Here is a 55,690-nt window from a genome sequence, read left to right as displayed (position 1 = left end):
CACGATGAAGAACAGGGTGGCGCCCAAGGTGTCCGCGGGCCGTCTCCAGGCCAGTCGGATTTCACGCAATGCCAACTGCGACAGCGTAGCCAGCATCCGCGTAGTCATCCATGTTCAGGGTTTGGGTGTGCGCCGCCTGGGTAGAGGGTTCGCGGTGCGAGGCGAGCACCGCCGCGCCGCCGGCCGCCAGGTGGGCTTCCAGCGCCAGGCGCAGATGCTCCAGGCTGGCCGCGTCCAGGCCGGCGTCGGGTTCATCCAGTAGCCACAGGGGCTTGGCGCCCAGCACGACCGCCGCCAGCGCCAGCCGCCGGCCCTGTCCCTGGGACAGGCGCAGGGCGGGCATGTCGGCGCAGGATTCCAGGCGCCATGCGCGCAAGGTGTCCAATAAACGAGTTTCCGCCTGCGGCGTGCCGGCGACGTGCAGGGCGTAACGCAGGTTCTCGGAGGCGCTCAGTTCGCCGCACAAGCCGTTGCCGTGTCCCAGGTAGGCCATGCAGGCGCGGTAGCCGGCGGGATCGCGGCGCGCATCGTCGCCGCGCCACAGCACGCTGCCGGCCAGGGGACGCAGCAGACCCGCCAGCATCCGCAAAAGGCTGGTCTTGCCGCTGCCGTTGGCGCCGCGCACATGCAGCAGCTGGCCGCCATACAGCTCGAAATCCACGGGCGCGGAGTATCCGCGGCGGCTGGTAAGGCCGCGCGCGCAAAGCAGGGGAGGCGGCGCGTCAGCGGGCCGCATGCGCCACTTCCGCGCCAGGGCCCGTGGGCAGGGGCGCCATGGAAGTCGGGCCCGGGCCCATGTTGGGCAGCTTGTGCGCTATGCCCTTGTGGCAGTCGATGCAGGTCTTGCTCTTGTCCGCCAGATAGGTGGAGTGCATGTTCTGCGCGCGCGGGCTCTGGCGCGTGAAGTCCATGTACTCATAATTGTGGCAGTTGCGGCATTCGAGCGAGTCGTTGGCCTTGAAGCGGGCCCATTCGTGCTGCGCCAGCTCCAGGCGCTTGTCCACGAACTTCTCGCGCGTGTCGATGGTGCCGAAGATCTTGCCCCAGACTTCCTTGGATGCCTGCATCTTGCGCGCGATCTTGTCTGTCCAGTTGTGCGGCACATGGCAGTCCGAGCACAGGGCCCGCACGCCGGAACGGTTGGTGAAGTGGATGGTGCCTTTGAGCTCGGCATACACGTTGTCGCGCATTTCGTGGCAGCCGGTGCAGAACTTCTCGGTGTTGGTGAGTTCCATGGCCGTGTTGAAGGCGCCCCAGAACAGGATGCCGCCGATGAATCCGCCGACGGTCAGGAAGCCCAGGCTGAAATGCACGCTGGGCCGTCGGATGATGTTCCAGTAGCGCTTGATGAGTCCGAGCATGGCTGCCTCCGGTCGCTTACTTCTTGGCGGGCGCCGGGGCGGTCAGGCGCTTGAGGATCACGTCGATGTCCTGGTAGGTATTGGACACGAGCGGCTTGGCCTCCGTCTGCGGCACATGGCATTGCACACAGAAGTAGCGGCGCGGAGAGACTTCGGCCAGCACGTTGCTGTCGCGGTCCATGTAATGGGTCACGCTCAGGGGCGGCGCCTGGGTTTCCTCGGTATTCACGCGCGCGTGGCAAGCGAGGCAGCGGTTGAAGTCCTTGTCGACCTGATATCCGTCGATCTTGTGCGGAATGGTGGGCGGCTGCATGGAGTACGTGCGCATCCGCCTGATGTCCTTGTTTTCCACCGGGCTGATGAGCGGCGGATCCGTCTCCTGCGCGACCGGGGTGGGGCCGCGCATGGGGTCTTCGATCTCCAGCGGCGGCGCCGCCCAGGCGGCGGAACCGAGGAGGACGCATGTCGCGAGAGTCAAGGCGCGTATGTTCATGGCTGTCTCCGGTTCACCGTTCAGACCTTGACGATCTTGACCGCGCACTTCTTGAAGTCGGTCTGGAACGAGATGGGATCGGTGGCGTCCAACGTGACCTTGTTGATCAGTTGGCCGGCGTCGAACCAGGGCACGAAGACCAGGCCGCGCGGCGGCTTGTCGCGTCCGCGCGTCTCCAGGCGCGTGCGCATCTTGCCGCGCCGCGACACGACCTCCACCTCGACGCCGCGCCGCAGGCCCATTTCCTGGGCGTCGTCGGGGTGCATGAAACAGACTGCGTTGGGAAAGGCCCGGTACAGTTCCGGAACCCGTCGCGTCATCGAGCCGGAGTGCCAGTGCTCCAGCACGCGCCCGGTCGACAGCCAGAACGGATATTCCTTGTCCGGCGATTCCGCGGGCGGCTCATAGGGCAGGGCATAGATCACCGCGCGCCCATCCGGGTTGCCGTAGAACTCGAAACCGGCGCCCGGCTTCACGTAGGGGTCGCTGCCTTCGCGGTAGCGCCACAGGGTTTCCTTGCCCTTGACCACCGGCCAGCGCAGGCCGCGCACTTCATGGTAGGTGTCGAACGGCGCCAGGTCGTGGCCGTGGCCGCGTCCGAATTCGGCGTATTCCTCGAACAGCCCCTTCTGCGCATAGAAGCCGAAAGCCTCGGATTCCTGGTTGGCGTAGTCCTTGTCGCGCTCGGTGTTGGGATAGCGGTTGACCTTGCCATTGGCGAACAGCACATCGAACAGTGTCTTGTCGCGGTACTCGGGCTTCTTGGCCAGGAGGTCGGCGGGCCAGACTTCCTCCACCTTGAAGCGCTTGGAAAACTCCATGAGCTGCCACAGATCGGAGCGGGCGTCGCCGGGCGCATTGACCAACTGGTGCCAGAACTGGGTACGGCGTTCGGCGTTGCCGTAGGCGCCTTCCTTTTCAACCCACATGGCCGCCGGCAGGATCAGGTCGGCCGATATGGTGGTGACGGTGGGGTAGGCATCCGACACCACAATGAAGTTGTCGGGGTTGCGGTAGCCGGGCAGGCCTTCGTTCATCAGGTTGGCGGCGGCCTGCATGTTGTTGTTGACCATCACCCAGTAGGCGTTGATCTTGCCGTCCTTGAGCATGCGGTTCTGCAGGACCGCATGCGCGCCCACCTTGCTGGGAATAGTGCCGTCGGGCAACTGCCAGATTTCCTCCGCGTGCGCGCGGTGCTTCGGATTGGTCACCACCAGGTCGGCGGGCAGGCGATGCGAAAACGTGCCCACTTCGCGCGCGGTGCCACAGGCGGAGGGCTGGCCGGTCAGGGAGAACGGACTGTTGCCCGGCGTGGAGATCTTGCCCGTCAGCAGGTGGATGTTGTAGACCATGTTGTTGGCCCACACGCCGCGGGTGTGCTGGTTAAAGCCCATGGTCCAGAAGGAGGTGACGCGCACCTTCGGGTCGGCATAAAGTTCAGCCAGCTCTTCCAGCTGCTTCTTGGGCAGGCCGCTCAGCTTGGCGGTGTAGTCCAGGTCGTACTTGGAGACGAACTTGGCGAAATCGTCGAAGGTAATGGGCTTGGAGCCGCCGGCATCGCCCGCGTTCTTGGCGGCCTTCTGCAAGGGATGGTCCGGCCGCAATCCGTAGCCGATGTCGGCATTGCCTTCGCGGAAAGTCGTGTGCTTGTCCACGAACTCCCGGTTCACGCGTTTGGTCTGGATGATGTGGTTGGCGATGTAGTTCAGGATCGCCAGGTCCGTCTGCGGCGTGAAAGTCAGCGCGATGTCGGCCAGTTCGTAAGACCGGTGCTCGAAGGTGGACAGCACCACCACCCGGGTCTTGGGCGCCGACAGCCGCCGGTCGGTCACACGGGTCCACAGAATGGGGTGCATCTCCGCCATGTTGGAGCCCCACAACACGAAGGCATCGGCGTTCTCGATGTCGTCGTAGCAACCCATGGGTTCGTCGGCGCCGAAGGTGCGCATGAAGCCCACCGCGGCCGAGGCCATGCAGTGGCGCGCGTTGGGGTCCAGGTTGTTGCTGCGAAAGCCCGCCTTCATGAGCTTGAGCGCGGCATAGCCTTCCCAGACGGTCCATTGGCCCGATCCGAACATGCCCACGGCTTCGGGTCCCTTGTCCTTCAGCACCCGCTTGAACTGTTCGGCCATGACGTCGAAGGCCTGGTCCCAGGATACGGGCGCGAATTCGCCGTCCTTGGCGTACTTGCCGTCCTTCATGCGCAGCAGCGGCGTGGTCAGGCGGTCGTTGCCATACATGATCTTGGACAGGAAGTAGCCCTTGACGCAATTCAGGCCTTTGTTGACTTCGGCGTTGAAGTCGCCGTGCGTGGCCACGACCTGGTTGTCCTTTACGGCAACGTTCACGCCGCAGCCGGTCCCGCAGAACCTACAGGGGGCCTTGGACCATTTGAGCTTGGCGGCCTCGGACTCGGTGACGATGTTCTGCGTATAACCGACGATGGGGATGCCGGCCACGGTGGCGGCCGCGGCCGCGGCGGATTGCTTGATGAAATCTCTACGAGCCATTGCCATCGTCAATCTCCTCGTTCATCGCGTCCAGCGAGTCGGCGTGCTGGTAGACCAGCGCCGAAGCGAGCACGCCATCCAGGCGCTGGATCTCCGAGATCCGGGCCATCATGTCGTCGGTGGAGGGCGCTTCCAGGGTGACCACCAGTTTCCCGGAGTCGGAAGCGCCATGGATTTCCGCACCCGAGATCGAAAGGATCGCCTGGCGGACGTCGGGCAAGCGGCGCGGCGCGGCGTGCACCACCATGCTGGCGATATGCAGCTCTGGGGGCGCCGCAGGCGGCGAGGAATGGGGGAGCGCGGACATGGGAGGGGTTCCGTCGCGTTGCATCAGCTGCCGGGAGGGCCGGCGAACAACTGATAGAACCAGACGAGGAAACCGTAACCCGCCACAATGATGACTGAAAGGACGGGGGCCATGACAGCCGTCAGGAACAGGAAACTACGCAGTTCCTGAGGCTTGGTGTAGCCATCAGACTCGTTTTGCACACAGCACCTCACTACGACAGTTGGGGCATTGCGTTTAACGTGCGGATATCGAAGCTTTTAGCAGATGGCTGTAATTGGCGTCAATGTTGCGCCACGGCGTAACAATGCGCGCGGAAGGTGGGTTGGCGCTGTATAGCAAGGCTCCGAACGGCCAAGAAAAAACGGCCGGCGGATGCATGCTCCGCCGGCCGGCCGAAACGCTTTGCGGCAACGGGACGCTAGCCTATCGCCCCATAGATGCGGCGCGCATCGGCGGCGGTGGCCAGCGGCCGGCCCAGGGCTTGGGCGCCTTGCGCGGCCTGCAGCACCAGGGCCGAATTGCCCGGCGCGGTGCTGCCGTCGCGCAGCTTCAGATTGTTCTCGAAGCCCACGCGCATGTGGCCGCCAAATGCCGCGGCCGTGGTGACGCAGGCATTTTCCTCGGGGCCGAAAGCGCAGACGGCCCAGGGCAGCGACTGGTCATACGCGGCCAGGAAAGGCAGCAGATCATAAGCCGAGGAGGTCTGGCCCGCACTGTAACGGCCAAGCACGAACAGCACCGACCATGCGCCTGGCGGCACCAGGCCGCGCGCGCGTAGCGACAGCCAGCGGCGCACGTCGCCCTCGTCGTACAAAATGATCTGCGTCATGATGCGGCGTTCGGCGATCCAGGCCAGGAAGGCGGCCAGTTCGGCTTCCGGGATGTCCGGCACGGCGATCTCGCGCAGGCCGATGGACACCGCCTCGGGTTGCAGTTCGCGCACCAAGGCGATCTGCTCGGCCGCCTTGTACACGCCGGCGGCTTCGCTGGTCACTTGCACCAGCAACTCGTCGCCCACGGCGCCGCGCACGGCGGCCAGGGCATCGCGGTAGGCCTGGGCGTCCAGCAGGTGGCTGCCGTCGGGCTTGCGCACGTGCATATGCATCATGGCTGCGCCGGCGTCCAGGCAGGCGCGGGCTTCGCTTGCCAGGGCCGCGGCCGTGAGCGGCACGGCCGGATGGTCGGCCGCCTGCTTATAGGCGCCGTTGGGCGCCACCGTGATGATGACGGGCGAGTCGGCGAGCGCGGCGCGGGGCGGGAAGGTGCCGTTCATGGCTTGATCTCCGGCAGTTCGGGGGCGATCAGGTCCAGGCCCGCGCGCAGCAACCGGTCGTAGCGCGCGCGCTCGGCGGCGATGGTCTCGGGCGTCCAGGTGTAGAAGCCCTGGCCTGTCTTCATGCCGTGGCGGCCGTCCTGGGCGCGTTCGGTCAGGCATCGCGCGGGCTCGCTGGCGTTGCAGAACGTGGGGTACATGGTGGCGCCCGCCGCGGCATGCACGTCTATGCCGGCATGGTCGCGCTGCATGACCGGGCCGGCCGCCAGGAAGCGGAAGCCGAAGCCGAAGCGCACGGCTGCGTCCACGTCTTCGGGCGAGGCAATGCCGCGGTCGATCAGGTCGAAGGCCTCGCGCGATAGCGCATGTTGCAGGCGGTTGGCAAGAAAGCCCGGCAGGTCCTGCCGCACCTTTACCGGCACGCTGCCGCAGCGCCGCATAAAGTCGATCAGAGTGTCCGCGCAGGCGTTATCGCTGGCTTCGCCCAGCACGACTTCCACCAGCGGCACCAGATGCGCCGGCATGAAGAAGTGCAGGCCCAGCATGCGGCCCCGGGTATCCAGGCCCTGGCTGATGGCGCTGATCGGGAAGCTGGAACTGTTGCTGGCCAGGATCGCGTCCGGCCGGGCGCGCCGCGCCAGGTCGGCGAACAGTGTTTGCTTGATGTCCAGGCGTTCGGGTATGCACTCGATCACCAGGTCCACGCTGGACCAATCGACCTCGTCCAGTCCGGCTGCCGTGGACAGCAGCGCCGCGTTGGCCTCCCTGCCTATGGTCCTGAGGTTTTCCGCCACCCGGGCAGGCAGGCCCGCCGCGCGTTGCGGGTTCGATTCGATCACCGTCGTCCGGCAGGCTGCGCGGGTCAGCACCACGGCCACGTCGGCTCCCATGGTGCCGCCGCCCACCACCACCGCATGCGCCGCGCCCGGATTGGGCAGCGCGATCGCGTCCGTCTGCATGGTTTGCTCCTATATCTGAAACTACGCTGGGGGCGAGTGTAGAGAAGGCGGTTTGATTGATGAATCAGATTTTTTGGATAGAATGATCTTGAATTCAGATCAATAGAGAGCTCCGCTTCCGGCATGCAGATCAATCTTTCCATGCGCGACATCGACACCACGCTGGTGCTGGGCCGCACGCTCAACTTCCGCCAGGCGGCCGCGCAACTGCATTTGTCTCAATCGGCCCTGTCCACGCAGATCCAGCGCATCGAGGACGCGCTCGGGGTGCGCTTGTTCGACCGTACCACCCGCACGGTGCGGCTGACCGCCGCCGGCGAAGTCTTCATGCAACAGGCCGCTGCCTTGCAGGTCGCTTTTCGCGATGCGATCGCCGCGGTCAGCGGCATCGTCAACGCGGAGCAGGGCCAGGTCTCCGTGGCCGCCTTGCCTTCGGTGGCTGCGCGGCTGCTGCCGCGCGTGCTCATGGCCTACCGGCAGGCGCATCCGCTGGTCGCCTTGAAAGTGCGCGACACCTTGTCGGGGCCGGCCTTCGATCTGGTACGCGCGGGCGAGGTCGATTTCGCCCTGACCGCTGCCGATCCGCAGCACGCCGACCTGCACTATGTGCCGCTGATGTCCGACAGCTTTCTGCTGCTGATCCCGGAAGCCCATCCGCTGGCGCGCGCCCGCGGACCGTTGCGCTGGGCCGATACGGCGGACGCCGCGCACGTGTCCATGGTGCAGCCCAGCAGCGTGCGCCAGTACACGGAATGGGCCTTTCTGCAGAACCGGATCCGCTTCACGCCGGCGTTCGAGGCCGAACACCTGACCACCATCGTCGCCATGGTCGAATGCGGCTTCGGCGTGGCCGCGCTGCCGGAGATCGCGGCCGGCGCAGTGGCGCAAAATGGCATCGTCCAACGCCCGCTGATCGGCCCGGTGGCGGAACGTTCCATCGGGCTGGTGACGGCGCGAAACCGCAGTCTGTCGCCCGCTGCGGCGGCATTGGTGCAGACCTTGAAGGAGTATCTGGCGGAGCAGGCGCGCTAAGGTCCGTGAACCCTGAATCCGGGGCTACGCGCAGGAGCGTTTGATTTCACGCAATCGTCCGTCGCGCGCCGCTCGACAGGACACGGCCGGTGGTATTATCCTCAGTGCACTAACTAAATTGGAGCTGCCTCAACGTGCCGGATGTACAGAAAAAGACGACGTCCTTGAAGCGCGTCGCAACTCAGAAGACAGACACCAAGATTTTCGATCCGGCCAAGCAGGTGCTGTGGTCGCGTCCCGGCTATCTGGTGCGGCGCCTGAACCAGATCCACTACGCCATGTTCTACGAAGAATGCAAGACGCAGAACGTGACGCCGGTGCAATATGGCGTGCTGACCGCGCTGTCGCTCAGTCCCTGGCTGGACCAGACCGCCATCGGCATGGAACTGGGGCTGGACCGCACGACCACCGCCGATGTGGTCAAGCGCCTGCAGGAACGGGGGCTGGTGGAACGCCGCATCAATCCTAACGACAAGCGTTCGCGCCAGGCCGTCATCACCCAGGAAGGGCTGCGTATCATGGGCCTCCTGCAGGAGGGCATGGCCCGGGCCCAGCAGCGCCTGCTGGAGCCCCTGTCCACGCGCAATCAGGAAATCTTCATGAAGCTGCTGTCCACCCTGGTGGAAGCCAACAACCAGTACAGCCGCACCACGCTCAAGCCCATGTAGGGCAGGGGCCGGCAGCGGCCTCAGCCTTGCAGCGCGTTCGCCTGCGGCGCGCTGCGGGCGGCCTCGCCGTCTCCCAGCGTATTGCGTACCCAGATCAGTTCGGCGGCGATCGCCACCGCGATCTCGGCGGGTGTCTTGCTGGCGATGCGCAGGCCCACCGGGCCATGCAGCCGGCCGATCTGGTTTTCATCGAGGTCGAACAGCCGCAGCCGTTCGCGGCGCTTTTGCTGGTTCGCGCGCGAACCCAGCGCACCCACGTAGAACGCCGGGGATTTCAACGCCTCCAGCAAGGCCATGTCGTCGAGCTTGGGGTCATGCGTCACCGCGACGATGGCGGTGCGTTCGTCCGTGCCGATCTCCAGCACGGCGTCATCGGGCATGCAGGTAAGCAAGGTCGTCTGGGACAGGTTCCAGTCGCCGAAGAACTCTACGCGCGGGTCGCATACCGTGACGTGGAAATCCAGCGTGGCGGCCACGTTGGCCAACACCTGCGCAGTCTGGTTGGCGCCGATGATCAGCAGCCGCCAGCGGGGGCCGTAGACGCTGCGGAAGATGCGCCCGTCGAAATCCGGGCCATCGGCCGGACCGGCGGGAGACACCGAACTGCTGCCGTCCTGCAGGTCCACCGTGCGCTGGACCAGGCGATGGCCACGGATGGCCGCCAGCACGATGTCCAGCCATTGCGTGTCGCGCAGCGGCTCGCTGATCAGGCGCAGTGTGCCGCCGCAAGGCAGGCCGAAGCGAGCGGCTTCGTCGCGGGTCACGCCATAGGTCAGGCGCGCGGGAGCGTCTTCGAGCGTTCCGTCGCGGGCGCGCCCTATCAGGTCGTCTTCGATGCAGCCGCCCGAAACCGAGCCCACCATGCGGCCGTCGTCGCGCAGGGCGAGCATGGCGCCCGCCTGGCGCGGGGCGGAACCCCAGGTCTGCACCACGGTTACCAAGTGCACGCGGCTGCCCGCGGCAACCCAGTCCCGGGCATGTTGCAATACGTCCAGATCCAGAGCGTTCATCGGCTTCTCACAGGGGAATGCCCGTGGCGCTGCCACGGCTTATATTCACTATACTGATCATCATGGCGAATGTCTCTAGTGTCTATCCCTACCCGGCGAGCGCCCCCCGGCGCGTCGGCATCCTGCTGGCGGCCGGGCAAGGTTCGCGTTATGCCCTGCATCGGCCTGGCGCCGACAAGCTGCTGGCTCCATTGTCGCAGGGAGTGTGTGTGGCCGTAGCCAGCGCGCGAGCGTTGCGCGCGGCGGTGGACATGGCCATTGCGGTGGTGCGTCCGGGCAGTTCCGTCCTGGCCGGCCTATTGCGGGCGGAGGACTGCGACGTGCTGGAGACCGATCGGGCGGGCGAGGGCATGGGAGCAAGCCTGGCCGCGGCCGCGCAATACATACAGGCCTTTCCCCACGCACCCCAATCCGTGCTGGTGGCGCTGGCCGACATGCCCTGGATCCGGCCTGCCACCCAGGAGCGCGTGCTGGACGCGCTGCGCCACGCGCCGATGGCGGCGCCATCGTATCAGGGGCAGCGCGGCCATCCGGTAGGGTTTGGCGCGGAGCTGTTGCCGCAACTGGCGATTCTGAGCGCCGACGAAGGCGCCCGCCGGCTGCTCAAGCAGCCCGGGCTGTGTCTGGTCGAAGTGGACGATCCGGGCGTGTTGCGCGATGTCGACACGCCAGCCGATCTGGACGGAGCCGGCTGAACGCCGTTCGCAGGAAACGCCGCCTCGGCGGCTTTTTTTTTTGGCTCCGGGATTTCCCTAATTTGTCAGTACGCTGATTATAAAGTCAGTATACTGACGTAAATTCGGAAGCCGTGGCAGGCGGTTCCCTATGGGAAATCGGCTGCGCGAGGTTCCGGTTGTTCCGATGTAATAGTCAGTGTACTGATAAACAATGCTGACGCGCCGTGGCAGGACAGGGTCCAGCCATCAAACTGGGAGTAGGGGAATGAGCAAAATACGCAAGATCGCGTTCGAGGAGCACTACACCGCGGTCGGGTTCAAGGACTATTCGAAGAGCTTTGCGCAGCACATCGATCCGACCGTGCTGGCCGACCTGGCCGCCCGCCTGGTGGACTTCGACGAGGTCCGGCTGGGCGAAATGGATCGCGGCGGCATCGACTACGTCATCCTGTCGCAGACGGGGCCGGGCGTGCAGGCGGAGGCCGACGCCGCCGTGGCGTTGCGCCGCGCCAAGGAGAATAACGATTTCCTGGTCGAGCAGGTGGCGCGCCATCCCACGCGTTATGGCGCCTTTGCCACCGTGCCCATGCACGATCCGCGGGTTGCAGCCGCCGAGCTGGAACGCTGCGTCAAGCAACTGGGCTTCAAGGGCGCGCTGATCAACGGCCACACCAACGGCGTGTATTACGACGGGCGCGCCTACGACCCGTTCTGGGAGAAAGTGCAGGAGCTGGACGTACCCGTCTATCTGCACCCGTCGGATCCCTACGTCATCCCCCAAGCCTATACGGACCATCCCGAGCTGGTGGGCGCCTGCTGGGGCTGGGGCGTCGAAACCGCCACCCACGCGCTGCGGCTGCTGTTTGGCGGCGTGTTCGACCGCTATCCCGGCGTCAAGCTGATCCTGGGCCACATGGGCGAGGGGCTGCCCTTTCTGCGCTGGCGCTTCGACAGCCGCTTCGCGGTGTACTCGCACGGCATCAAGCTGGCGCGCGCGCCGTCCGAATACCTGGGCAGCAACATCGTCATCACGACCTCCGGCGTCTGTTCGCCTCCGTCGCTGATGGCGGCCATCGCCGAGATGGGCCGCGAGGCGGTGATGTTCTCGGTGGACTATCCCTACGAGTCGACAGCGCTCGCCGTCGAATTCATCGAGCAGACGCCGATGGACGAAGCCACCCGCGAACTGATCTGCCACGGCAACGCGCGGCGCCTGTTCAAACTCTGAGCCAGACCGGGAGACCGACATGAGCACCTTCCTGTACGGCGGCAACGTGCACGCCAACGGCATACGCCAGCATTACCTGCGCTACGGCGGAGAGCGCGGGGCCGGGCGCGATCCGGTCATCATCGTGCCCGGCATCACCAGCCCGGCGGTTACCTGGGGTTTCGTTGGAGAGCGTTTCGGCGCGTCTTTCGATACCTATATCCTGGACGTGCGCGGCCGCGGCCTGTCGGAAGCGGGCGCGGCGCTGGACTACAGCCTGGACGCGCAAGCCGCCGACGTGCTGGCCTTCGCCGAAGCGCTGGGCCTGGCGCGCTATAGCGTGGTGGGCCATTCCATGGGCGGGCGCATCGGCGTGCGGGCCGGCAGGGGCAAGCCCGCAGGCTTGAGCCGGCTGGTCCTGGTGGACCCTCCCGTATCGGGCCCGGACCGCCGGCCGTATCCCGCCAAACTGCCGTGGTATGTCGATTCCATGGCACAGGCGCGGCAGGGCATGGACGCCGAAGCCATGCGCGCGTTCTGCCCGACCTGGACGCAAGAGCAGCGCCAGTTGCGCGCCGAATGGCTGCATACCTGCGATGAACGCGCCATCATCCAGAGCTTCGAGGCATTCCAGAGCGACGACATCCATGCCGACCTGCCGCGTCTGGAGGTGCCGATTCTGTTGATCACCGCGGAACGGGGCGACGTGGTGCTGGATGCGGACGTGAGCGAGATCCAGCAATTGGCGCCCGGCACGCGGCATCATCGGGTGCCTGCCGCCGGCCACATGATTCCATGGGACAACGAGGAAGGCTTCTACGCGGCCTTCGGCGATTTCCTGGGCGCGCCCCTGGTGCGCGCATGACGCGCGCGGGCTGTCAAGCAAGGAGGACATCATGCCTATAAGCGACTACGAAATGGTGAAGGCCTGGCAACAGGTGCTGACCCTGTCCAAGCTGCAGGCGGGGCAGACCGTTACGGTGCTGACCAGCGCGGCGACCCACCCACAAACTCTGGCCACGGCGCTGATCGCGACGCAATCCATGGGCGCCGTCGTGAACCGCCTGGACCTGCCGCCCGTCAACGGCGAACGCGCGCTCAGCCGGGATTCGCTGGCCTATCTGGGCACCACTCCGCTCACCGGGAACAAGGCCGCCATCGCGGCGCTGAAGGAAAGCGATCTGGTGCTGGACCTGATGACGTTGCTGTTCTCGCCGGAACAGCACGAAATCCTGGCCACGGGAACCAAGATCCTGCTGGCGGTGGAGCCGCCCGAGGTGCTGGCGCGATTGGTGCCGACCGAGGCCGATCGCCAGCGGGTCAAGGCCGCGGCCGCTCGTATCGGCACGGCGCGTGAGATGAGCGTGGTGTCGGAAGCGGGCACGGATCTGCGCTGCCCGCTGGGCGAGTTTCCCGCCATCAGCGAATATGGCTTTGTCGATGAACCGGGGCGCTGGGATCACTGGCCCAGCGGCTTTGTGCTGACCTGGCCGAACGAAGGCGGCGCCAATGGCAAGATCGTGATCGACGTGGGCGATATCCTGCTGCCGCAGAAGCTCTATGTGCGCTCGGCGATTGAGCTGACGGTAGAGAATGGCTACGCCACGCGCATCGACGGCGGCGTCGATGCCGAGCTGCTGCGGGAGTACGTGGCCTCGTTCAGGGATCCGGAAGCCTACGCGATCTCCCACATCGGGTGGGGGCTGCAGCCGCGCGCGCACTGGACCACGCTGGGCCTGTACGACCGCGAAGCCACCATAGGAATGGACGCGCGGGCCTACGAGGGCAACTTCCTGTTTTCGCTGGGCCCCAACAATGAGGCCGGCGGCAACCGCACCACGACCTGCCATATCGACATCCCGTTGCGCGGCTGCACCGTGCGGCTGGACGGAGAGGACGTGGTGCGCCAGGGCAAGGTGCTGGACGGCGCCGGCTCCCAGGCCTAGGCAAGCAATCATCGCTCAAGGAATTCCACACATGAATGACGATATCTCGGCCTATGAACGTCAGGGCTTCGGCGCGTCCATGGCGCCCAAGGCTCCCTACGGCCTGCTGATCGTGGACCTGGTCAACGGCTTCGCGGACCCGGCGGTGTTCGGCGGCGGCAACATCCCGCAGGCCATCGAGCAGACGATCGGATTGCTGGCGCATGCGCGCAAGCAAGGCTGGCCGGTGGCGCACAGCCGCATCGTGTTCGCCGACGACGACGCGGACCACAACATCTTCACGCTCAAGGTCCCGGGCATGTTGACCTTGAAGGAAGCGGACCACAACAGCGCCATCGTGCCGCAACTCGCGCCCGCGGCAGGCGAACTGGTCGTGCGCAAGACCGTGCCCTCGGCGTTCTTCGGCACCAGCCTGGCGGCCTGGCTGGCGCAGCGCGGGGTGCAGACGCTGCTGGTTGCGGGGGCGGTCACCAGCGGTTGCGTGCGCGCCAGCGTCGTGGATGCCATGCAGTACGGGTTCCGGCCCCTGGTGGTGTCGGACTGCGTGGGCGACCGCGCCATTGGCCCGCATGAGGCCAATCTATTCGATATGCAGCAGAAGTACGCCACCGTGCTGACGCGGGACGAAGCCTTGCGCGCCACGCAGGCCTGAAGCGGCGCCTGGCGCCGCCACGAAAAAAGGGGTTGCACCGCGAGGCGCAACCCCATTTTTACTGGCGTTTCTACTTCTAGACTGGATAGACCAGGTCGTTGGCGAGGATGGTGGTGTCATACACCACCTGGCGCTCCTTCAGCTTGAGCACGCCATCCTGCCGCAGGTAGCGGTCATAGTAGGTGCCGGCCAGATGCAGTGTGGTGGGGCCTTCCACCAGCGTCTGCATGAGCATGAACGCAGCCTGGGATTCGATCTCGCCATTGGCGGATTCGCTGATGACGCGGGTATTGCTGACCAGGTGCAGCATGTAGCGCGGCGCGAACATCTGAGTGCGCGAGATGGCCACGGCGCGGTCATGCATCATGGCCCGGCCTTCGGAATAGACCAGACCCACCGGCAGGCCCAGTTCGGCGTTCTCGCGCGCGGTGACGCGGTACAGGCCGTCTTCGGTAAAGAAGTCCGGCCAGGCCTCGACCTGACCTGCGTCCAGGGTGGCGCAGTAGTCGGCGTGGAACTCCTCGATCTCCTGGCGCAGGGCAATGGCGCGGGCGGGATCGATCTTGCGGGGGGAAAATTCGAATCGGGTTCTCATGTTTCTCGGTTCCTGCCTCAAAAGCCCATCACGCCGCGGTAGTAGCTGTACATGGAGCGGATGGCGGCTTCCGAAATCAGCGTGTTGGAAGTGCCTTGCTTGCCGGATTCCAGCTTCAGCACATTGACGTCGGTGCTGGCGCGGCGCACGCCTTCCTGCACGAACTTCATCGCTTCGTTGTCTTCCAGGCCGAGGAATCCGGCCGGACCCATCAGGTTGCCCTGGCGCAGGCGGTGACGTTCCATTTCGGGCGTGTCGTCCTCGTAGCCGAACATGGTCCACTGCATGATCATGCTGTCCGGGCCATTGGGCACGATCTGGCGCACGCCCAGCGTGTTCATTTCGCGCTGCACGATGAGGTTGGGCCACACGGTTTGCATGGTGACCGACCACGGCGAATCGAATTCCTTGACGAACTCCAGGAAGCGGTCGTCCTGCAGGTGCAGGCCGTCGTGGAAGGAGCGCATCTCCTTCTTGTTTTCTTCGCTGACGTTGGCGTACTTGTCTTCGCTCTTGGCCGAGGCCATGGTGCCGTGGCGCCCGTGCACCGGATCGACCAGCATGGCGGACTTGTTGCCCGCTACGAGCAGCCCGAACACCACCAGGAACGAGTGCAGCAGCGTGGCGTGGTACGGATCCTTCAGATTCTCGTGGTACATCTTCCAGTTGCACGGCAGTTCATTGCGGTAGTAGCCGTGGATCTTGAGCTTCTTGCCCGGGAAGACGGTATCGAAATCTGCCAGGATCTCGGGCGTCAGGTATTCCTCGATGGGTTCGACTTCGTCGCTGTAGGACGCGAAGATGACGCCGTTGCGCGTGGTGACGCGCAGCTTGCGCAGGCCGTGTTCTTCGTTCTTGAAGTCCTTGGGCATGCCGCCTTCGCGATTCACGCCGCGTTTGAAGGGAATGCCTTGCAGATTGCCCTTCAGGTCATAGGACCACTGGTGGTAGGGGCAGACGAACTCCTTGGCATTGCCCTGGCTGTTGCGGCAGAACTCCGCGCCGCGGTGGGCGCAGCGGTTTTCGAAGACGTTGACCGAACCGTCCTCGGCGCGCGAGACCACCACCGGGGTCGGCCCCACGTAGGACCGCTTGTAGTCGCCGGGATTTGGCAGCTCGGCTTCCAGGGCCACGTAATTCCAGGTTTTGCCGTGGAAGATTTTCTCGACTTCCTGGTCGTACACCGCGCGGCTGGTGTAGACCCAGTCCGGAATGTAGTGCAGCGCGTCTTCGGGCCAGACACAGTCGGCCAGGGCGGTGTCCTTGGACGCCATCGTGAGGCCGATGACGGTTTGCGATTGATACATGAAAAGCTCCTGTCGATGCGGGGGCGGTAATTGGAGTTCAGGACGCGGCGGCGTTCTGCTGGCAGGACTTGACCAGGGGCTTGAGCGCCACGGTCTCGTCGGCGTACCGCTGCGGGTCGATGGCGATGCCTTGTTCGAACAGCACGCGCAGCTGGCGCAGGTCGCCGCCCGCGTTGATGGCAATGGCATGCACCGGCACGCCGTCGCGGTGGCCGAGCCAGATGAACTTGGGCGCTTCGGCCTGCGCTTGCGGCACGCCGCGGCAGGCGTAGACGAGATCCGGCTGTGGCAGGCCCAGCATCTGCACGTTGCAGCCATACTGATCCGTCCAGAACCAGGGATAGGGTTCGGCGGGGGCGGGCTTGCCCAGCATGCCCGCGGCGGCGGCGCGCGCCTGTTCATTGGCGTTCTGCCAGGACTCCAGGCGCATGGCCTGGTTGAGGTGGCGGCGGTGCTGGCTGGCGCAATCGCCTGCGGCATACAGGTAGGGGTCGCTGCTGCGGCAGGCGGCGTCGACCTGGATACCGCCATTGGCGGGGTCCAGCGCCAGTCCGGCCTGGGCGGCCAGGGACACCTCCGGCACCAGGCCGATTGCCACCACCACGACGTCGGCCGCTATCGTGTCCGCGTCCTGCAGTTCAATGGCGAAGCGCGCCTGGTGGCGGACCGTGGCGTCCGCGTGAGGCTGCCAGCCGCTGCGGGCGATGCGCGCGCCCAGGCGCAGGTCCACCCCGGCGTGGCGGGCGCGTTCCGCCAGCCAGTCCGACAGGGCGGGAGGCAATACGCGTTCCAGCAGGCGCGGCGCGCTTTCCAGTACGGTGACCTCCGCGCCCAGCGCGCGCGCGGTGGATGCGACCTCCAGGCCCAGGAAGCCGCCGCCGATGACGGCGACTCGGGCTTGCGGTATAAGGCCGGCGCGCAGCGCCGCCGCGTCGTCCAGCGTCCTGATGTAGTGCACGCCCGGCGTGCCGCGCGGCAGGCTGGGCAATTCGCGCGCGCTTCCACCGGTGGCAAGCAGGCAGCGGCTATAAGGAAGGTCGCGGCCATCGGCCAGCCGGACCAGGCGGCGGGCAGGGTCGATCTGCACGGCCTCGGTGCCGGTCAGCAGCGTGACGCGCTGCCGTTCGTAGAAGTCCTCGGGATGCACGGCCGTCTGGCCGTGCGCGCCGGGCGCGTGCAATACGTCTTTGGATAGCGGCGGGCGTTCATAGGGCGCGTGCGCTTCCCGGCCGATCAGCGTGATAGGACCTTCGTGGCCCAGGTCGCGCAGCGCCGCGGCCGCCACCGCGCCGGTCTGGCCGGCGCCGATGATGAGGATCGAGTCCGCGTCAGCCATGGTCAGCCTTGCAGGTTGGCGTAGATGTCCTGGCCTTCGACTTTGACCGGATAGACGCGGATGTCGCTGGTTGCGGGCGCGCACATGGCCTGGCCGGTGCGGATATCGAATTTGGCCTGGTGCAACGGGCATTCGATGCAGCCGTCCTCCAGGTAACCGTCGGACAGCAGCGCGTAGGCGTGCGTACAGACGTTGTCGGAGGCGTAGAACTCGCCTTCGCTGCGATACAGCGCCAGCTGCTTTTCGCCGGCGGCGACGGGGATCACCTCGTCGTCTTCGGTCAGTTGGTCGGTAGAGGCAATGCGGATCCAGTTCATATCAACTCGCTAGTCAGTATGCTGAGTAATTGTCGTCAGTGTACTGCTTAAAAAAACAAGTCAGGAGCTAGGGATTTCCCCGACAGGCGGCAGGCTGGCGGCTGGCGGCGCGGGCCTATTATGCACGCCTGTTCAGGCTCGCGAGAGCGAGTGTCCGCTGTATGAAAGGAGTACCCGCAAACCGCCTGAAGACTGCGCGCGAAATGTCGCCGAAATCGGTGTAAACCCAGGCGTTTCGCGGGTGCCGGGAGTGGGGATTTACCTTGTTGACACTCAAAATTACTGTCAGTATGCTGATCAACAATTCAGTGTGCTAACGTTTTTTCGGGTGTACGCGAGCGGCGTTGGCATGAGTTGAGGTGGGTCCAAGGGGACTCAATCGAATCAGATCGGGAGCAATGAATGCAACGACGCCGTTTCCTCGCACAAGCCGCCGGCGCAGCCGGCGCTGGCCTCGCCACCCTGGGCATGCCCGCCGTCGCGCAATCCGCGCCATCGGTGCGCTGGCGCATGTCCACCAGCTGGCCCAAGAGCCTGGACACCATCTACGGTTCGGCCGAAGACCTCTGCAAGCGCGTGGCGCAGCTGACCGAAGGCAAGTTCGAGATCCGCGCCTTTCCCGGCGGCGAACTGGTGCCCGCGGCGCAGAACATGGACGCGGTCAGCAATGGCACGGTGGAATGCAATCACGTGCTTAGCACGGCCTACATCGGCAAGAACACGGCGCTGACTTTCGATACCGGCCTGTCTTTCGGCCTGAGCGCGCGCCAGCACAACGCCTGGATCCACTACGGCGGCGGCATGAAGATGCTGCGCGAGCTCTATAAGAAGTACAACATCGTCAACCACGTCTGTGGCAACGTCGGCGTGCAGATGGGCGGCTGGTATCGCAAGGAAATCAAATCCGTCGCCGACCTCAAGGGCCTGAACATGCGCATCGGCGGCATAGGCGGCATGGTGCTCTCCAAGCTGGGCGCGGTGCCGCAGCAGATCCCGCCGGGCGACATCTACCCGGCGCTGGAAAAGGGCACCATCGACGCCGCCGAATGGATCGGCCCGTACGACGACGAGAAGCTCGGCTTCAACAAGGTGGCGCCGTATTACTACTCGCCGGGCTGGTTCGAAGGCAGCGCCTCGATCACCAGCATGGTGCACGACAAGGCCTGGGAGGCCTTGCCCCCGGCCTACCAGGCTGCTTTCGAGGCGGCGGCAGGCGAACAGACCATGCGCATGCTGGCCCACTACGATGCGCGCAACCCGCTGGCGCTGCGTAAGCTGATCGCCGGCGGCGCCAAAGTCAGCTTCTTCCCCAAGGAAGTCATGGACGCGGCATACAACGCTTCGCAGGAGCTATGGACCGAACTCTCGGCCAAGAACCCGGATTTCGCCGCGATCTTCCCCGACTGGAAGAAGTTCCAGGCCGAGCAGGCGGGCTGGTTCCGCGTGGCTGAAAGTCCGCTGGACAACTACACCTTCGCCGCCGTGGCGAAGGCCCAGGCCAAGTAACAAGCAGGAGACAGAGGGTAGTCATGACGACAGCAAACGCCGATACGCACGGCCGGCCAGGCAAGCCGCAAGGGGTGGGCGCGCGGGTGCCGCGCAAGGAAGACGCGCGCCATTTGCATGGCAAGGGCAATTTCGTGGCCGACATGGCCATGCCCGGGCTGAGCGAGGTGGCCTTTCTGCGCAGCCCGCTGGCACATGCGCGCATCGCTTCGGTGCGTGTGGCCGAGCAGATCGCGGACAAGGCGTTTGTGCGTCAGGCCATGGCCGACGCGCGCGACATCGTGGCGGATTCCACGCTGCCCACCTACCAGGTCTCGGCCCAGCCGCCACTGGCCTCGGGCAAGGTGCGCTTCGTGGGCGAGCCTGTCGCCATGGTGTTCGCGCCGACCCGCGCCGAGGCAGAAGACTACGCCGAGATGATCGAGGTCGACTATGACGACCTGCCGGTGTATGCGGACGTTGCCAGCGCCCAGGCGGCCCAGGGCGATTTCGTGCACGAGCAGTGGCGCGACAACGTCTTCGTGACGCTCAATGTCGACAAGCAGTTCGACGAACTGGCCGCGCAGGCTGAAGTGGTCGTGCGGCGCAAGATCGACCTGGCGCGGCAATGCATGGTGCCGATGGAAGGCAAGGCGGTCCTGGCGTACTGGGACCACCAGGCGGATCAACTGGTGGTCATCAGCGCCACGCAGGTGCCGCACATGATCCGCAGCGTGCTGGCCCAGTGCCTGGACCTGGAGCAGGGCCGCGTGCGGGTTGTGTCGCCCGACGTGGGCGGCGCCTTTGGCTACAAATGCGTGCTGCAGCAGGAAGAGCTGTGCGTGGCCTGGCTGGCCAAGACCTTCAAGCGGCCCTTCCGTTTCATCGAGGATCGCCGCGAGCACCTGACCGCGGGCGCCAATTCGCGCGAACACCATTATGAAATGGTGGCGTACGCCGACCGTCGAGGCAAGCTGCTGGCGCTGGACGCCAAGATCACCATCGACGGCGGCGCCTATTCGGTCTGGCCGTTCACCATCGGCCTGGAGCCCGGGCAGGCCATCGGCAACCTGCCGGGTCCTTACGCATTCAAGGGCTATCGCTGCGTTACGCGGGCGGTGGCCACCAACAAGCCGGGCTTCGTGCCTTACCGCGGCGTGGCGCGCACCGGCGTCTGCTTCGCCATGGAATTGATGATGGACGCGATCGCCCGTGAGGTCGGACGCGAACCTTGGGAGATCCGACAGGACAATCTGGTGCAGGGCGAGCAGATGCCCTTCGTCAACGTCACCGGCAAGCACCTGGACAGCGGCGACTATCCGGCAAGCCTGCAACAGGCCATGGACATGATAGGCGTGGACGCCATACGCGAGCGCCAGCGCAAGGGCGAAGCCGACGGTCGCCTCATCGGCGTGGGCCTCGCTACCTACACGGAGCAGGCTGCCCACGGAACCTCGGTGTTCGCCGCGTGGGGAACGCCCGTGATCCCGGGCTTCGACCAGGCCACCGCGCGGGTCACGCCCGATGGCGGGCTGGAGCTGCGGGTCGGCGTGCATTCGCACGGACAGGGCATGGAAACCACGTTCGCCCAGATCGCCAACGAGATACTGGGCGTTGACGTGGCCAGCATCAAACTGCTGCACGGCGACACCGGGCAGACGCCGTTCTCCACCGGCACCTATGCCTCGCGATCCCTGGTCATGTCGGGCGGCGCGGTGTCCCAGGCTTGCAAGCGCCTGCTGCCGCGCTTGACGCACATCGGCGCGCACTTGTTGCAGGCCGACCCGGCCAGCGTCGCCTGGAACGGGGACCGGCTGGAGGCCGGCGGCAAGTCTGTGTCGGTCAAGGACGTGGCCGACGCCTGGTATCTGCGGCCGCAATTGCTGCCGCCCGACGTGGACCCCAGCGGACTGGAAGTCACCGTGGGCTACAAGCCCAAGGTCGACACCGGCTGTTTCACCTATGCCACCCATGCGGCGGTGGTGGCGGTGGACCCGGGCACGGGCGGCGTGGAAATCCTGGATTATGTGGTGGTGGAGGACTGCGGGACCATGATCAACCCCATGGTGGTCGAGGGCCAGACCATCGGCGGCGTGGCCCAGGGCATCGGCACCGCGTTCTACGAAGAAACACCCTATGACGACAACGGCCAGCCGTTGGCCTCGACCCTGGCGGATTACATGTTGCCCGGCGCCACCGAGGTGCCGAATATGCGCCTGCATCACTTCGAGACGCCGTCGCCCCATACCGAATTCGGCGCCAAGGGCATGGGCGAGGGCGGCGCCATCGCGCCGCCGGCGGTGCTGTTCAATGCCGTCAACGACGCGTTAAAGCCATTGGGCGCGGCGGAGCTGTTGCGCACGCCGCTCTCTCCAATCAGGGTGCTTGCCGCCATCGCGCAGGGCAGCCACAAGACCGAGGCTGCTGCCGTGGAGGTGACGGCATGAAGGCCGCTGCATTCGAATACACGCGCCCGGAATCGCTGCAAGACGCCTTGCGGGCGCTGCGCGCGCATGAAGGCCGCGCCAAGCTCATGGCCGGCGGGCAATCGCTGGGCCCCATGCTGAACCTGCGCCTGGCTCGCCCGCCCGTCGTCATCGACATCTCCGGCTTGTCCGAATTGCGCACGGTGACGCGCCAGGACGGCAAGCTGCGCGTGGGCGCGGCCGTGACCCACGCCGAGATCGAGGACGGCGTGCACGAACTGCTGCGCGGCACGCCGTTGCAGCAGGTGGCGCCGGGCATTGCATATCGCGCCATCCGCAACCGCGGCACGCTGGGCGGCAGCCTGGCGCACGCGGACCCGGCAGCCGACTGGGTGCTGACGGTGGTCGGCCTGGGCGCGACGCTGGAGATCGCGGGGCCGGCAGGGGTGCGGATGCTGCCCGCCGAAGACTACATGCAGGGCGCCTACACCACCGGGCTGCGCGAGGACGAGCTGATTTCCGCAGTGCACATACCCGAGGCCGGGCCGCAGGCGCGCTGGGGCTATTACAAGTTCTGCCGCAAGACCGGCGAATTCGCCGAGGCCAGTTGCGCCGCATGGTTCGATCCCGCAGCGAAAACGGCGCGGATCGCGGTCGGCGCGCTGGATGGCGCGCCCAGGCTGCTGCCCCAACTGGCCGCGCGCATCGCGCAGCAGGGCCTGGCGGGCCTGGACGAGACGCTGCTGGCCAATGAACTGGCCGGCGTCATGCAGGACAAGGATGAACACCATCGCAAGCTGCACGGGACCGCGGTGACGCGCTGCCTGGCGCAAGCCTTGGGCTGACAGGAATAACCATGGTTCAGGTGACATTGGAAGTTAACGGCAAGCGCGTATCGCACGAGGCGCCCGCGCGCATGCATCTGGGGGATTTCCTGCGGGACCAGGCGCGCCTGACCGGCACCCATCTCGGCTGCGAGCACGGCGTATGCGGCGCGTGCACGGTGCTGGTGGACGGCGCGCCGGTGCGGTCCTGTATTTCTTTCGCCGTTGCATGCGAAGGGCGTCAGGTGACCACCATCGAAGGCTATGACGCCGACCCGGTGATGCAGCGGCTGCGCGCCGCCTTCACGCAGCATCATGCCCTGCAATGCGGCTATTGCACGCCGGGCATGCTGGCGACCTCGCGGGACATTGTGCTGCGGCTGCCGGATGCGGATGAAGCCCGGGTGCGGGTGGAACTGTCCGGCAACCTGTGCCGCTGCACCGGCTATATGGGCATTACCGCCGCGGTGATGGCGGTGCTGGCCGAGCTCAGGCAGCAGCCCGATCCCGCCGTGGAGGCGTTGCGCGCCGCCCAGGCGCAGGGTCGCGGCGCGGCGCCGACGACCGCCAAGCCGGTGGCATTCGCGGGATTCACCCCGGCGGCGTCCAGTTCGGGGGCTGCGCGCGACGGCGCAACGCCCGCCGCTACCGCGCCGGCCGCGGCCCCCGCCGCTGCTGTTGGCAAGAAAGAAGGCCGGGGCAGCCAGATCGACGGCGGTTTCACGGTGCCTTTTCCGGCGGCCGAAGTCTGGGCCTTCATGGTGGATCTGCCCGCGCTGGCCAGCTGCCTGCCGGGCGCCTCGATCGAGGAGCACGAAGGCGATCGGGTCAAGGGCAAGATCGCAATCAAGTTCGGGCCCATGTCCGCGGCGTTCAATGGCGCGGCCCGCCTGGAACGCGATGACGCCGCCATGCAGGCGGTGTTCCGCGGGGCAGGGCAGGACTCGCTGAGCCAGTCGCGCGCCAACGGCGATATCACCTACCGCCTGGAAGCGCTGTCGCCCACCGAGACCCAGGTCCATGTGAACCTGCTGTATTCGCTGCAGGGACCGCTGGCGCAGTTCTCGCGCTCCGGACTCGTGCAGGATTTCGTGCGCCGCATGATCGCGGATTTCGGCAACAACGTCACGGCCCGGCTGCGCCGGCCCGCTGCCGCGGGCGAGGCGCCGGCCCAGGCCAGCTTCAATCCCACGGCCATGTTCTTCAGCGTGCTGTGGGCGCGGATCAAACGGTGGTTCGGCCGCGGCGGCTGAGCATCGGGCAGGACGTGCGGCCGTGGATGCGGCCGCACGGTGTGGGCACATAACGGGGAAAATCATGCTCGCGGTATTCTCAAGGAATTGGCGCAACGCATTGTTGGGCCTGGCTGCTGTCGTGCTGAGCGCGCCCGCCTGGTCGCAGGCGCTGGAGCCGCTGCGGGTGAGGCTGGACTGGACGCCCTGGGGGGTGCATGGGGCGTTCCACCTGGCGCAGCAGAAGGGCTGGTACAAGCAGGCCGGCCTGGATGTGTCGCTCGAGGATGGCAATGGGTCGGTGACCACGGTGCAGATCGTTGGCGCGGGCGACAGTTTCGACGTGGGGCACGCCGCCCTGGCGTCGGCCATGATCGCTCGCGAAAAGGGCATGCCGGTCAAAGCGGTGGCGGTGTTCGCCCGGCAGAGCGATATCGGCCTGCTGGTTCCCGCCGATGCCGGGATCACCGGGCCTGCGCAGTTGAAGGGCAAAAAGGTGGCCTATACCGCCGGCTCGCTGGAAGCCCCCTTCATCGACGCGTTCCTGGCCGCCGGCAAGCTCAAGAAAAGCGATCTGGAATTGATCAACGTGGACGCCGCCGGCAAGGCGTCGACCTATGCGGTGGGGCGCGCCGACGCAGCGTTTTCGACCATCCCGTTCTTTCTTCCGGTGGTCTCGCAGAACCGGCCTTCCAACGCCGTGCGCTTTGCCGACTTTGGCCTGAACATGCCCAGCTTCGGCCTGTTTGCCAATGAGGCCAAGCTGGCGCAGCGCGCCGACGCGATTGCGCGCTTTGCGAGTGTCAGCGCGCGGGCCTGGGAATACATCTACGCAGGCCACCAGGACGAGGCCGTGGCTGCCATTCTGGCGCAGCGTCCCCAGGCGCGTCTGGACAAGAAAGTGCTGCGCGGCCAGATCGATGCCTTGCAACCGTACTTCGGCCAGCCGGCAGCGGGCGCGCGCCTGGGCGCGATCGTGCCCCAGGATTGGACGCAGGCCGTCACCACCTTGTCCTCCGTGGGCCTGATCTCCGCCAGCGCCCAGGCCTCCTCGTTCTATGCGCCGGACCTGGTGCACCCGGAACGTTACGACAGCCTGGTGCAACCATGACGCAGTGGGCCGTGGCCGCAAGCGACGTGCGCAAACGCTATCCGGGCGCGGCGGGCGTGGAGGCGCTGGCATCGGTATCGGTGGAGGTTCCCCGCGGCCGCTTTGTCAGCATTCTGGGCCCCAGCGGCTGCGGCAAGAGCACGTTCCTGCGTTGCGTGGCCGGTCTGGAGACCGTCTCCAGCGGGGATCTGCGGGTTGACGGCGTGCCGGTGCAGGGGCCGCCGGACGGCATGGGCATGGTGTTCCAGCGCGATGCGCTGCTGGAATGGCGCAGCGTCCGGCGCAACATCCTGCTGCCGGTGGAGTTTGCGCACAAACCGGTGTCGGCCTATGCGGAAAAGGTACGGTCGCTGCTGGCTTTGACGGGCCTGGAGCGGTTCGCCGAGAGCTATCCGCGCGAACTGTCCGGCGGCATGCGCCAGCGCGCCGCGATTTGCCGGGCGCTGGTGGACGATCCCCAGCTGCTGTTGATGGATGAGCCTTTCGGCGCGTTGGACGCGCTGACGCGTGACCAGATGAATGTCGAACTCCAGCGGATCTGGATGGAAACGCGCAATACGGTGCTGTTCGTCACGCACGGCATCGCCGAGGCAGTGTTCCTGGGCGACGTGGTCATGGTGTTTTCGCCGCGTCCGGGCCGCATCCTCGAAACCATAGAAATCGACCTGCCCAGGCCCAGGCCATTGGCGCTGCGCGAAACCCCTCGGTTCGGCGAGTATGTGCGGCACATCCGCGACATGTTCCAGGGCATGGGCCTGATAGATGAAGGCGCACGGACTGTGTCCGGCCTGGAGGCCGTCCGATGATCGCGCTATTGAGAGGGGCGGGCCGGCGCATGGCCGGGCTGGTATCCGTGCTGCTCTTCCTGCTGCTCTGGGAAGCGGCCGCTCGCGTGTTCCACGTGCGCGCCATCATGCTGCCGTTGCCGGGGCAGGTAGCGCTGGAACTGGCCTCCGAATGGAGCTGGTATGCCGGCCATGCCGCGTACACGTTAATGACCACGCTGGCCGGCTTCGCGCTGGCGGTGGTGTTTGGCGTGGCGATTGCCGTCATGCTGGTGGGATCGCGCTGGTTCGAGCGCTTTATCTACCCCCTTATCGTGGCCCTGAACAGCGTGCCGAAGGTTGCCATCGCGCCCTTGTTCGTGATCTGGATGGGCACCGGCGCCGAACCGAAGATCGCCATCGCCTTCCTGATCGCTGTGTTCGCCATGATTGTCGACACCGTCCATGGCTTGCGCTCGGTGCCGCAGGACGTGCTGGACCTGGGACGCGTGCTGAAGGGCTCGCGCCGCGATTTCTTCTTCAAGGTGCGGCTGCCCAGCGCGCTGCCCTCGATCCTGGCGGGCATGAAGGTCTCGATATCGCTGGCGCTGGTCGGCGCCATTGTCGGGGAATTCGTGTCTTCGCAGCGCGGCCTGGGCTACGTGATCATGAGCGCCCAAGGCACCTTCGACACGGTGCGCGTGTTTGCCGCGATCTTCGTGCTCGCGCTGATGGGCATGCTGCTGTTCGCCCTGCTGGTCTGGCTGGAGCGGCGGGTGACGCCCTGGCTGAGGCATCGCGAAGAAGATTGACGGTTCAGGCCCGGGGCACCACGGGCTGCATGCAGGGCTGGTGCGTGATTAGAAACAATTCTGGGGAAAACAGATGCAAGCACTACTCGCCTTGTCGCGTGGCATAGACGCGATCAATCTGCGCATGGGCCGGGCCGTGTCCTGGGTCACGTTGCTAGTCGTGCTGGTCAGCGCCGGCAACGCCATCATGCGCAAGGTATTCCACGACAGCTCCAACGCATGGCTGGAATTGCAGTGGTACATGTTCGGCGCGATGTTCCTGCTGACGGCGGGCTACACGCTGCTGAAGAACGACCACGTCAGGGTGGACATCATTTCCTCGCGCCTGTCGCGGCGGGCGCAGATCTGGATTGAAATCTTCGGCGTGCTGTTCTTTCTCATGCCGGCATGTCTGCTGATCATGTACCTGTCGTGGCCGGTGTTCATGGATTCGTATCTCAGCAATGAGCACTCCTCCAATTCCGGCGGGCTGATCCGCTGGCCAGTCAAATTGCTGATTCCGGTGGGCTTTGCGCTGTTGGTGCTGGCGGGCTTGTCGCACCTGATCAAGTGCGTGGGCTTCCTGCAGGGACGCTGCCGCGATCCGCGTGAACGCGAAGGCGCCAAGAGCGCGGAAGAAGAGTTGGCCGAGGAAATCGCCCGCGAGGCGCAGGCGCGCGAAGCCGCCGCGCAGAACGAACTGAACAAGGGTCGCTGATCATGGAGTTTCTCATTGCCAATCTGGCGCCGATCATGTTCGCGACGCTGATCGTCTTTCTTCTGCTGGGCTTTCCGGTGGCGTTCGCGCTGGCGGCCAACGGCATTCTTTTCGGCCTGGTCGGCATGGAACTGGGCTTGCTCAATTCTTCGCTGTTCCAGGCGCTGCCGCAACGCGTGTTCGGCATCATTTCCAACGACACGTTGCTGGCCGTGCCGTTTTTCACGCTGATGGGCCTGGTGCTGGAACGGTCAGGCATGGCGGAGGACCTGCTGGAGACCATAGGCCAGCTGTTCGGTTCGATCCGCGGGGGCCTGGCCATTGCGGTGGTCTTCGTGGGAGCGATGCTGGCCGCGACCACGGGCGTGGTGTCGGCCTCGGTCATCTCGATGGGCCTGATATCGCTGCCCATCATGTTGCGCAACGGCTATGACCGCAAGCTGGCCAGCGGCGTGATCGCCGCGTCCGGCACGTTGTCGCAGATCATTCCGCCGTCGCTGGTGCTGATCATCCTGGCCGACCAGCTCGGCCGCTCCATCGGCGACATCTACCGCGCCGCCATGGTGCCGGGCTTCATCCTTGCAGGCCTGTACATCGTCTACGTCGTGATCATGAGCCTGCTGAAGCCGGACTCCGCGCCCGCGTTGCCGGAAGAGGCGCGGCGTTTCCAGGAGCCCAACGGCGGCCGGGGCGGGCGTTCGCTGCTGGTACTGATGGCTATCTCCGCGGTATCGGCCTATTTCCTGGGCCTCTGGGTCGAGAACAACACGGCGCCGATGGATGAGCGCATCGTGGTGGCGCTGCTGTTCTGGGGCGCGACCGCCTTCGTGATTGCGCTGGTCAACAAGGCGCTGGGCCTGGGTCTGTTGTCGGCGCTGGCGGAACGCGTGACCTTCGTGATGATTCCGCCGCTGGCGTTGATCTTCCTGGTACTGGGCACGATCTTCATCGGCGTGGCCACGCCGACCGAGGGGGGCGCCATGGGCGCGGTGGGCGCCATCCTGATGGCGGTGGCGCGCCGCCGCCTCTCGCTGGGCCTGCTCAAGCAGGCGATGGACACAACTACCAAGTTGTCCTGCTTCGTGGTGTTCATCCTGGTGGGGTCCACCGTGTTCGGCCTGACCTTCCGCGCCGTCAACGGCGACCTGTGGGTCGAGCATCTGCTGACCGGCCTGCCGGGCGGGCAGTGGGGCTTCCTGATCGTCGTCAGTATCCTGACCTTCGTGCTGGCCTTCTTCCTGGATTTCTTCGAGCTCGCGTTCATTATCGTGCCGCTGCTGGGACCGGTGGCAGATAAACTGGGCATAGACCTGATCTGGTTCGGCGTGATCCTGGCCGTCAACATGCAGACTTCCTTCATGCACCCGCCATTCGGCTTCGCGCTGTTCTATCTGCGATCCGTGGCGCCACGGGACCGCTACAAGGACAGGGTCACGGGGAAAATGATCGAGCCCGTCACCACCGGCCAGATCTACTGGGGATCGGTGCCGTTCATCGTGATCCAGCTCTTGATGGTCGCCGCGGTGATGGCTTTCCCGGGCATGGTGATGCACTACAAGGGGACAGCGGCCGCTGTCGATCCAAGTTCGGTCTCGTTGGACGTCGGGTCCAGCGGCTACGGCGGCAGCGCCTACGGCGCGGACGCCAATCCGTTCAAGTGATGCGGCAGGGGCGCCAGGCGGCGCCCCTTTTTTTGTCGCTGTGCCGTCCCAAGGCAAATAAAGGCCTCTCAGGGCTTGAGGGCGTAAGTCGCCAGGAACGTGGGCAGGAAACGGTCGATCAGGAAGCGGGGCTGGGGCTGTTCATCTTCATAAAACCCCTTCAGCAGGAATCCGGCTTCCAGCTGGCCGCCGATCTGCTCGTCCAGGCTGTGCCCGAAAACCAGGGCGTCGCCGCGGTCCTGTTTCGCCGCCAGCTCTTCCGGCGCGAGGTCGCGCAGATCCGAGTAGGGCAGCCGGAAGCGCGGCCGGATCAGGCCTTGCTCCGCCAGCTCCGGCGCGCGGTCGCCGACGAACACGACCGGGTTGTAGAAGCTGCTGAGCAGCCTGCCGCCACGCTTCAGTACCCTGAAGCACTCGCGCCACACGGGACGCACGTCGGGCACGTACAGGTTGGAGATCGGGTGCACGATGCAGTCGAAGGAAGCGTCCGCGAAGGCCGAGAGGTCACGCATGTCACCTTGCACGGTCGTGAGCGCCAGGCCGTCGCGCCGCGCGACCATATCGTCCTGCGCCAGCTGGAGCGGCGACAGGTCCAGGACGGTGACGTCCGCGCCGGCGGCGGCCAGCACCGGCGCCTGCTGGCCGCCAGCCGAAGCCAGGCACAAAATGCGTGGCGCGCGGTCCATTGCAGGCAACCAATCGGCAGGCAGGGCGCGCGGGGTGATGTGCACCTGCCAGTCGCCCCGGCGCGCGGCATAGATGGTCTCGGGGCTGACAGGTAGGGACCAGGCGCATTGCTGCGCCGCCTGCCGATCCCAGGCAGCGCGGTTGTGATGGGTGATGTCGATCGTGTCAGTCTGCGGTGCAGTCATGGAGCTTTCCTTGTGTTCGATGGGAAAACTGCCGTTGACACGCGATCTGCAGGCCTATGCCACAGTGACGGGCCGCGGCGCCCCGATAGGGGCCGGGTCCTGCAAGAGATCAGAATGGAACAGGCAAATGCGGCTCGCGCGCCAGGCAGCGAGGGGAGGCAAGATGCGCATGGGCATCCCGGCATTTACTTGTTCACTCTGTAGGCTCCGGTACGGGTAGGAGAGGGGTGCAAGGTTAACCCGGGCGGCGGATCGGGAACAAGTCGCTGCCGCAAGCGGCGCGGCAAAGGGCACGCCGCGCCCTGCAGTTAGGCGCCGCGGGGCGCGGTGACGACATGCGCCTGGATCTTGCCGGTAATGGGCCCCGCGCCATAGCGCGCATGCAGGGCCTTTGTCGCTACGTCGACAGCCTGTTCCAGCATGTTTGCGCCGCGCGCTTCTATTTCGTTGCGCAGCGGCGTGCCTTGGCAAAAGGCGATCGCGGCGGTCTGTGGGGTATCGGCCCGGCTTTCGTAGGCCACCGTTTCAATCGCCTGCTGCCCGGTGAATCCGCCGCGGGCCAGATCGCCTGCGATCATCGCCAGATCATGGTAGCCATGGGGAACCCGGCTCATGAATTTTGGAGGATCGGCGGGAAACAGCTGTGCCAGGGCTTGCTCGACGGTGTCGGCGAATGCGTTGTCCTCGATACGATCCCACACGTTGAACAGGAATGTGCCACCGGGACGCAGGACACGGCGGGCTTCGGCAAAACCCGCCGGCTTGTCCGGCAGGAACATGTAACCGAACTGGCAGACGACGGCGTCGAAAGACTGGTCTTGGAACGGTAGCCGCATCGCGTCGGCCTGGCGCCAGGTGACGTTGCGGTTTGGGCCCAGATTCTCGGCCTGTTCGAGCATGGCGGGATTGAGATCCGTTGCGGTGATGGATGCGCCAGCGGGCAATTGGTCCGCGAGCAGGCGTGTTACCGCGCCCGTTCCCGCCGCAATCTCCAGGACGGACGCCGGACGTAACGCGGCCACGCGTGCGGCCAGGTCGGCCGCGTAGGGTTGGAAGATAAGGGGGACCATGTACCGCTGGTAGAACTGCGGTATGGATCCGGAAAAGATACGATCGCCAGCCGAAGTGTTCATGATGTTCGACTCCTGGGCAGACGTTTATTTTAGGCTTTCCAGGGCGGCTTGCGGCAATGCTTGACCCTCACGTAACGTCATGTCCCAGAGTTCGGTTTGCGCAATCAACGGAGGCATGCGGTGAGACTGAAAGTAGGAGAACTGGCCAAGCGTAGCGGATTGACGGTTCGCACGCTGCACCACTATCACGCGATCGGCTTGCTCACGCCTTCGGCGCGCGCCGAAAACGGCTATCGGCTATATGGCCGCGACGATATTGCCCGCCTGCACCAGATCCAGGCGTTGCGTCGTTTCGGACTGCCGCTGGCGGAAATCGGCGCCTACCTGGACCAGCCCGGCACTCCCCTGGACGAGATCATCGCGAAACAGATCGTGATGCTCGACCGCCAGATCCTGCAGGCCGCGCGCCTGCGCGAGCGTCTCGTGCAGCTGCAAGGCCAGTTGGCCGAGGGCACGGAGCCGGAACTGGCCGATTGGCTGACTACTCTGGAACTCATGACCATGTACGACAAGTATTTTTCCCCGGAAGAACTGGCGCGCCTGCCGATGTACCGGAACCAGAACGGCGACCCTGACTGGCTTGCCTTGATCGATGAAGTGCGCGAACAAATGGCGGGCGGCGTGGCCCCCGAAGAAGAACGCCCACGCGCACTGGCGCTGCGCTGGATGACCTTGCTTCTGCGCGATACGAATGGAGATCCGCGCCTGCTGGTGAAGCTGAATCGCATGCACGAACTGGAGCCGGCAATGCAGGAGCACATTGGCATTTCGCCGGAAATGCGCGCCTACGTGCTGCGAGCCTTCTCGGAAAGCAAGATGCGGCTCTATGAAAGACACCTCGCGCCCGAAGAGGCCCGGTACATGCGGGACCACTATGGTGACCGCATTGGCGAATGGCCGGGCCTGATCGCCGAAGTGCGGGACGCGATCGATGCCGGCGTGGCGCCGGATTCTGCGGCGGGGCTGGAGCTGGCGCGGCGATGGCTGGATCTGTTTCGCAGCTATGCGGGCAATGATGCGGCCACGCAGGCGAAGTTCCGGCATGCCCTGATGACCGAACCCGAACTCACCGCTGGCACGTGGGCCGATGACGCGACGCTGGGCTTCATGCGGCAGGCAATGGCGGCATTGGGTACGGCTATGCCCCCAGCCGCGCCTCCTCCGCCGCCAGATACGCATCCCGTGAAGGCAGCAGGTGTTCGCGGCAAACAGCCATGAGCGCTTCGCGGTTGCCGTCCTGCAGGGCATGAATCATTGCCCAATGCTCCTGCCTGGCGCGCTCGCGGTAGCCGGCAGCAGCCAGTGACCCGAAGCGTATGGGGTGGGTGCGGCGGGCGTATTCCTCGATCGCCTGGCCCAGCACCGCGTTGTCCAGCAGGCCGAAGAACTCGTGGTGAAAGCGCTGGTTGCTGCGGAACACGCGGCGCGTGTCGCCGTCGGCGACTGCCGCGTCGTGTTCGCGTTGCACGGCCACCAGCGCCGCCAGCCGCGCCTGCGGCACGGGCAGCGGGATCTGGCTGGCGGCATGCACTTCAAGCACTTGGCGCAGCGCGTACAGCTCCATGACTTCGCGCACCGAGAAGGCGCGCACGACCGCGCCGATGTTGCGCCTTTTCTCCACCACGCCCAGCGCCTCCAGCTCGGCCAGGACCTGGCGCACCACATGGCGCTTCAGGGCAAAGCGCGCCATGAGCTCGTCTTCGGTCAGGCGCTGGCGCGGGTGCAGCCGGCCGAAGACGATGTCTTCTTCGAGCGTGGCCACCGCGGCCTGGGCGGCGTCCGGGACGGGGGCGTGCGGAGAGTCAGGCGTCAGGACGTCCATGGCTGCCTACGCTTTCGGCACCGTGTCGCGCGTAACGCCTGCGCGCAGGAAGTCGAAGTCCACGCCTTGGTCCGCCTGGGTCACCGTCTGCAGGAACAGCTTGCGGTAGCCGCGTTCGGCGGCGGGCCGGACGATGGGCTGGGCTGCGGTGCGGCGGGCCAGCTCGGCATCGTCCACCAACAGCGCGATCTCGCGATTGGCCACCGACAGGCGGATGCGGTCGCCGTTCTGCACATAGGCCAGCGGACCGCCGATGGCGGCTTCAGGCGTGACATGCAGCACGATGGTGCCGGCGGCGGTGCCGCTCATGCGGCCGTCGGAGATGCGCACCATGTCCTTCACGCCGGCGCGCGCGAGTTTCTTGGGAATGGGCATGTAGCCGGCCTCCGGCATGCCGGGAGCGCCGGTCGGGCCTATGCGCTTGAGCACCAGGATGTCGTCGGCCGTGACGTCCAGGGCGTCGTCGTCGATGCGCCGCGCCATGTCCTCGGCATCCTCGAACACCACCGCGCGGCCCTCGTGTTCCATCAGCTTGGGGTTGGCGGCGGATTGCTTGATGATGGCGCCGCCCGGCGCCAGGTTGCCGCGCAGTACGGCCAGGCCTCCCACCGGGTAAATGGGCGAAGCCGCCGTGCGGATCACGTCCTGGGGGAAGGCGGGCGGCGCGTCGTCCAGCTCTGCGCCCAGGGTGCGGCCCGATACGGTGAGCGCGTCCAGATGCAGGTACGGGCGTAGTTCGCGCAGCAGCGCCGGCATGCCGCCGGCGTGGTGGAAGTCTTCCATGTAGTGCTGGCCCGAGGGCTTCAGGTCCACGAGCACGGGGGTTTCGCGGCTGATGCGGTCCAGGCCCGCCAGGTCGATGTCTATGCCAAGACGGCCAGCGATGGCCGTCAAGTGCACGATGCCGTTGGTGGACCCGCCAATGGCCAGCAGCACGCGCAGGGCGTTTTCGATGGACTTGCCGGTCAGGATGCGGTCCGGCGTCAGGCGCGAGGCGGCCATGGCCACCGCCGTGGCGCCGGTCTTTTCGGCCACGCGCACGCGGTCCGCGGTGACGGCCGGGGCCGAGGCGCCGCCGGCCACCATCATCCCCAGCGCCTCGGTGATGCAGGCCATGGTGCTGGCCGTTCCCATGACGGAACAGGTGCCGACGCTGGCGACCAGCTGGTTGTTCACGTCCGCGATTTCGGCCGCGTCGATCTCTTCGGCGCGGTACCGGCCCCAGTAGCGGCGGCAATCGGTGCAGGCGCCTACCCGTTCACCGCGATGCGATCCGGTCAGCATGGACCCGGTGACCAGCTGGATGGCGGGCACGCCCGCGGATGCGGCGCCCATCAACTGGGCCGGCACGGTCTTGTCGCAGCCGCCGATCAGCACCACGGCGTCCATGGGCTGGGCACGGATCATTTCTTCCGTGTCCATGGACATGAGGTTACGCAGGTACATGCTGGTGGGCTGCGAGAAGCTCTCGTGCACCGAGATGGTGGGGAAATCCATCGGCAGGCCGCCTGCCAGCATGACGCCGCGCTTGACCGCTTCGATCAATTGCGGGGCGTTGCCATGGCAGGGGTTGTAGCTGCTGCCCGTGTTGACGATGCCGATGATGGGGCGCGACAGGGCGTCGTCCGTGTAACCGGCGCCCTTGATGAAGGCTTTGCGCAGGAACAGCGAAAAACCGGTGTCGCCGTAGTTGGTGAGCCCGCGGGCCACGCCGCGCGCGGCCGTGCCGGCGCTGTCGAAAGGGCCCTGGGCAGGCGCGCCGTTCTTGGTCTCGTCCTTCATTCTTTATCTCGATAATATTATTGATAATCTGATCCCGGCATCATATCCAGCCTTTGAAATCGTTCGCAAGCGGTTTCTTGGGCAGACGGAATTGATCTTTTGTATAGATCAGTCGATAGAAAAATTCTGATTCTTCTATCAAGGTGCTACCCCTACACTGGCGCGGTTGACGAGCCGGGCGTCCCTCTCATTCCTATACTCATCCCGGCAGGAGACCTACATGTCAGACCTGCGTCTGCGGCCGCGCCGCGCCGTCCTGTTTTCGCTGCTGGCCTTGTGCGCCGGTGTTTCCTCTCCCGTCCTGGCCGCCGACGCCTATCCCGACAAGCCCATCCGCATGATCGTGCCGTACCCGCCCGGCGGCGCGACTGACGTGATCGGCCGAGTGCTGGCGCAGGAACTGACAGGCGCGCTGGGACAGTCGGTGATCGTGGAGAACCGCGCAGGCGCGGCTGGCAACATCGGCGCAGACCAGGTCGCCAAGGCGCAGCCCGACGGCTACACGCTGCTGATGGGCGCCTTGACCAGCCATTCCATCAATGCCGCGCTGTACCGTGGCCGCGTCACCTATGACGTGGAGAAGAGCTTCGCGCCCGTGTCCATCGTGGGCACGGTGCCGCTGGTGTTCGTGGTGAACCCCTCGGTGCAGGCGAACACGCTGGCGCAGTTCATCGCGCTGGCCAAGTCCAAGCCCGGCTACATCACCATGGGGTCGGCCGGTAACGGTTCGCCCCAGCATCTGGCCGCCGAAATGTTCAAGCGCACCGCGGGTGTGGACGTGCTGCACGTGCCCTACAAGGGCAGTGGCCCGGCCATGACCGACCTGATGGGCGGTCAGGTGCTCAGCATGATCGAAACCGTGCCTGCGGCGCAGGGCAGCATCAAGGCCGGCAAGCTGCGCGCGCTGGCGGTGACTTCGGCGCAGCGTGTGGACGCGCTGCCGGATGTGCCTACCGCAGCCGAAGCCGGCTTGAAGGATTTCGAGGTCAGTTCCATGTTCGGCATCGTGGCGCCTGCAAACACCCCGGCGCCCGTGATCGAGCGCCTGAACGGCGAACTGAAGAAGATCCTGGCCAAGCCCGAGGTCAAGGCGTCGCTGCTGAACCAGGGCGCCATCGCCACCTGGACCACGCCCGCCGAGGCCGGCGCCCGCGTGTCCGCAGAGCTTGCCCGCTGGACCAAAGTCATCGACGAAGCCGGTGTGAAGGGGGATTAAACCTCCCAAGGTTGCGGCTTTACGTCACACGCCGGGAGTTCCGCCTAGAACTCCCGGCGATTTTGTTTGCGTGCAGCATCGCAAAAGACGCAACAAGGCTTGCGCGCAAAGTGTGGAAGACGCATTGAAATAATTGCGCATGCAAAGTTTTGCGCTATGAACCACCAATGGGGACGCAATAAATCGCAATAAAGCCCTCGCGAGATTGTATACAGTGGTTGACCCCGAATAGACTAGGCCGTAATGTATTTTGCGGGCCTTCCGAGGACGGCAGAAGGGGGATAACAATGACAGACGACCAGGACGAGAAGTCGATTCTGTACACGCATTTCGGTACGCACAGTCCATATTGGCGCCTGTCCGCCGATAGCGACGCGTTTGAACTTGCAGCGGTCAAGGGTGCGGCCAATATCGCGATGGCGCTGCGTCCCGAACAAGCCCAGACGATACGCAGCCTGACTGGCATCACCTCCAGCGTGCGCATCGATATTTCGCTGTACGGCGATCTGCTCAAGCTGCATCTGGTAGGCCGAAAGATCAACCCCAACGAATGGGCCGGCACCGCATCCGCCCATTCCGATACCGAATCCGTTGCCAAGGATCTGGTCGAAGGCCTGTCCTTCGCCGAGACCGTGGTGTCCGAGGCCAACTCGGTCATTGTCATCGTCGACCAGAACGGCCGGGTCCAGCGCTTCAACAAGCTCAGCGAGGAATACACCGGCAAGCGCGAGCAGGACATCATCGGCCGCAGCGTCTTCGAAATGTTCATGACGCGCGAAGAAGCGATCGCCTCACGCCGCAATATTGCCGAGTTCTACAAGCGCGGCCAGTCCTACGAGGCCGAGCGACTGATCAACACGGTCAAGGGACCACGCCTTTTCCTGTTCCGCAACAAGTTCGTCACCAGCGGCAGCGGCGAGAAGCGCGTCTACCTGATCTGCTCGGGCACCGACATCACCGAGGAACGCCAGGCGCAGGAGCGCCTGCGGGTGCTGGCCAATACCGACATGCTCACCAATCTGCCCAACCGGCACGCGATCACCACGCGGCTTAAGGCGGCGCTGGCGGCGGGGCAGGAAGGCCGGGGCGGCGTGCTGTTCCTGGACCTGGACAATTTCAAGCGCATCAACGATCACTACGGCCACGGCTTTGGCGACCGCCTGCTCAAGTCGGTCGCCGTGGCGATTTCCTCCTGCCTGTCCGAAGGGCAGACGCTGGCCCGGCTGGGCGGCGACGAATTCATCGTGCTGCACGAAGCCGCCCAGACCTGGGAACTGGAAGCCACCGCGCAACGCATCATCGAGCGCCTGCGCGAGCCTTTCCGCCAGGGCCTGATAGAGGTCTATACCAGCTGCTCCATCGGCATCGCCATGTACCCCGAACACGGCGCCGACCTGGACAGCGTGGTGCGCAGCGCCGATATCGCCATGTATGTGGCCAAGGAAGCAGGGCGCCATACCTACCGCGTGTTCCAGCCCGAGATGGACCGCCGCAACGCGGACTACGTCTGGCTGGACACCAATCTGCGCAAGGCCTTGGCCGAAGACCACCTGATGCTGTACTACCAGCCCAAGCTGGCTGGGCGCAATGGCGAGGTCGATGGGGTCGAAGCGCTGGTGCGCTGGCGTTCGCCCGAGCGCGGCATGGTCTGCCCCAGCGCCTTCATTCCCTATGCCGAGGAATCGGGCCTGATTTCGCCCTTGGGCGTCTGGGTCATGCGCGAAGCAGCGCGGCAGGCGGCCGCCTGGAAGCGTGACGGATTGAATATACGCATTGCCATCAATATGTCCGCGCGCCAGCTCAACGACAAGGGCGTGGTCAGCGACTTCATGCGCGCCATCGGGGATGCCAGCCTGGACCCCTGCATGCTGGATATCGAATTGACCGAGAGCTGCCTGATCGATGACGAAGGCGCGGCCATCGAACTGATCAAGCAGTTCCGGCAACTGGGCGCGCGCGTCCATCTGGACGATTTCGGCACCGGCTATTCCTCGCTGTCGCAGCTTGCCCGCATTCCGCTGGACGCCATCAAGCTGGACGCCAGTTTCGTGCGCGGCGTCAACGAGAACCCGGTGTCGCAGGCTTTGGCGCGCGCGATCGTGGCCGTGGCGCGCACGCTGGAGCTCAAGGTCATCGCGGAAGGCGTGGAGACGACCGAAGAGGCCGTCTTCGTCGACACTCTGGGCGTGGACGCCAAGCAGGGCTATCTGTACGCCAAGCCCATGCCGGCGGCCGAACTCACCGCCTGGCTGGCCCAGCGCCGCCGGCTGCATCTCATCGCCTGAGGCAGCCGGCTTTCCGCTACCGCATCAATGCATGGTGGCTTCCTGCGCGGACTCCGCGCTGGAAGCGGTGCGCCGGTTCTGCGCGATCACCAGACGCTCCATGTAGGCGCGGTCCTTCGGGTCGATCGAGAACGCGGCTTCGACCCAGTCCTCGGTAATGTCCATCAGCTCTGAACGCGACAGGCTCAGCACGCGCTGGCGCGCGCGCAGCATGGCGCGCATGCCGTTGAGCTTGGGCCGCATCACGTCGATGAAGGTGCGCGTGGCCTTGTAGGCATCGCCCGGCTCGAACAGCACGTCGACCAACCCCCTGCCATGGAACCATTCGGCCGTGTGCGATTCGCCGGAGCCGATCAGTTCTTCCGCCAGCTTCATGCCCGAGCGCCGCGCCACCAGGGAATAGCCGCCCATGCCGGGAAAGAGATTGAACGCCATTTCCGGAAAACCCATGCGCGCGGTGTTCTGCGCCAGGACGAAGTGATGGGCAAGCGCGGCTTCGAAGCCGCCGCCTAGCGCCGTGCCTTCGATCATCGCGAGCGAGATGGCGCCGGTATCGAAGCCGCGGGTGGCGGCATGCACGCAATCCACGCAAGCGCGGGCATAGGCCCGGAGCGCTTCGCGCTTGCCGGTGCGTATGGCTTCGGCGAAGAAGTTCAGGTCGCCGCCCACGTTGTAGATCTGAGGGACCAGCGATCCCGTGACCCAGAAATCGATCGGCAGGCCCGAGTCCTTGGCGGCGCGCGCCAGCGTCATGATCTCGTCGATCAGTTCATGGTTGAAGCACGGACGCGGTTGCGCGCGAAGCATCATCCACATGACACGACGTCCCTCCTCATAGAACGCCGAGAGCTGCTTCAGGTTGCCTGCGGCGGTGAAGGGGTGGCAATCCGGATGAATGAGTTGATTCATTTACTTTCGTCCAATTGATCAAGGTGAGTCGGAGTACTACGGGATCAGCCTAATACAGACCTTCCGGCTCTCGTCTCATGCAAACCTCGTCCAGCTGGCCAGACTTGTCCGTAAGTCAAAGGCCCGAGTGATCAATGGAGAAAAGCGGCAAACGCGCGCGGCTGCTCAACCCATCAGGCGATGGGGGCATGGGTAAAACGGATGAGGGATACACGCAAATCCGCGGCGATCCGGGCGATGCGCCGCGAGCGCGCCGAAGGCAGCGCGCTCATGCGTTGGGATGAGGGACAGCGGGCCCGTTCAGGCGACGCCGCCGTTGGCGCGCAGGATCTGGCCGTTGACCCAGCCGGCCTGCGGACTCGCCAGGAACGACACCACGTTGGAGATGTCCTCGGGCTGGCCCAGGCGTTCCAGCGGAGGCATTTTGGCGTAGTGCTCGATCAGTTCGGGACTCTTGCCATTCAAGAAGAGTTCGGTGGCGACGGGGCCGGGAGCCACTGCATTGACGGTGATGCGGCGTCCGCGTAGTTCCTTGGCGAACACTTGCGTAAGGCTTTCCACCGCGGCCTTGCTGGCGATGTAGACGGAGTAGTTCGGCAGGTTGAGCGCGATGGTGGTGCTGGACACGTTGACGATGCTGCCGCCATCGGCCAGCCGGGTGGCGGCTTCGCGCAGCGTGTTGAAGGTGCCGCGCGTATTGATGCCGAAGGTTTGCTCATACAGCTCGTCGCTGGTCTCGGCCAGCGGCACCATCTTCAGGATTCCGGCGCTGTTGACCAACACGTCGATGCGGCCCAGTTCCGATTCGACCTGATCGAACATGGCGCGCACCTCGGCCGCCTGCGACACGTCGGCGCGCACGACGATGGCGCGGCCGCCAGCCGCGCGGATTTCGCCGGCCAATGCGTCGGCTTCGGCGGCGCGGGAGGCGTAGTTGATGGCGACGGCGCAGCCGTCGCGCGCCAGGCGCCGGACGATGGCGGCGCCGATGCCGCGCGATCCGCCGGTGACGAGCGCAATGCGTTGCGTGGGCTGGGAATTCATGTCGTATCTCCGATGGGTTGAAGGGTAAGGCGCATCTTGAACTATTTCGGAAAAAAGATAATTACTCTATATTCGCTAACATAATTTCATTTACATTAATAATGAGCGGCTGACCATGGACCGGTTCCAGGAAATGCAGGTGTTTGTGCGCATCGCCGAAAGGGGCAGTTTTTCCAAGGCCGCCGAGGACTTGCAGATCCCTCGCCCCACGGTCACCAATCTGGTCAAGCGGATGGAAGCGCGGCTGGGCGCCCGCCTGCTGGAACGCACTACGCGCCAAGTGCGGCTCACCCACGATGGCGAGGCGCACTACCGGCGCTGCGTGCGTTTGCTGGCTGACTTGGAAGAAGCCGACGGCGCCTTTCTGGATACGTCGCCCAAGGGACTGCTGCGGGTCAATGCCCAGGGCACGCTGACCCGGTTTTTCGTGATGCCGGGCTTGCCCGCTTTCCTGGAACGCTATCCCGACATCGTCCTGCAACTGGGCGAGGACGACCGCCTGGTGGATCTGGTGCGCGAGGGCGTGGATTGCGTACTGCGCACCGGCGTGTTGCAGGATTCATCCCTGGCCGGCCGCCAGATTGCGCTGATGCCGCAAGTGACGGTGGCCAGTCCCGCCTATCTGGAGCGTTTCGGCGAGCCCCGGCGCCTGGAGGATCTGGAAAGCCATCAGGCGGTGAACTACCTGTCGAGCGCGACCGGGCGCGGGCTGCCGCTGGATTTCACGGTCGAGGGGCGCAACGTCCAGGTGCGGCCCCGGGCCGTGGTCAGCGTCACGGGCGCGGAACTCTACACCAGCGCGGCGCTGGCCGGGTTGGGACTGGTGCAAGTGCCGCGCTATCGCGTGGAGCGCGAACTGGCGGCGGGCGAGTTGAAGATCGTGCTGCCCGGGGCGCCACCCGCGCCCATGCCCGTGTCGGTGCTGTATCCGCAGAACCGCCAGGTATCGGCGCGGGTGCGTGTTTTCACGCAGTGGCTGGCGGAGGTCATCGCCGCCGGCCTGGCTCAGACGATACCGGTCAGGTAATACACCGCGATCGCCAAAAAGACCGACGCGGTCGATATCAGCGTGATGGCGAAAATGTCCCCGTAGGACTGGCGGTGGGTCAGGCCCGTGACCGCCAGCAGGGTAATGACCGCTCCGTTGTGCGGCAGGGTATCCATGCCGCCGCTGGCCATGGCGGCGATACGGTGCAACACCTCCATGGGGATGCCCGCCGCGTGGGCGCTGTCGATGAAGGTCTGCGCCATGGCCGCCAGCGCAATGCTCATGCCGCCCGAGGCGGATCCGGTGATGCCGGCCAGCGAGGTGACCGCCACCGCTTCACCCACCAGTGGATCGGGGATGGCCTTGAGCGCGTCGGCAACCAGCAGGAACCCGGGCAGGGCGGCGATAACGCCGCCAAAGCCGTATTCCGCCGCGGTGTTCATTGAAGCCAGCAAGGCGCCGGACACGGCGCTCTTGCTGCCTTCCGCGAAATGCGCCTTGATGCCGCGGAACGAAAACAGCAGGATGGTGACGATGCCCGCGATCAGCGCGCCCATTACCGCCCACAGCGCTACCTGGTCTTCGGCGTTGACCGGCATGGGTTTGGGCAGGCCCGGCAGCGCCACTTCGGATCCGGCCGGATACCAGCCCGGTATCCAGCGGGTAAGCAGATAGTTGGCCACGCCCACCACTACCAAGGGCAGCAGCGCAATCAGCGGATGGTGCTCGCGTTCAGTGGGCGGCGTGACCGGTTCGTTGCGCAGGTCCGTGCCGTAGGTCTCGCCGGCGGCGGCCGCGCGCTTGCGCCGCCACTCCAGATAGGCGATGCCGGCGGTCAGCGTGAAGCAGGCGCCGATCAGGCCCAGCCATGGCGCTGCCCAGGTCGTGGTTTCAAAAAAAGTGGTGGGGATGATGTTCTGGATCTGCGGCGTGCCGGGCAGGGCCGTCATGGTGAACGTGAACGCGCCCAAGGCGATTGCGCCCGGCATCAGCCGCTTCGGGATGCCGCCCTGGCGGAACATTTCCGCCGCGAACGGGTACACGGCGAATACCACCACGAACAGGGACACGCCGCCGTAGGTCAGCACGGCGCAGACCAGCACGATGGCCATGATGGCGCGCTCGGCGCCGATCAAGCGCAGCACCGCCTGCACGATGGCGCGTGAGAAGCCGGACAGCTCGATCAACTTGCCGAACACGGCGCCCAGCAGGAACACGGGGAAGTAAAGCTTGGCGAAGCCTGCCATGCGTTCCATGAAGATGCCAGAGAATACGGGCGCCAGCGCCGACGGGTCGGTCAGCAATACCGCGCCCATGGCTGCGATGGGCGCGCACAGGATCACGCTATAGCCGCGATACGCCGCCAGCATCAGAAACGCCAGCGCCGCCACCACGATGAACAATCCGGTCATTCGGTACTCCAGGAATGAAGAGACAAGGGGTGGGAACAGGGCCTACACCTTACCGCATCACACCGGATGTCTTGTTTGCAGCGGCCGGGACTCAGCGTTCCAGCAGCGCCAGCGCCTGGCGGGCGATGTCCAGGTCGATCGCCGCGTCTTCGCCGCCGCCCATGAACCAGGCGGCGGAAAGTCCGCACCAGGCCAGGATCCATTGCAGCAGCCGGCGGCGCTCCAGGCCGGATTGCTCGACGATGATCTCCAGCCGCCGCTCGAAGCGCCCCGGCACGATGGCCACGGGCGGAACCGGATCCGCCAGGTCCGGGTTGCAGAAGATGTTGGCGTAGTCGAAGGAGCGCTCGCCATGCAGGCGCTTAGGGTCGATGACCAGCCAGCCGCGCTCGCCGAAGTCCAGGATGTTGTCGTGGTGCACGTCGCCGTGCAGCACCGCCAGGTCGCGCGGACTGTCGAGCAGGATGCGGGCGTGGCGCGCGCTGTGTGCCAGGATGCCGCCTCGCGCCTGCGCCATGGGCCACAGTTCCTCGAACCATGCTTCCAGCGGACGCAGCGCGGGCAGGGGCCGGGCGCGCGGCGCATGCAGATCTTGCAGCACGCCGCAGATGATGCGGGTGGCTTCGTCGTCGCGTCCGTTGCGCGCATACTCGGCCAGCGAACGCGCGCCCGTGGCCCGCTCCAGCAAGATGGCCTCGTCGTCGTGCGCCAGTACGCGGGCTGCCCCCTGGCCGTCCCACCAGCGCATCAGCACGCCGCCTTGCTTTTCGTCTTCTTCGTGCGAGACCTTGAGCATGGCGGGCTGTCCCCGGTGGCGTACCGGCAGCAATTGCGCCGCGCGCGTGACGATGGGGGCGCCATCAGGCACGAGATGCCAACGCGAGAGGTAGGTGTCGAACATGGAGTGGCAGGAAGGATCGGGGTCCCTATAGTAGAGCCCGGCGCGGCAGCAGTGCGGTGACCGCTGCTGCCACCGCATTGCCCCCCGCACTGGCGACGATGGGCAGCAGGTAAGAGCCGCTGATGTCATACGCATAGCCTGCCGCCACCGGCCCGATCAGGGTGCCGAAGGCCACGCTGGTGTAGAGCGCGCCGATGATGCCGCTGACATGGCGTCCGCCGAAGTAGTCCATGACCACGGCGGGCATGAGCGCGACCCAGCCGCCGTAGAACGCTCCGAATACCAGTGCGAACAGCGTCAGCGACCAGAACTGGCCGCAAGCGGCCCATAGCGCGAGCGACGCGCCCATGCCGCCGTACATGGCGCCGAGCGACGCGCGCCGGCCCAGTCGGTCGGCCAGCGTGCCCAACAGGAATCGGCCCGCCGTGCTGCCCACGCCCACCATGCCCAGCAGCAGCACGGCCTGTCCTGATGCGATGCCCCGATCCAGCGCGTATGGGACCAGATGCACGAACGGCACGAAGACGCCGAAGGCGCCCGCCATGCTGGCAAGGTACAGCAGGGCAAAGGCCTTGCTGCGGATGGCGGCGCGCACCGGCACGCCCGCGGGTGTGGACGGCGTCATGGCAACAATGGGGGGAGCAGCATCGCCGTCGGGCTGCAAACCGTGGTCTTGCGGCGAGTTTTCCACCCATAGCGCGGCCGCGCACCCGGCGACAGCCACCAGCGCGGCCAGCGCCAGATAGGCGGCGCGCCAGCCCCACAGGCCGATCAATTCGGCCGCGAGCGGCGGCACGAGCAACGTGCCCACGCCAATGCCGCTGACCGCCAGCCCGGAAGCCAGTCCGCGCCGGCGCAGGAACCAACGTTGCACCGCGCCTATCACTGGCACGTACGCGCAGCCCACGCCTAGCCCGACTCCGAGGCCATAGGCCAGATAGATCTGGGTCAGATTTTGCGCGGCGCTGGCCAGCGCCAGGCCTAGTGCCACCAGCAGCATGCCCAGCCACGCCATGCGGCGCGAACCGTAGCGGTCCGCGAGGGGGCCGCTGATCACGCCAAAGCCGAAATAAAGGAATCCCGCCACTGAGAACACCAGCGACACCGCGCCGCGCGAGGCGGAGAAGTCGCGTTGCAGAGCATCGAGGAAGGCGCTGAAGGAATAGGCGCTGCCGAAGCCCAGCAAGGTGATCAGGAAGGCCGCGGCCACCACGCGCCATCCTTGAAAGAGATGCCTGGCGGCAGGCAGGGCGGTGCGTTGTTGCGCTGGCATAAGCGTCTCCTGCGTCAGCATGCCGGCCGGCGCAAATGCCAGTCCGTGGCCGCCTGGAAGGCGGCGCCCAGTTGGAACAGCACGGGCTCGCCCAGATGGGCGCTCACCAGTTGCATGCCCATCGGCATGCCAGTCTCGCCCTGGCCCGCAGGCAAGGTCAGGCAGGGATGGCCCGTCATGTCGAATACGCAGGTATAGCGCTGCAGCGCGCGCACCAGCGCGGGCTGCCGGCCCAGGACGCTGACGGCTTCCAGGGTGAGCGCGGGCATGGGCTGCACCGGCGTCAGCAGCGCGTCGGCCTGGGTGAACAAGGCGTCGACTTCGCCCCGCAGGGCCATGCGGCGCAGCAGGATGCGTTGATAGTCGATGCCCGACACGACGCCTGCGGCCTCGATCACGCTGGCCAGCACCGGCCCGTATTCGTCCCGCCGCGAGGGGTAGGTGCCTGCATGCGCAACGGCCGCTTCGACTGCGCAGAGCGGCGCCCAGTCGCGCGCCGCCTGCGCGGTGTCTTCGACGGGAAAGCGCAATGGCACCACGGTTGCGCCCAGCTCGCGGAAGGTCTGCATTGCTGCCGCCAGCATGCGCTGGGTGAGCGGATCGACGTCCCGGGTGTTCCAGGCGGAATCCACGCCGATCCGCAGTCCGTGCACCGGCGCTTCGGACAACCGGGCATAGCATGGCACGGGCGCTTGCAGCGCGGTCGGGTCCAGCGGATCCGCTCCTGCAATTGCCTCGAGCAGCAGGGCGGCGTCTTGCGAGCTGCGCGCAATGACGCCGGCATGATCAAGCGAGGCCGCCAGCTCGAACACGCCATGGCGGCTGACACGGCCCCAGGTCGGTTTGATGCCGGTCAGGCCGGTGGCCGCGCAAGGCCAGCGGATGGAGCCGCCGGTGTCCGAAGCCGTTGCCCCGAAACACAGGCCCGCCGCGGTGGCCGCCGCCGATCCGCTGGACGAGATGCCGGGCCAGTAGGCCGCATTCCACGGGTTGCGCGGAGGCTCGACGCTCGGATGATGATCGGAGTAGGCGCCCTCGGTCATTTGCAGTTGACCCAGCAGTACGGCCCCCGCCATGCGCAGGCGGCGGACCACCGTGGCATCGTGGTCCGCTGCGACGCCACGGTAGATGGCGGTGCCGGCGGCAGTCGGCACGCCCTTGCGCCGGAACAGGTCCTTGAGCGCGATGGGCACGCCATGCAGGGGGCCGCGGTAACGCCCCTGGCGTATTTCGGCTTCCGCGGCCCGCGCCTCCTGCATTGCGCTGGCCGCCGTTACGTGGGCGTAGCTGCGCAGGGCGCCGTCCAGCGTCTCGATACGCTGCAATTGAGCGCGTGTGATTTCCACCGGCGAGATCTCGCCCGATCGGATCAGGGTGGCGAGCGCGCTCAGGTCCTGGTAGTGGAGGCCGGCAGCGGCGGGGCGCGCGGCCTTGATGCTTTCCGTATAGTTCATCTATTCTTTATCCATCTTGCGTGCATCACGGGATCGTCAAAATTAAATCCTGAATAGCGAGGTGGCAAAGCATGATTTCTATCTCTTATAAATTAGAAAAACTAAATTATTTGTGAGGCTGAGAGATGGCCATTCAACGACTGCCGCCGCTCAATGCGCTGCGGGCCTTCGAGGCCGCGGCTCGCCATTTGTCCGTGAAAGACGCGGCGCAAGAACTGTGCGTGACGCCTGGCGCGGTCAGCCAGATGATCAAGTCGCTCGAGCAGCATCTGGGTGTGGCCCTGTTCCTGCGCGTGAACCGCGGTATTCAGTTGACGGACGCAGGCCACGGCTTTCTGCCGCCGGTGCGCAACGCCTTCCGCCAGATACTGGCCGCGTCCGCGCGCATTTCGCTGCCGCCCGAGAACCGCGTGCTGACGGTCAGCACCACCGCTTTCTTCGCGTCGGCATGGCTGATTCCCCGGCTGCACGATTTCCATAGCCGCCACCCGGAGATCGACCTGCAGATCGTCACCAGCAACGCGTTGGCGGCTTTCGGCCGGGACGGCGCCGACATTGCCATCCGGCATGGACTGGGCCGCTACCCAGGACTGCAAAGCGAACATCTGCTGACCGTGGAAGTGGCGCCGGTGGCGTCGGCCGATCTGGTGGCAAAGCTGGGCACACCTCTGAAACCCGACGACCTGCTGGGCTGGCCCCGCGTGCACGACGAGGGCCGCAATGGCTGGCAGCTTTGGTTTGCGGCGCAGGGAGTGGAGGACTCGGGCACGCCTCGGGGACCCGCCTTCGATGACGGCAGCCTGCTTCTGAAGGCGGTGGCAACTGGCCAGGGCGCCGGCCTGCTGCCCGTGGCGATGGTGCAAGACGAGCTCACGGCCGGACGGCTGATCCGGCTGGCGGGCGACGCCTGGCTGGAGGAGTTTGGGTATTACCTGGTGTGGCCGGGCCGGGGCGCCCTGCCGGACAAGGCGCAGGTGTTCCGCAATTGGCTCCGGACCTGCGGCGTGGGGTAAGGGCGCCGGCGTGGCGGCCCGTTGCGGATCTACGGTGTCGCCGACAGGGCTGCCGCCCTGCGCGCCAGTTCCGCCACGCCGAAGCTGGTCGCCAGCGAGTGATCGTCCAGCGCTTCCAACGGCACCCAGCGGGCCTCGGCGGCGTCGTCGCCCGCTACCGGTTCGCCGGATTGCCAGCGGCACAGCACGGCGATCAGGATGAAATGGCGGCGCAGCGCGCCCGTGTCGTCGCGGTCGTAGACATCCACGGCGTCGAATACGCGCAAAGGTTCCGCGCGCACGCCGGTTTCTTCCAGCAGTTCGCGCGCTGCAGCGGCATGGAGGCTTTCGCCCGCGTCGATCTTGCCGCCAGGAAAGGCCCAGCGGCCCTGGTCTGGCGGGTTGGCGCGGCGCACCAGCAGCACGCGGCCGTCGCGGACCACTGCGGCGATCGTGGCGGCGATGGGGCGTTGGGGTGAGGGCGTGGACATGCGCGGTTCCTTAGTATGACGGCCCATGGGCCCTGGTCCGCCAGGGTACGCCAAGCTGGCCTTAGCGCAAATCCGCGTAGTGCCGGGCCGGCTCCCTGGTGCACACTGTCGTGCCGCGCTCATATCTGCGCGCATCGCACAGGGAGCGGGAGGGCAGCATGGATACACCGGACCGGCAGTTGCGCTATTTCTTGCGCATCGCGGAACTCAAATCGCTATCGCGGGCAGCGGAGGACCTGGATCAGACCCAGTCGGGGCTCAGCCGGCAGCTAGCCGCGCTGGAAGCCCACGTGGGCAAGCCCCTGTTCGTGCGCACCGGGCGCGGAGTGGAACTGACCGAGGCAGGCGCGCGCCTGCTTGACGGCATCCAGCCCGCTTACCGCAGCATAGACCGCGTGCTTGAAGCCGTGCGCCAACGCGAGGGCGTCACGCAGGGAACGGTCCGCCTCGCCACCGTGCACACGCTCAGCTACTACTTCATGGCGGAGGTAGTGGCCAGTTTCGTCAGCAGCCATGAGCACGTGAACCTGTCCGTCATGGGGCGCAGCTCGCCGGAGGTTGTGGCCTTGGTGGAAAGCGGCAAGGCGGACGTGGGTTTCGTCTATGACGCGGCAGTCGCATCCGACAATCTGGCCTCCGCCCCGCTGTTTGACGACGACATGTGCCTCATTGTGCGTGGCGACGTGGTGATGCCGCAGGAGGTCGACCTGGCCGGCATGGATCTGCGGCTGGTGGGGTTCCCGCCGCACTACGCGCTGCGCAAGATGATCCACAGCGCCGGGCTGGAACCTGAATTCGTGGCCGAGGCCGAAACCATAGACGCCATGCTCAAGCTGGTGTCCTCGGGCGTGGGCGCCTGCATCCTGCCGTCCCGCATTCCCGATAAGCTGTTGACCGAATATGGATTGCGCAAGGTCGGGGTCCATAGCCCCATTTTGCGGCGGCGCGTGGTCGCCATTACGCTCGCCAACCGCCAGCCCCTGCCGTTGGTAAGCGAGCTGCTGGCCGTCGCGCACCGCATCGCGCGGCAATGACCCTCCGGCCGCTATCCGAATAGCAGCTATGACCCTGGCTGCATGGCGGTATGCAGCCAGGCTTTCCATACTGTGCATACCTCGCGCGGCGTCCGGTGGCGCCGAAGGCGCGGGCATGACACAAGGGGAAGACATGAGCACCGCATTACGAGAGAAATCCTATTTCGACACCCGTGCCACGCAGGAAATGGCGCGCCATCTGCACGCCGTTCCGCGCAGCATCCAGGAAACCATGGCCTATGCCTGTCGCATCCTGGCCATGACCGAGCAGGAGGCCGGGCTCGCCGGCCAGATCAGCGTGCGCTCGCAGCGTCCCGGGGCGTATTGGACCCTGCGTTTCGGGTTGGGCTTTGATGAAGCCACGCCAGCCGATTTCATCGAGGTGGACCGCGATCTTCACACGCTGACGGGCGAGGGCATGGCCAACCCGGCCACCCGATTTCACCTGTGGGTGTACGAGGCCCGGCCCGACGTGCAATCCATCATCCACACGCATTCGCCCTGGGCCTCGGCGCTGGCCGCGGCGCGCCAGCCCCTGGTGATTTCGCAGATGGACATGACACCGCTGCACGACGACTGCGCGTTCCTGGGCGATTGGCCCGGCGTGCCGATCGCGGACCAGGAAGGGGTGATCATCTCCAAGGCGTTGGGCGGCAAGCGCGCCATCATCCTCGCGCATCACGGCTATCTGACCGCCGGCGGCAGCTGCGAAGAGGCGACCTACCTGTCGGTGTACCTGGAACGCGCGGCGCGCATGCAGATCCGCGCGCAGGCGTTCGGGCCGCTGACGCCCGTGGACGATGCCCTCGCGCGCGAAGCGCACGACTACCTGCTCAAGCCTTCGATCGTCAACGCGACGTTCAACTACTGGGCCCGGCAGACGCACGGCATTGCGCCCTTGCCGCTGCCCGCCGCCTGACGCCGCGCAGCCCATTCTTCCAGAACTCTTTTTGGGGAGTCATGATGATGACGACCAAGCCTGCGGCTGCGCGCTCGCGCCGCGATTACGTGACGGCCGGACTGGCCAGCATGATGGGCACCACGATCGAGTGGTACGACTTTTTTCTTTATGGCACCGCTGCCGCGCTGATCTTCAACAAGATCTTCTTCCCGTCCTTCGACCCCTTGACGGGCACGTTGGCGGCGTTTGCCACCTATTCAGTGGGCTTTTTCGCGCGGCCGCTGGGCGGCGTGATATTCGGCCACTACGGCGACAAGATCGGGCGCAAATCCATGCTGCTCATCACTTTGCTATTGATGGGCGTGCCCACCATTCTCATCGGGCTGATTCCGTCCTACGAGCAGATCGGCTACTGGGCGGCGGTGCTGCTGGTGATGATGCGCTTCCTGCAAGGCATAGCGGTGGGCGGCGAATGGGGCGGTGCCGTGCTGATGGCAGTGGAGCACGCGCCGGATGGCAAGAAGGGCTTTTTCGGCAGCCTGCCGCAAGCCGGCGTGGCGCCCGGACTCATCCTGTCCTCGCTGGCGATGGGCGCGGTTGCAACCTTGCCCGAGGCCGACATGCTGGCGTGGGGCTGGCGCCTGCCGTTCCTGGCCAGCGTGGTCCTGTTGCTGGTGGGATGGTTCATCCGGGTCAAGGTCGCCGAGTCGCCCGACTTCGAGCAGATGAAGGAAAAGGGCGCCAAGGTCGAGGTGCCGGTGGCAGAGGTGCTGAAGCATCATCGCCGCGCCTTGATGGTGGTGGTGGGCGCCAGGCTGGCGGAGGTGACCTGGTTCTATACGGTGGTGACTTTTTCGTTGGCCTACGCCACGGGCACCCTGGGCATCGCGCGGTCCGTCATGCTGGACGCCACCATCTGGGGCGCGGCCGTCGCGCTGTTCACCATGCCTCTGTTCGGCATGCTGGGCGACAGGATCGGCCATAAATGGGTGTTCATGGCCGGCACGCTGGGCATCCTGGCGTGCGCGCCCGTGTTCTTCCAGCTGCTGGGCACGCGTGACACGGAGTGGATCATTCTTGCGGTCTGCCTTGCCGTCGGCCTGGTCTACGCTTGCCTGTACGGGCCGGAAGGCACCTTATTTTCGAGCCAGTTTCCCCCCGAGGTGCGCTATACGGGTATTTCGCTCGCGGTGCAGGTTTCTGGCGCCATCGGCGGCGGGCTGGCGCCGATCGTGGCGACCTGGCTGCTGGCCAAGGGTGGGGGCGACCCCCGATACGTGGTGTGGTACTTGAGCATCCTGGGAGTGATCGCCTTGTTCAGCGCCTGGCTGATGCGCAGCGACGCCGCCGCGGCGGCTGCCTTGCGAGTGCCCGCCCGCGCAAACCTGAGGACGCCATGAAGACCATCGACTATTACTTCTGGATGAACTCCGACTGGGCCTATCTGGGCGCGGACAGGCTGGAGGCGCTGGCGGCCCGCCAGCAGGCGCGGATTCGCTACCTGCCGGTGGACTTGCCCGAGGTTTACGCCCGCACCGGGGGCATCCTGCTTGGGCTGCGCTCGCCCGAGCGCCAGGCCTACCGGGTGACGGAACTGGCGCGCTGGTGCCGCAAGCTGGGCATTCGTGTCAATCCGCAGCCTGCATACATGTGCCCGGATGCCGGCCTGGCTTCGCGTATCGTCATTGCGGCGGACCACGCCGGACTGCCGGTGGCGGCGCTGTACAAAGCCATTCTGAAAGCCGAGTGGTGCGACGAGCAGGACATCTCCGACGCAGCCACCCTGCGGGCCATTCTGGAGCGCCTCGGGCTGGATGCCCCGGCGCTGCTGGCCGCGGCTGGGGAGCCAGCCATCGAGGCGGTCTACCGCCGCAACACCAACGACGCCGTGGCGGCCGGGGTGTTCGGATCGCCCGCTTACGTATACCGGGGCGAGGTGTTCTGGGGCCAGGACCGGCTGGAAATGCTGGAAGAGGCCGTGGCCGCCTGACCGGGCAGAACGGATTGACGGCCATCGCGGTCGCGTACGCGCGGGGAAGGACGGCCGTCGATACCGTTTCAGATGTGCTTGCCTTGCGGCAGCACGCTCAAGGCGATCAGGGCGACGAGACTGGCGGCCATGACGTACAGCGCCGGCGCGAAAGCCACGCCCGTGGTGTACGTGATCCAGGTCAGGATTGCCGGGGCGAAGCCGCCGAGCACGGTCACCGCGGTGTTGTACGTCAGGGACATGCCCGACGAGCGCACCGCGGTGGGGAACACCTCTGACAGCGCCGCGGGCGCCACGCCTACGTACATCGCCACCATCAGGCAGAACAAGGATTGCACGACGATCAGCGTCATCTGCGTGTGCGACGCCTGCAGCCACATCATCAGCGGGTATACGGCGACCAGCAGCACGGCCGCGGCGGCGCGCAGCATGTTGCGGCGTCCGAAACGGTCCGACAGCGTGCCGGAGAATACGCAACCCGCAGTGAGGAACAGATTGCCCACCAGCGCGGCCAGGAAGGCTTGCGAACTCGTGAAACCCATCGATTTCTGCACGTAGATCGGCATGAAGATGATGAGCGCGTAAGGTCCGACTGCCCAGAGTACCGACATGCATAGACCCGTCAGCAGTTCCTTGGGATAGTCGCGGATGACAGCCAGTAGGGGCGCTTTGATGCGGGCGTTCTGGCGGGCTTGGCGCTCCTGTTCTTCGCGGAAGTGCGGCGTTTCGTCCAGCGCGGCGCGCATCCACAAGCCAACCGGCGCGATGGCCAGGCCGATAATGAAAGGAATGCGCCAGCCCCATTCGCCCACTTGGTCTTCGGTAAGCAGCGTGGTGACCAGCGTCGCTACGAGCGCGCCCAGCAAATTGGAGATCCCCATGCTGGCCTGCAGCCAGGAGGCATACTGGCCACGCTTGCCTTCGGGAGCGTGCTCCACCAGGAATGCCGTTGCGCCGCCGACTTCGCCGCCGGCAGAGAAACCTTGCAGCACGCGGCCACAGACGATCAGCAGCGGGGCGCCCACACCGATGGCGGCATACGGAGGCGCGGCTGCAATCAACAGCGTGCCCAGGGCCATCAGCATGATGGTCAGCGTCAGCGTCGCCTTGCGGCCGGCCCGGTCGCCGTAGGATCCCAGCACGAGCGCGCCCAGCGGACGGACCACGAAGCCCAGGCCGAACGCCAGGAACGAGGTCATCAACTGTACGGTTGGATTGGCGTCCTGAAAAAAATTCTGCCCGATGTAGACAGCGAACAGGGCATAGACGGTGAAGTCATACCACTCGAGGGCATTGCCGGCTGATGCGGCGATGACCGCCTTGCGGCCGCTGCGGTCCCGGGCGGGGTGGGGGGCGTGCCGGCCTGGCACGGCTTCGGCTCCCAGGTTCATGGAGATGTCCTTCATTGTTTCCCAGTTCTGATCGTGAGGTTCGGGGCGCGTTTGGCGTGCGGATTTTTGGGGGCCCCGGAACAGACGAGCGCATCATAGGAACCAATTTCGATAATGTCGTATTACCTTTTGTTCCTGCTCCATAACATCACATTAATCCCTGAGCTGCGTCATAGCGGGCGATGGGGGACGGTTCAGGGCGGACTAAGGGATAACCCCGAGGTGTTTACATGGGCCAGCCCGCGCCTAGTTCTGTTGTTCGAGGTTGTGCAACACGTTGATGAAGGCCAGCGCGGGGCGCGACAAGGGCTGTAATTGCAGATGAAAGACGTTCACCGGCGCGCTTACCGTGCCGCGTATGGGCACCGCCACCACCTTCGACCAGGTCGGACCCGCCACGGTGATTTCGTCCACAAGAGCAACGCCTGCGCCCGCCTGCACCAGAGCGCAGGCGACATGGGCCTGCTGCACTTCGATGAGCGGCTCCGGCCGCGAGTCCTCGTCGCCGAACAAGCGGTTGATCAGCATGCCGAACGGGATGTCCGCGCTGTAGCCGATGAGCGGCTCCATGACCAGATCGCGTATTTCCACCTGGCCTTGGGCGGCCAGCGGGTGTCCCTTGGGAAGGACCGCGACAATTTTGTTTTCGTAGAGGGGCTGTGAGGCCAGGCTAGGGTGTTCCACCGGCATGTAGGCCACGCCCAATTCCACTTGCTGAGTCAGCAGCGCCTGTTGCAGCGTCGCGGGAATCTGGGTTTGCAGCACGATACGCATCTGGGGGTAACGCCTGCGGAACTGGGCAATAGCCCGCGGCAGCAGGGATTGGCCCAGGCTGGGGCTGCAAGATAGCCGTAATTGCCCTTCGCGGTTTTCGACGAGATTGTCGGCCACCTCGTTCACGCGCTGCACGTTCTGATATAGCGCCGTGACCTCCACGAACAGCCGATGAGCCTCGGGCGTGGGGTAGAGCCGGCCCTTGATGCGCTGGAACAGCATCAGGCCCAGACGTTGCTCGGTATAGGCGATCAAGCGGCTTACCGCGGGCTGGGACACGAACAGGAGCTTGGATGCACCGCTGATGGAGCCGCTGAGCATGATGGCGCGGAACACTTCGATCTGCCGCAGATTCAATTTCATATGCTTAACTTCATGTTAATTGCTACATACATTTAAGCATAAGACGTTTTAGTCACTCGCTCACTACACTGCTTGCGTTCGAATAATGGATAGAGTGGTCATGAGCGATTTCGATTTGGTGATGCGCGGCAATATCGTCGATCCGGATGCGGTGGCGATGGACGGCTGGCTGGCGGTGCGCGACGGAAAAATCGCGGCGCGCGGAGTGGGCACGCCTCCCGCCGGCCGCGCCAGCATTGATGCGCGCGGCCAGTGGATCATGCCCGGCGTGGTCGACGGTCAGGTGCATTCGGGCAGCCAACTGAACCAGGAGGGGTTGGGCTGGGCTTCGCGCGCCGCCGCCGCGGGCGGCGTGACGGTCATGGTGGACATGCCGTATGACGACCCCGAACCAGTGGCCTCGCGTCCCCAGCTGGACGCGAAGATCGCCGAGGTCGAGCGCGACTGCCACGTCGACGTGGCGCTGTTCGGCACCTTGAATGCCCAGCATGGGCTGGCGGCTGCCGCGGGCCTGATAGAGGGCGGCGTCTGCGCTTTCAAGTTCTCCACCTTCGAGGCCACACCGGGCCGCTTTCCACGGATCGATGAAGACGACCTGTACGAAGCCTTTCGTCTGATCGCTCCCTCGGGACTGGCTTGTGGCGTGCACAACCAGATGCAGGAACTGACGCGCAAGAACATTGCGCGGCTGATCGAGGCGGAAGACACGGGCTGGGACGCCTTCATGCGGGCGCATACGCCATTGATCGAAAACCTCGCCACGGCGCTGATATACGAGATCGGCGCCGAGACCGGCGCCCGCGCGCACGCGGTGCATGTTTCGACTTCTCGCGGTTTTGAAATCTGCAATATGTACCGCCGCAGCGGCCATCGCGCCAGCATCGAAACCTGCGTCCAATACCTGATGTTGAACCATGAGGAGCACACGCGGCGTTTCGGCGCGAAGACCAAGCACTATCCGCCGATCCGGCCCAAGGCCGAGGTCGATCTGCTCTGGACACACATCGCCAATGACGAATGCACCTTCGTGTCCTCCGATCACGTCAGCTGGGGCCTGGAGCGCAAGCAGAATCCCAATGTGTTCAAGAACTCGTCTGGCGGTCCCGGCCTGGAAACATTGCTGCCGGCTTTTTGGACGGGCTGCGAAGAGCATGGCATTGCGCCGTCCATGGTGGTGCGCCAGCTGAGCCGCAACCCGGCGCAGCACTTCCTGCTCGATGACCGCAAGGGCACGCTGGAGGTGGGCAAGGATGCCGACATCGTCCTCCTTACGCCCGAACGTTATAGGTTCGATCCGTCGCACAGTCTGTCGGCGGTGCAATGGAGTTCATTCGAAGGACGCGAGTTCACCGTGCGCGTGGCGGGCACCTGGTGCCGTGGCCAGCAGGTGTATGACGGACAGCGCATTGTCAATCGCAGCGGCGATGGGCGCTTCCTGCGTCCGCGCAGCGCTTGAGGGGGACGCGCGATGCCAGTCCCGTTTCCTCCCCTGAATGCCGAGCGCCTCTGGGCCCGCGTCGAAACCCTGTCCCGATTCACCCTGCCCGATGTGCCCTGGACGCGCCGCGCGTTCTCGCCGCTGTTTGACGAAGCGCGCGCCTGGCTGCGCGGTGAATTCGAAGCCGCTGGCCTCACTACCCGCCTGGACGCCGGCGGCAACCTGGTCGGCACGCTGGCCGGACGCGATCCGGCGCGCAAGCCCATCGCGACCGGCTCGCACTGCGACACTGTCATGGCCGGCGGCCGGTTCGACGGCATCATCGGCGTGCTCGCCGGCATCGAGGTGGCCCACACGCTGCGCGAACACGGCGTCCAGCTGGAACACCCCTTCGAGGTCATCGACTTCCTGTCCGAGGAACCCAGCGACTACGGTATCTCTTGCGTGGGCAGCCGCGCGCTTTGCGGCCAATTGACCGCGGACATGCTGCAGGCCCGCAACCCCGAGGGCGAAACGCTCGCGGCCGGCATTGCCCGCATCGGCGGGGATCCATCGGCGCTGGGCGCGCCGCTGCGCGGCCC

The 55,690-nt window shown here is 65.6% G+C and carries 53 protein-coding genes and 1 pseudogene (1 of these 54 cut by a window edge); 27 read left to right on the top strand and 27 right to left on the bottom strand.

Going from position 1 to position 55,690, the window contains the following annotated elements:
• The 9 genes from ccmB to CEY08_RS28585 form a co-directional block, all read right to left on the bottom strand.
• Window positions 1-96 carry the start of a heme exporter protein CcmB gene (gene ccmB / locus CEY08_RS28625; protein ID WP_076812693.1) on the bottom strand. It extends 570 nt beyond the left edge of the window, so the window shows 96 of its 666 coding nt (coding positions 1-96); the start codon lies at window positions 94-96; its stop codon lies off the left edge, out of view.
• Window positions 62-736, bottom strand: coding sequence for a heme ABC exporter ATP-binding protein CcmA (gene ccmA / locus CEY08_RS28620; RefSeq protein WP_076812695.1), 675 nt, complete (start codon window positions 734-736; stop codon window positions 62-64). The genes ccmB and ccmA overlap by 35 nt, the downstream gene beginning before the upstream one ends.
• Window positions 723-1,361, bottom strand: a complete 639-nt coding sequence (locus CEY08_RS28615) for a cytochrome c3 family protein (RefSeq protein ID WP_063642671.1) — start codon at window positions 1,359-1,361, stop codon at window positions 723-725. Before CEY08_RS28615 ends, ccmA begins: the two co-directional genes overlap by 14 nt.
• Before the next feature lie 16 nt (window positions 1,362-1,377).
• The gene (locus CEY08_RS28610; protein ID WP_042793082.1) at window positions 1,378-1,854 is read right to left on the bottom strand and encodes a nitrate reductase cytochrome c-type subunit; all 477 of its coding nucleotides are present in this window, start codon (window positions 1,852-1,854) and stop codon (window positions 1,378-1,380) included.
• A 20-nt stretch (window positions 1,855-1,874) separates the two neighbouring features.
• Entirely contained in the window at window positions 1,875-4,370 is a 2,496-nt protein-coding gene (napA, locus tag CEY08_RS28605) for a periplasmic nitrate reductase subunit alpha (protein ID WP_076812697.1), read from the bottom strand.
• Window positions 4,354-4,671, bottom strand: a complete 318-nt coding sequence (locus CEY08_RS28600) for a chaperone NapD (protein ID WP_042793084.1) — start codon at window positions 4,669-4,671, stop codon at window positions 4,354-4,356. Before CEY08_RS28600 ends, napA begins: the two co-directional genes overlap by 17 nt.
• A 23-nt stretch (window positions 4,672-4,694) precedes the next feature.
• Window positions 4,695-4,853 carry a periplasmic nitrate reductase, NapE protein gene (napE, locus tag CEY08_RS28595; RefSeq protein ID WP_042793085.1) on the bottom strand — a complete coding sequence of 53 codons (159 nt, stop codon included), beginning with the start codon at window positions 4,851-4,853 and terminating at the stop codon, window positions 4,695-4,697.
• A gap of 218 nt (window positions 4,854-5,071) precedes the next feature.
• The gene (locus CEY08_RS28590) at window positions 5,072-5,926 is read right to left on the bottom strand and encodes a beta-keto acid cleavage family enzyme (RefSeq protein ID WP_042793086.1); all 855 of its coding nucleotides are present in this window, start codon (window positions 5,924-5,926) and stop codon (window positions 5,072-5,074) included.
• Entirely contained in the window at window positions 5,923-6,885 is a 963-nt protein-coding gene (locus CEY08_RS28585; RefSeq protein WP_076812700.1) for a 3-hydroxyacyl-CoA dehydrogenase family protein, read from the bottom strand. Before CEY08_RS28585 ends, CEY08_RS28590 begins: the two co-directional genes overlap by 4 nt.
• Before the next feature lie 123 nt (window positions 6,886-7,008).
• On the opposite strand from CEY08_RS28585, the gene CEY08_RS28580 reads away from it, so the two are divergent.
• Together CEY08_RS28580 and CEY08_RS28575 are read left to right on the top strand one after the other, a co-directional pair.
• Window positions 7,009-7,917, top strand: coding sequence for a LysR family transcriptional regulator (locus CEY08_RS28580; protein WP_042793088.1), 909 nt, complete (start codon window positions 7,009-7,011; stop codon window positions 7,915-7,917).
• 200 nt (window positions 7,918-8,117) lie between these two features.
• Window positions 8,118-8,585, top strand: a complete 468-nt coding sequence (locus CEY08_RS28575; protein WP_223306531.1) for a MarR family winged helix-turn-helix transcriptional regulator — start codon at window positions 8,118-8,120, stop codon at window positions 8,583-8,585.
• A gap of 20 nt (window positions 8,586-8,605) precedes the next feature.
• On the opposite strand, the gene CEY08_RS28570 is transcribed toward CEY08_RS28575, so the two are convergent.
• Window positions 8,606-9,595, bottom strand: coding sequence for an XdhC family protein (locus tag CEY08_RS28570; RefSeq protein ID WP_063642673.1), 990 nt, complete (start codon window positions 9,593-9,595; stop codon window positions 8,606-8,608).
• Between the two features lie 62 nt (window positions 9,596-9,657).
• Between CEY08_RS28570 and CEY08_RS28565 the strand changes: the two genes are divergently transcribed.
• The 5 genes from CEY08_RS28565 (at window position 9,658) to CEY08_RS28545 (ending at window position 14,077) form a co-directional block, all read left to right on the top strand.
• Window positions 9,658-10,290, top strand: a complete 633-nt coding sequence (locus CEY08_RS28565) for a nucleotidyltransferase family protein (protein ID WP_076817608.1) — start codon at window positions 9,658-9,660, stop codon at window positions 10,288-10,290.
• Between the two features lie 247 nt (window positions 10,291-10,537).
• Window positions 10,538-11,500 (top strand): amidohydrolase family protein, encoded by a 963-nt coding sequence (locus CEY08_RS28560; protein ID WP_076812703.1) that lies wholly within the window; start codon window positions 10,538-10,540, stop codon window positions 11,498-11,500.
• Between the two features lie 19 nt (window positions 11,501-11,519).
• Entirely contained in the window at window positions 11,520-12,344 is an 825-nt protein-coding gene (locus CEY08_RS28555) for an alpha/beta fold hydrolase (protein WP_063642674.1), read from the top strand.
• Between the two features lie 31 nt (window positions 12,345-12,375).
• Window positions 12,376-13,425 (top strand): 2,5-dihydroxypyridine 5,6-dioxygenase NicX family protein, encoded by a 1,050-nt coding sequence (locus tag CEY08_RS28550; protein WP_042793093.1) that lies wholly within the window; start codon window positions 12,376-12,378, stop codon window positions 13,423-13,425.
• Window positions 13,426-13,456: 31 nt separating this feature from the next.
• The gene (locus tag CEY08_RS28545; protein WP_042793094.1) at window positions 13,457-14,077 is read left to right on the top strand and encodes an N-carbamoylsarcosine amidohydrolase; all 621 of its coding nucleotides are present in this window, start codon (window positions 13,457-13,459) and stop codon (window positions 14,075-14,077) included.
• A gap of 76 nt (window positions 14,078-14,153) precedes the next feature.
• Here the strand turns inward: CEY08_RS28545 and CEY08_RS28540 are convergent, their stop codons facing one another.
• From CEY08_RS28540 to CEY08_RS28525, 4 genes are read right to left on the bottom strand one after another with little or no spacing between them, the layout of a single operon-like run.
• The gene (locus tag CEY08_RS28540) at window positions 14,154-14,672 is read right to left on the bottom strand and encodes an aromatic-ring-hydroxylating dioxygenase subunit beta (protein ID WP_042793095.1); all 519 of its coding nucleotides are present in this window, start codon (window positions 14,670-14,672) and stop codon (window positions 14,154-14,156) included.
• Window positions 14,673-14,689: 17 nt separating this feature from the next.
• Window positions 14,690-15,979, bottom strand: a complete 1,290-nt coding sequence (locus tag CEY08_RS28535; protein ID WP_042793096.1) for an aromatic ring-hydroxylating dioxygenase subunit alpha — start codon at window positions 15,977-15,979, stop codon at window positions 14,690-14,692.
• 37 nt (window positions 15,980-16,016) lie between these two features.
• Window positions 16,017-17,315 (bottom strand): NAD(P)/FAD-dependent oxidoreductase, encoded by a 1,299-nt coding sequence (locus tag CEY08_RS28530; RefSeq protein ID WP_042793097.1) that lies wholly within the window; start codon window positions 17,313-17,315, stop codon window positions 16,017-16,019.
• A gap of 2 nt (window positions 17,316-17,317) precedes the next feature.
• Window positions 17,318-17,632, bottom strand: a complete 315-nt coding sequence (locus tag CEY08_RS28525) for a non-heme iron oxygenase ferredoxin subunit (protein ID WP_042793098.1) — start codon at window positions 17,630-17,632, stop codon at window positions 17,318-17,320.
• A gap of 402 nt (window positions 17,633-18,034) precedes the next feature.
• Between CEY08_RS28525 and CEY08_RS28520 the strand changes: the two genes are divergently transcribed.
• The 9 genes from CEY08_RS28520 to CEY08_RS28480 all read left to right on the top strand — a co-directional run bounded on the left by CEY08_RS28520 (window position 18,035) and on the right by CEY08_RS28480 (window position 28,644).
• Entirely contained in the window at window positions 18,035-19,138 is a 1,104-nt protein-coding gene (locus CEY08_RS28520) for a TRAP transporter substrate-binding protein (RefSeq protein ID WP_042793099.1), read from the top strand.
• Between the two features lie 23 nt (window positions 19,139-19,161).
• Window positions 19,162-21,564 carry a xanthine dehydrogenase family protein molybdopterin-binding subunit gene (locus CEY08_RS28515; RefSeq protein ID WP_063960864.1) on the top strand — a complete coding sequence of 801 codons (2,403 nt, stop codon included), beginning with the start codon at window positions 19,162-19,164 and terminating at the stop codon, window positions 21,562-21,564.
• The gene (locus CEY08_RS28510) at window positions 21,561-22,388 is read left to right on the top strand and encodes an FAD binding domain-containing protein (RefSeq protein ID WP_042793101.1); all 828 of its coding nucleotides are present in this window, start codon (window positions 21,561-21,563) and stop codon (window positions 22,386-22,388) included. The genes CEY08_RS28515 and CEY08_RS28510 overlap by 4 nt, the downstream gene beginning before the upstream one ends.
• A gap of 5 nt (window positions 22,389-22,393) precedes the next feature.
• Window positions 22,394-23,620: a xanthine dehydrogenase family Fe-S subunit gene (locus CEY08_RS28505; RefSeq protein WP_076812707.1), complete on the top strand. Its 1,227-nt coding sequence runs from the start codon at window positions 22,394-22,396 to the stop codon at window positions 23,618-23,620.
• Window positions 23,621-23,684: 64 nt separating this feature from the next.
• Window positions 23,685-24,710 carry an ABC transporter substrate-binding protein gene (locus tag CEY08_RS28500; protein ID WP_063642678.1) on the top strand — a complete coding sequence of 342 codons (1,026 nt, stop codon included), beginning with the start codon at window positions 23,685-23,687 and terminating at the stop codon, window positions 24,708-24,710.
• Window positions 24,707-25,516, top strand: a complete 810-nt coding sequence (locus CEY08_RS28495) for an ABC transporter ATP-binding protein (protein ID WP_042793104.1) — start codon at window positions 24,707-24,709, stop codon at window positions 25,514-25,516. The genes CEY08_RS28500 and CEY08_RS28495 overlap by 4 nt, the downstream gene beginning before the upstream one ends.
• Window positions 25,513-26,286 (top strand): ABC transporter permease, encoded by a 774-nt coding sequence (locus CEY08_RS28490; RefSeq protein ID WP_076812710.1) that lies wholly within the window; start codon window positions 25,513-25,515, stop codon window positions 26,284-26,286. The genes CEY08_RS28495 and CEY08_RS28490 overlap by 4 nt, the downstream gene beginning before the upstream one ends.
• A gap of 73 nt (window positions 26,287-26,359) precedes the next feature.
• Window positions 26,360-26,983: a TRAP transporter small permease subunit gene (locus tag CEY08_RS28485; RefSeq protein WP_042793106.1), complete on the top strand. Its 624-nt coding sequence runs from the start codon at window positions 26,360-26,362 to the stop codon at window positions 26,981-26,983.
• 2 nt (window positions 26,984-26,985) lie between these two features.
• On the top strand, window positions 26,986-28,644 hold the full coding sequence (locus tag CEY08_RS28480) for a TRAP transporter large permease (RefSeq protein WP_076812712.1): 1,659 nt from the start codon (window positions 26,986-26,988) through the stop codon (window positions 28,642-28,644).
• Between the two features lie 68 nt (window positions 28,645-28,712).
• Here CEY08_RS28480 and CEY08_RS28475 read toward each other — a convergent pair whose 3' ends face one another.
• Entirely contained in the window at window positions 28,713-29,516 is an 804-nt protein-coding gene (locus tag CEY08_RS28475; RefSeq protein WP_076812715.1) for a class I SAM-dependent methyltransferase, read from the bottom strand.
• A 308-nt stretch (window positions 29,517-29,824) separates the two neighbouring features.
• Window positions 29,825-30,649 (bottom strand): class I SAM-dependent methyltransferase, encoded by an 825-nt coding sequence (locus tag CEY08_RS28470; RefSeq protein WP_076812718.1) that lies wholly within the window; start codon window positions 30,647-30,649, stop codon window positions 29,825-29,827.
• 120 nt (window positions 30,650-30,769) lie between these two features.
• On the opposite strand from CEY08_RS28470, the pseudogene CEY08_RS28465 reads away from it, so the two are divergent.
• Window positions 30,770-31,789: pseudogene (locus CEY08_RS28465) on the top strand (MerR family transcriptional regulator); the annotation flags it as partial.
• Here CEY08_RS28465 and CEY08_RS28460 read toward each other — a convergent pair.
• The gene (locus tag CEY08_RS28460) at window positions 31,788-32,471 is read right to left on the bottom strand and encodes a GntR family transcriptional regulator (RefSeq protein WP_076812721.1); all 684 of its coding nucleotides are present in this window, start codon (window positions 32,469-32,471) and stop codon (window positions 31,788-31,790) included. The pseudogene CEY08_RS28465 and the gene CEY08_RS28460 overlap by 2 nt on opposite strands.
• A 6-nt stretch (window positions 32,472-32,477) precedes the next feature.
• On the bottom strand, window positions 32,478-34,253 hold the full coding sequence (locus CEY08_RS28455; protein WP_164794847.1) for an IlvD/Edd family dehydratase: 1,776 nt from the start codon (window positions 34,251-34,253) through the stop codon (window positions 32,478-32,480).
• Between the two features lie 220 nt (window positions 34,254-34,473).
• On the opposite strand from CEY08_RS28455, the gene CEY08_RS28450 reads away from it, so the two are divergent.
• On the top strand, window positions 34,474-35,469 hold the full coding sequence (locus CEY08_RS28450) for a Bug family tripartite tricarboxylate transporter substrate binding protein (RefSeq protein ID WP_063642685.1): 996 nt from the start codon (window positions 34,474-34,476) through the stop codon (window positions 35,467-35,469).
• A 287-nt stretch (window positions 35,470-35,756) separates the two neighbouring features.
• Window positions 35,757-37,754 (top strand): cyclic di-GMP phosphodiesterase, encoded by a 1,998-nt coding sequence (pdeR, locus tag CEY08_RS28445; protein ID WP_063642686.1) that lies wholly within the window; start codon window positions 35,757-35,759, stop codon window positions 37,752-37,754.
• Between the two features lie 24 nt (window positions 37,755-37,778).
• Here pdeR and CEY08_RS28440 read toward each other — a convergent pair whose 3' ends face one another.
• Together CEY08_RS28440 and CEY08_RS28435 are read right to left on the bottom strand one after the other, a co-directional pair.
• Window positions 37,779-38,663, bottom strand: coding sequence for a crotonase/enoyl-CoA hydratase family protein (locus CEY08_RS28440; protein ID WP_042793114.1), 885 nt, complete (start codon window positions 38,661-38,663; stop codon window positions 37,779-37,781).
• Between the two features lie 300 nt (window positions 38,664-38,963).
• Window positions 38,964-39,707, bottom strand: a complete 744-nt coding sequence (locus tag CEY08_RS28435; protein ID WP_042793115.1) for an SDR family oxidoreductase — start codon at window positions 39,705-39,707, stop codon at window positions 38,964-38,966.
• A 115-nt stretch (window positions 39,708-39,822) separates the two neighbouring features.
• Here CEY08_RS28435 and CEY08_RS28430 point away from each other — a divergent pair, with 115 nt between their 5' ends.
• Complete coding sequence (locus tag CEY08_RS28430; protein ID WP_042793117.1) at window positions 39,823-40,734, top strand: LysR family transcriptional regulator; 912 nt, start codon at window positions 39,823-39,825, stop codon at window positions 40,732-40,734.
• On the opposite strand, the gene CEY08_RS28425 is transcribed toward CEY08_RS28430, so the two are convergent.
• The 4 genes from CEY08_RS28425 to CEY08_RS28410 all read right to left on the bottom strand — a co-directional run bounded on the left by CEY08_RS28425 (window position 40,713) and on the right by CEY08_RS28410 (window position 45,735).
• A complete protein-coding gene (locus CEY08_RS28425; protein ID WP_042793118.1) occupies window positions 40,713-42,107 on the bottom strand; it encodes a GntP family permease in 1,395 nt (464 codons plus the stop codon). The two genes, CEY08_RS28430 and CEY08_RS28425, sit on opposite strands and share 22 nt — an antisense overlap.
• A gap of 91 nt (window positions 42,108-42,198) precedes the next feature.
• On the bottom strand, window positions 42,199-43,008 hold the full coding sequence (locus CEY08_RS28420) for an aminoglycoside phosphotransferase family protein (RefSeq protein ID WP_076812725.1): 810 nt from the start codon (window positions 43,006-43,008) through the stop codon (window positions 42,199-42,201).
• A gap of 25 nt (window positions 43,009-43,033) precedes the next feature.
• Window positions 43,034-44,281 (bottom strand): MFS transporter, encoded by a 1,248-nt coding sequence (locus CEY08_RS28415; RefSeq protein WP_076812728.1) that lies wholly within the window; start codon window positions 44,279-44,281, stop codon window positions 43,034-43,036.
• Between the two features lie 14 nt (window positions 44,282-44,295).
• Window positions 44,296-45,735, bottom strand: coding sequence for an amidase (locus CEY08_RS28410; RefSeq protein ID WP_076812731.1), 1,440 nt, complete (start codon window positions 45,733-45,735; stop codon window positions 44,296-44,298).
• A 125-nt stretch (window positions 45,736-45,860) separates the two neighbouring features.
• On the opposite strand from CEY08_RS28410, the gene gcvA reads away from it, so the two are divergent.
• A complete protein-coding gene (gene gcvA, locus CEY08_RS28405; RefSeq protein WP_063960856.1) occupies window positions 45,861-46,748 on the top strand; it encodes a transcriptional regulator GcvA in 888 nt (295 codons plus the stop codon).
• Between the two features lie 29 nt (window positions 46,749-46,777).
• On the opposite strand, the gene CEY08_RS28400 is transcribed toward gcvA, so the two are convergent.
• On the bottom strand, window positions 46,778-47,218 hold the full coding sequence (locus CEY08_RS28400; RefSeq protein ID WP_063642691.1) for an NUDIX hydrolase: 441 nt from the start codon (window positions 47,216-47,218) through the stop codon (window positions 46,778-46,780).
• A gap of 158 nt (window positions 47,219-47,376) precedes the next feature.
• Between CEY08_RS28400 and CEY08_RS28395 the strand changes: the two genes are divergently transcribed.
• The 4 genes from CEY08_RS28395 to CEY08_RS28380 all read left to right on the top strand — a co-directional run bounded on the left by CEY08_RS28395 (window position 47,377) and on the right by CEY08_RS28380 (window position 51,143).
• Window positions 47,377-48,252 (top strand): LysR family transcriptional regulator, encoded by an 876-nt coding sequence (locus tag CEY08_RS28395; RefSeq protein WP_042793123.1) that lies wholly within the window; start codon window positions 47,377-47,379, stop codon window positions 48,250-48,252.
• 133 nt (window positions 48,253-48,385) lie between these two features.
• The gene (locus tag CEY08_RS28390; protein WP_063960854.1) at window positions 48,386-49,171 is read left to right on the top strand and encodes an aldolase; all 786 of its coding nucleotides are present in this window, start codon (window positions 48,386-48,388) and stop codon (window positions 49,169-49,171) included.
• 44 nt (window positions 49,172-49,215) lie between these two features.
• Window positions 49,216-50,553 carry an MFS transporter gene (locus CEY08_RS28385; protein ID WP_088607858.1) on the top strand — a complete coding sequence of 446 codons (1,338 nt, stop codon included), beginning with the start codon at window positions 49,216-49,218 and terminating at the stop codon, window positions 50,551-50,553.
• Window positions 50,550-51,143, top strand: a complete 594-nt coding sequence (locus tag CEY08_RS28380) for a 2-hydroxychromene-2-carboxylate isomerase (protein ID WP_063642693.1) — start codon at window positions 50,550-50,552, stop codon at window positions 51,141-51,143. Before CEY08_RS28385 ends, CEY08_RS28380 begins: the two co-directional genes overlap by 4 nt.
• A 68-nt stretch (window positions 51,144-51,211) precedes the next feature.
• Here the strand turns inward: CEY08_RS28380 and CEY08_RS28375 are convergent, their stop codons facing one another.
• Both CEY08_RS28375 and CEY08_RS28370 read right to left on the bottom strand, forming a co-directional pair.
• Complete coding sequence (locus CEY08_RS28375; protein ID WP_076812734.1) at window positions 51,212-52,549, bottom strand: MFS transporter; 1,338 nt, start codon at window positions 52,547-52,549, stop codon at window positions 51,212-51,214.
• A gap of 231 nt (window positions 52,550-52,780) precedes the next feature.
• Window positions 52,781-53,671: a LysR family transcriptional regulator gene (locus CEY08_RS28370; RefSeq protein WP_042793127.1), complete on the bottom strand. Its 891-nt coding sequence runs from the start codon at window positions 53,669-53,671 to the stop codon at window positions 52,781-52,783.
• A gap of 100 nt (window positions 53,672-53,771) precedes the next feature.
• On the opposite strand from CEY08_RS28370, the gene ertD reads away from it, so the two are divergent.
• Window positions 53,772-55,127: a hydantoin-5-propionate amidohydrolase gene (gene ertD, locus CEY08_RS28365; RefSeq protein WP_076812736.1), complete on the top strand. Its 1,356-nt coding sequence runs from the start codon at window positions 53,772-53,774 to the stop codon at window positions 55,125-55,127.
• Between the two features lie 12 nt (window positions 55,128-55,139).
• On the top strand, window positions 55,140-55,690 hold a 551-nt coding region (locus CEY08_RS28360; protein WP_141099900.1), incomplete at its 3' end, for a M28 family peptidase.

The organism is Achromobacter insolitus, from assembly GCF_002209555.1.
Classification (GTDB): Bacteria; Pseudomonadota; Gammaproteobacteria; order Burkholderiales; family Burkholderiaceae_B; genus Achromobacter; species Achromobacter insolitus.
Note: the sequence above shows the minus strand (reverse complement) of the source record. Positions and strands in the feature narration are given on the sequence as shown.

Coding starts and splice junctions, on each gene's coding strand:
- ccmA (WP_076812695.1), bottom strand. CDS start 736: ATGCGGCCCGCTGACGCGCCGCCTCCCCTGCTTTGCGCGCGCGGCCTT.
- CEY08_RS28615 (WP_063642671.1), bottom strand. CDS start 1,361: ATGCTCGGACTCATCAAGCGCTACTGGAACATCATCCGACGGCCCAGC.
- CEY08_RS28610 (WP_042793082.1), bottom strand. CDS start 1,854: ATGAACATACGCGCCTTGACTCTCGCGACATGCGTCCTCCTCGGTTCC.
- napA (WP_076812697.1), bottom strand. CDS start 4,370: ATGGCAATGGCTCGTAGAGATTTCATCAAGCAATCCGCCGCGGCCGCG.
- CEY08_RS28600 (WP_042793084.1), bottom strand. CDS start 4,671: ATGTCCGCGCTCCCCCATTCCTCGCCGCCTGCGGCGCCCCCAGAGCTG.
- CEY08_RS28590 (WP_042793086.1), bottom strand. CDS start 5,926: ATGAACGGCACCTTCCCGCCCCGCGCCGCGCTCGCCGACTCGCCCGTC.
- CEY08_RS28585 (WP_076812700.1), bottom strand. CDS start 6,885: ATGCAGACGGACGCGATCGCGCTGCCCAATCCGGGCGCGGCGCATGCG.
- CEY08_RS28580 (WP_042793088.1), top strand. CDS start 7,009: ATGCAGATCAATCTTTCCATGCGCGACATCGACACCACGCTGGTGCTG.
- CEY08_RS28570 (WP_063642673.1), bottom strand. CDS start 9,595: ATGAACGCTCTGGATCTGGACGTATTGCAACATGCCCGGGACTGGGTT.
- CEY08_RS28565 (WP_076817608.1), top strand. CDS start 9,658: ATGGCGAATGTCTCTAGTGTCTATCCCTACCCGGCGAGCGCCCCCCGG.
- CEY08_RS28560 (WP_076812703.1), top strand. CDS start 10,538: ATGAGCAAAATACGCAAGATCGCGTTCGAGGAGCACTACACCGCGGTC.
- CEY08_RS28555 (WP_063642674.1), top strand. CDS start 11,520: ATGAGCACCTTCCTGTACGGCGGCAACGTGCACGCCAACGGCATACGC.
- CEY08_RS28550 (WP_042793093.1), top strand. CDS start 12,376: ATGCCTATAAGCGACTACGAAATGGTGAAGGCCTGGCAACAGGTGCTG.
- CEY08_RS28545 (WP_042793094.1), top strand. CDS start 13,457: ATGAATGACGATATCTCGGCCTATGAACGTCAGGGCTTCGGCGCGTCC.
- CEY08_RS28540 (WP_042793095.1), bottom strand. CDS start 14,672: ATGAGAACCCGATTCGAATTTTCCCCCCGCAAGATCGATCCCGCCCGC.
- CEY08_RS28535 (WP_042793096.1), bottom strand. CDS start 15,979: ATGTATCAATCGCAAACCGTCATCGGCCTCACGATGGCGTCCAAGGAC.
- CEY08_RS28530 (WP_042793097.1), bottom strand. CDS start 17,315: ATGGCTGACGCGGACTCGATCCTCATCATCGGCGCCGGCCAGACCGGC.
- CEY08_RS28525 (WP_042793098.1), bottom strand. CDS start 17,632: ATGAACTGGATCCGCATTGCCTCTACCGACCAACTGACCGAAGACGAC.
- CEY08_RS28520 (WP_042793099.1), top strand. CDS start 18,035: ATGCAACGACGCCGTTTCCTCGCACAAGCCGCCGGCGCAGCCGGCGCT.
- CEY08_RS28515 (WP_063960864.1), top strand. CDS start 19,162: ATGACGACAGCAAACGCCGATACGCACGGCCGGCCAGGCAAGCCGCAA.
- CEY08_RS28510 (WP_042793101.1), top strand. CDS start 21,561: ATGAAGGCCGCTGCATTCGAATACACGCGCCCGGAATCGCTGCAAGAC.
- CEY08_RS28500 (WP_063642678.1), top strand. CDS start 23,685: ATGCTCGCGGTATTCTCAAGGAATTGGCGCAACGCATTGTTGGGCCTG.
- CEY08_RS28495 (WP_042793104.1), top strand. CDS start 24,707: ATGACGCAGTGGGCCGTGGCCGCAAGCGACGTGCGCAAACGCTATCCG.
- CEY08_RS28490 (WP_076812710.1), top strand. CDS start 25,513: ATGATCGCGCTATTGAGAGGGGCGGGCCGGCGCATGGCCGGGCTGGTA.
- CEY08_RS28485 (WP_042793106.1), top strand. CDS start 26,360: ATGCAAGCACTACTCGCCTTGTCGCGTGGCATAGACGCGATCAATCTG.
- CEY08_RS28480 (WP_076812712.1), top strand. CDS start 26,986: ATGGAGTTTCTCATTGCCAATCTGGCGCCGATCATGTTCGCGACGCTG.
- CEY08_RS28475 (WP_076812715.1), bottom strand. CDS start 29,516: ATGACTGCACCGCAGACTGACACGATCGACATCACCCATCACAACCGC.
- CEY08_RS28470 (WP_076812718.1), bottom strand. CDS start 30,649: ATGAACACTTCGGCTGGCGATCGTATCTTTTCCGGATCCATACCGCAG.
- CEY08_RS28460 (WP_076812721.1), bottom strand. CDS start 32,471: ATGGACGTCCTGACGCCTGACTCTCCGCACGCCCCCGTCCCGGACGCC.
- CEY08_RS28455 (WP_164794847.1), bottom strand. CDS start 34,253: ATGAAGGACGAGACCAAGAACGGCGCGCCTGCCCAGGGCCCTTTCGAC.
- CEY08_RS28450 (WP_063642685.1), top strand. CDS start 34,474: ATGTCAGACCTGCGTCTGCGGCCGCGCCGCGCCGTCCTGTTTTCGCTG.
- pdeR (WP_063642686.1), top strand. CDS start 35,757: ATGACAGACGACCAGGACGAGAAGTCGATTCTGTACACGCATTTCGGT.
- CEY08_RS28440 (WP_042793114.1), bottom strand. CDS start 38,663: ATGAATCAACTCATTCATCCGGATTGCCACCCCTTCACCGCCGCAGGC.
- CEY08_RS28435 (WP_042793115.1), bottom strand. CDS start 39,707: ATGAATTCCCAGCCCACGCAACGCATTGCGCTCGTCACCGGCGGATCG.
- CEY08_RS28430 (WP_042793117.1), top strand. CDS start 39,823: ATGGACCGGTTCCAGGAAATGCAGGTGTTTGTGCGCATCGCCGAAAGG.
- CEY08_RS28425 (WP_042793118.1), bottom strand. CDS start 42,107: ATGACCGGATTGTTCATCGTGGTGGCGGCGCTGGCGTTTCTGATGCTG.
- CEY08_RS28420 (WP_076812725.1), bottom strand. CDS start 43,008: ATGTTCGACACCTACCTCTCGCGTTGGCATCTCGTGCCTGATGGCGCC.
- CEY08_RS28415 (WP_076812728.1), bottom strand. CDS start 44,281: ATGCCAGCGCAACAACGCACCGCCCTGCCTGCCGCCAGGCATCTCTTT.
- CEY08_RS28410 (WP_076812731.1), bottom strand. CDS start 45,735: ATGAACTATACGGAAAGCATCAAGGCCGCGCGCCCCGCCGCTGCCGGC.
- gcvA (WP_063960856.1), top strand. CDS start 45,861: ATGGCCATTCAACGACTGCCGCCGCTCAATGCGCTGCGGGCCTTCGAG.
- CEY08_RS28400 (WP_063642691.1), bottom strand. CDS start 47,218: ATGTCCACGCCCTCACCCCAACGCCCCATCGCCGCCACGATCGCCGCA.
- CEY08_RS28395 (WP_042793123.1), top strand. CDS start 47,377: ATGGATACACCGGACCGGCAGTTGCGCTATTTCTTGCGCATCGCGGAA.
- CEY08_RS28390 (WP_063960854.1), top strand. CDS start 48,386: ATGAGCACCGCATTACGAGAGAAATCCTATTTCGACACCCGTGCCACG.
- CEY08_RS28385 (WP_088607858.1), top strand. CDS start 49,216: ATGATGACGACCAAGCCTGCGGCTGCGCGCTCGCGCCGCGATTACGTG.
- CEY08_RS28380 (WP_063642693.1), top strand. CDS start 50,550: ATGAAGACCATCGACTATTACTTCTGGATGAACTCCGACTGGGCCTAT.
- CEY08_RS28375 (WP_076812734.1), bottom strand. CDS start 52,549: ATGAAGGACATCTCCATGAACCTGGGAGCCGAAGCCGTGCCAGGCCGG.
- CEY08_RS28370 (WP_042793127.1), bottom strand. CDS start 53,671: ATGAAATTGAATCTGCGGCAGATCGAAGTGTTCCGCGCCATCATGCTC.
- ertD (WP_076812736.1), top strand. CDS start 53,772: ATGAGCGATTTCGATTTGGTGATGCGCGGCAATATCGTCGATCCGGAT.